The organism is Rheinheimera baltica DSM 14885, from assembly GCF_000425345.1.
Taxonomy (GTDB): Bacteria; Pseudomonadota; Gammaproteobacteria; order Enterobacterales; family Alteromonadaceae; genus Alishewanella; species Alishewanella baltica.
Genome location: NZ_KE384353.1, coordinates 57,672 through 98,710 on the forward strand (window position 1 = coordinate 57,672; position 41,039 = coordinate 98,710).

Sequence of the window (41,039 nt, forward strand, 5' to 3'; positions counted from 1 at the left end):
CCATGCCGTTAACAGTAAGATAATGGCAATGGCCACTGCGCCTAGTTGCCACATCAACTGATAATTTGTGATATCCATCACTTTAATACGTGTCCATTTTTGGTAAATGGCAATATGTTCTGCTTCTGTTATGGTGCCCAGTGCTTCGTTAAGTTGCGGTAATAGGGCTTGATAAGGTAAAGACACGCCAATTCTAAGTTTATCTTCCAGCTCAAGCCAACCTGCCACTTTTAACTGATATAAAGATTCTTGTTGAATTTGGCCATTAATTGAATATAACGAACCAATAAATAAATCCGCATCACCCTCGGCGACGGCCTTTAACCCGGCAGGTTCATTTTCTACTTCATGTATCCTGGTTTCAGGGTAGTGGCGCTTTATGTACTCAATTAAACGGTAGCCTTTAGGCACGGCCAATGAGCGAGTGCCAATATTTGCCATACTTTGTAAAAAGGGTTGCTGTCTAAGAGATACCAGCACATTTGGGGAGCGAAAATAGACGTCAGAAAATTGTAGGTATTGTTCGCGTTCTGTTGTCTGGTTTAACATTGGCGATAACATGCAGTCGCCATTTCTCAGCAATTGCAGTGTTTCAAGCCAGGAGCGGGTAGGTATTAGTTTAAACGTTAAGCCCGTTTTTTCGGCAATTAATGCGATGTAATCCGCGGAAATACCGACGTGTACACCATCATCTATTGCCTCATAAGGCATCCAGTCAGGGTCCACACAATAAGTAAGTACTGTTGCTGAGTCTGGTGTTTTGTTGTCATCTGCTTGCGCTGGGGGTAGCGTCGCTAATAACCCCAGTAGCCAAGCCAAAACGGCTAAGCTCCATTTTTTTTGCCAAAAGCCCAGTGTACAAACCGAATATAGCACTATCACAATAGCGTGCTCACACCAGACATGGAGAACTCAAGCACAAACAATTCACCTGCAATATTAACCTGTCATCTATAGTTGTTATTTATTGATAGTAGACTAAAGCAAGTAAAGTGCGAATTTGCAGTAACTTAGGGTGATAAAGCCCTTGCACCACTGAGATTTGGCGGTTAGTTTGGTCGCTATTACTCAACAGAGACTTACCATGACCCGTGTTACTATCCTGGTAGATGTTCAAAATATCTACTACACCAGCCGAGAGGCGTTTCAGCGCAATTTTGATTATAACGCCTTTTGGCGCCAGGTTACTGACGGACGCACTGTTGTAAAAGCCATTGCCTACGCGATTGATCGTGGCGATGAGAAGCAGCGCCAGTTTCAGAAGATCCTCCGTGCCATTGGCTTTGAAGTAAAACTTAAACCCTTTATTCAGCGTGCGGATGTTAGCGCAAAAGGTGACTGGGATGTGGGTATAACGTTGGATGCCATTGAATACGGCCAGTACAGTGACTTACTCGTACTGGCATCGGGCGATGGTGACTTTGACTTGCTGGCGCAAAAACTGATTACAAAGTATGAAACCGAAGTAGAGGTTTATGGCGTAGAGGGTTTAACCGCACTGGCACTTCGTAACGCCGCCAGCCGGTTTATTGCAATTGATGAAAGGTTATTGCTGGGGAAGTAAGCGCCCGGCAAATTCAAAGCCGGACGCATTAAAGCGTAATTAGTCTTAAGATGTTAGCAACGCATCATCTAACTCGTTAGCCCGAATGGCCGCTTTGCGTGCTTGTAGTCGTTGCACGTACTCGGTAAAGGCCGGTCGTGACTCCAGCGTATTAAACATCAAGCCCCAATGAATATGGCTGCCTACATACACATCAGCGGCAGTGAATTGTTGACCACAGATATACAGGCTTTGGGTTAAAGCACTTTCCAGCGTATTTAGCGTATCCTGATACAAACCACAGCCAACCGACTGAGCATTGTCGGCATCCAGGCGCCAGTTAAACGCTTTGGCGCTGGTGGCCATTTCTAATGGCCCGGCAGCGAAGAATAACCAGCGGTAATAAGTACCGCGCTCAGCGCTATCCAGGGCAGGGGCTAATTGTCTGTCGGCAAACTGGTCTGCCAAATAAGCACATATAGCGGCGGTTTCGGTTACCACTACCTCACCGTGAGTAATGGCCGGTACTTTGCCCATAGAATTAAGCGCCAGATAGTCGGCGGCTTTTATCTCATCGCCATACTGCAGCACCTTAATGTCGTAAGGCACGTTAAGCTCTTCCAGCAGCCAGCGAACAATACGGCCACGCGAGTTGGGGTTGGTATATAACGTAAGCGGTTTCATCTGTTGTCATTCCTTATCGTTGATTGAGGTTGTTGCTGTTTGTTTTTTGCTACCAGCACAATAAATCCTAATTAGGACAGAATCCGTCCTAGATTTCGGTTATATTTTGGTTATTTGTCATATCAGCAGTCATTAGGAATAGCCAATGCCTAACAGAGAAGCCCGATGAGTGGCCCGACTATCCGTGTGCTCAGTTTGCTTGAGTTGTTGCAGTCTCATGGCCGTTTAAGTGGTACTGAATTAGCCAGCCGGCTGGGTGTCGATAAACGCACCGTAAGGCGTTATATTCAGGTGCTGGAAGGTTTAGGTATACCTGTCACCACTGAGCAGGGCTGCGATGGCGGCTACATGCTTGTGGCCGGGTTTAAGCTACCGCCAATGATGTTTACCAATGATGAAACTCTGGCGTTGTCGCTGGGTTTGTTGGCGGCGAAAAACCTGCGCCTGGCTGATACCGCAGCCGCTATCAGCAGTATTCAGGCGAAACTGGAACGCGTTATGCCTGCCAGGCTCAAATCCCGAGCCAGAGCTATTGCTGACACCATCAACATAATGTTGCCTGAAGTGGCCCCCGACACCCCGCAACAGCAATTAGAACCCCTGCTGGTTGCGGTGGAGCAGCAACGTTCAGTTGCTATTTGTTATGCTGCTTATCAGCAGCCTCCAGTGATGCGGCAGGTAGACCCTTATGGCTTGCTGTTTCGTAGTGGCCACTGGTATGTGAGCGGTTATTGCCATTTACGCATGGAGCTTCGTACCTTTAGGTTAGATCGTTTGCAACATATCAATATATTGGAGACCACCTTTACCCGGCCTGAAAACTTTAATTCTGCTGAGCATTTTCGCCACAGCCTGAATGCGATGCCAGGCAATTTGGATGTACAGGTATTACTGCATACTGATAAAAATACCGCAGCACAGGCAATGGGCTCCACTGCCTCGATGTTAAAACCGCAGCCAGAGGGATTGTTGCTAAGCACTCGCACCGATAGCTGTCATTGCCTGGCTCTGTGGTTAAGCCAGCTGCCGTTTGATTTTAGCGTTATTACACCACCAGAGTTAAAACAAGCACTAAATTTGCAAGCAAAGCGCTTAATGGATATTGCCCGGCGCCAGTAATAGCGGGGCAGTGTATTTAATTCGCTGCTTATTTAAAAATATTTTGCATTATTAAATCCAAACAACATCCGGCGTGCATCTAAGTTTCAGATTAACTCACTGGAAACGATTATGACGCTTACAAACGCTGTTCTTCGCCATGTATTCTTTGCTGGCGTGCTGCTTTCTACAACATCCTTACCTGCCGCCGCTAACGATACTCCGAAAATGGTTTCGGTAACCTCAACACACCAAACAGATATAACCCTGCATGAGGAGTTAGCACGTAAAGACGCTGAATTTTTTAAACGCGGTTTTAACGAATGTGATTTTGCTTATCTTGATGCCACCATTAGCCCTGCTCTCAAGTTCTATCATGATTTAGGTGGCTTACAGGATAAAGCGCTGTTTATGCAGAATACCCGGCAGTATTTGTGTGGTGACCCATTGCATAAACCTATTCGTAAGTTAACCGAAGGCAGTTTAACCACGTTCCCGCTTTACCAGGACGGTGTGCTTTATGGTGCCGTACAACACGGCAAACATCAGTTTTACTTACGTGAACCTGGAAAGACAGATCAGCTCACCGGTACGGCACGGTTTACCTCGGTTTGGTTAAAGCAAGAGAATAAATGGCTGCTGGATAATGTGCTCAGCTATGACCATCAACCGGCTGAAACTGAAACACCAGTAAACAGTGAACCGCATCAACAGACTGACTTCGATGCGACAATAACTCGTTTGCTGCAGCAACATAAAGTTCCCGCGCTGGGTCTGGGCATTATTGAAAACGGTAAATTGGTGTCTACTCAAGTATATGGAGAGCTAACGCCTGGTACGGTAGCACCGCAAAATACGCTGTTTAAAGTGGCTTCGCTGACTAAACCGATAGTCACCATGCTTACCTTGCGTTTAGTTGCAGCAGGCAAACTGCAGCTGGATGAGCCGTTGTCAGCCTATTGGACAGATCCGGATATTAAAGATGACCCGCGACATCAATTACTTACGCCGCGGCTCGTGCTTAAACACCAAACCGGTTTTGCTAACTGGCGTTATCTTGAAGCCGACAACATACTGCGCTTTCAGTTTACGCCGGGCAGTCAACATCAGTATTCTGGCGAGGGTTTTGAATATTTACGCCGGGCACTGGAGCATAAATTTAATCAATCACTTGAAGCTTTAGCGCAGCAATATGTGTTTGAACCAGCTGGTATGACTGATACGCATTTCTGGTGGTCACAAGGCGTTGATGAGGCACGCTATGCCCGTAACCATGACAGCAACGGCAAGGCGTTTGACCTGGAGAAATACTACAAGGCTAATGCGGCTGCAAATTTAATCAGCACAGTAGCGGATTACAGCAAATTTATGCTGTTCGTGATGGCGCAAGAGCAGGCAATGCCTTCGATATATCAGGATATGCTAAAGCATCACGTCAATATTGGACAAAAGCATTATTTTGGTCTTGGCTGGGAAATTTTCAGCGGTTTTTCTGACGGTCAATCGTTGTTGCTGCATAGCGGCCGCGACCCTGGCGTGTCTACTCTGGCCGCATTTTCACCACAAAGCAAAAATGGTTATGTCATCTTTATGAATGGCGATAATGCCACACCGGTGCTTGAACAAGTGCTGGCACAGCTGTACCTTGGTGCTGAATTGTGGCAACGAAATTAAGCATATAAGTATGAACGGACAAGAATGGGCAGAAATACTGGTGCCTCTTATCGTCTTCAGCGCGTTTGTAGCGCTGATGGGGTTAATATTGCTGTATAAGTACAAGAAAAAACGCCTGTTTTTGCAAATGGTTGAACGAACTTTACAACAGCAGGCGCCGTTGCCGCCGGAAACCATACGCGAAGTGGCGCTACATTTCTTTTCTGCTAACCGCGATATCCGTAAGGGCATTTTTCTGTTGGTGCTGTCTGCCAGTATTCTGGCATTTTCGTACTTTGCCGATTTCCGGCAAAATGGCAATTTGGATTTAAACGATGCGCTAAATGGCATTGCTATTTTGCCAGGTTTACTCGGGTTGGCATTTTTTCTGCTGGCCCGGCTTGATCGGCAGCAGGCTCGCTAAGTTAATGCTGTGTCGTTAAAACAGGCGTCGGTTGAACAGCTGGTCGCCATTGTTCAGGTGTCTGGTGATACAGCAGCATTTAATGAGTTGTTCAGTCGTCATGACCGTAAGCTACGTGGCTTTTTGGCGTTTAAATCGGCCGATCAGCGGCATGATATCGACGATCTGGTGCAGGAAACCTATGTTAAGGCTTTTTTAAATATTCAGCATTTTTCGCAGCATTCGCAATTTTCTACCTGGTTGCTACGAATTGCTATCAACGAAATGTTGCAAGCTAAGCGTTCGGGTAATATTTTTACCCGGCTTAAACAGCGCTGGTTTGCCGCGGAGCCTGACACGCTAACACATACTGATAAGTCTGCCGAGCATCTAGATGTGGAAACCTTAATGGCCGGTTTGTCGACTATTCAACAGCAGGTGTTTGTCTATACCGAATTTTATGGTTATTCACAAAGTGAAATTGCCGACAAACTGAACATTCCGCTTGGCAGCGTTAAAACCTATATGAAGCAAGCACGAGATGCGCTGGACAGGAACAATACCTCATGTTGAAACTAACATTGCGGCAAACAATCAGGCTTTGGCTGTGGCAGCGTCGTCGCAGCGTCGTTATTACGTTGGCTAGCATGCTGGCGGCGTTACTGACACTAGGTTACAACCACTTACTCAGCACCGATGCTTCGCTTTTGTCGCTATTAACATTGGCCCAACTAGGCGCTGCCACGCTGCTGGTTATCGTGGTAATTATTTTGAGCGACTAGCGGGCTGAAACTAAGACGTTATTTCGACTTATTTAGCATGGCTTTTAAATCCGCAAACGGGTTATGGGTCGCCGCAGCCACTTTTTGCTCGGTCGTACCACCGTACAGTACAAATTCATGAAATTTATTGTGTTCATTGTCATGACAATAAATACACAACAGCTCCCAATTGCTGCCATCGCTGGGGTTATTGCTGTGGTTGTGGTCAATGTGGTGCACGGTTAGTTCGCGTAAATTGGAGTGCACAAACTCACGCGCGCAGCGGCCGCACACCCAGGGGTAAAGCTTTAATGCCTTGTCACGGTACCCCTGTTCTTGTTGCTGATAGGCCTGTGCACCGCTGCTGGTTTTGCTCATAACTGTCCTGCTTAAAGAAGGTTTTGCGCTGCTAACATCATAATGTTGCTGCTTTATCCGGTTAAAGCAGAGTTTAACAGCCTTTGCAGGCTGTGCAATGGCAATTATTAGGCAATGGTTTAACTATAAGCCCCACTGGTGTCGTGTAAAAATAGCCTTAGAAACAGAGTTATATTCTCCTCATTGCATTATGCGCCCACTAGGGGCTGGAGGTTGTATTCACATGCTAAAAGGCTGATTCATAGGTTATCTGAAAGGTTTTCTTTATGTCACGGGACTTATGTCTACACACAGCATTTAGGCTGCCAATGCACTAAAGTTGCAATGATTACTGTCTTCAGTTGAAGATTCATTACATATCGAGAAATGTCTATATGAAAAAAGTATTTTTTGGCCCTGCTGTTAACGCCGGCTATTGCTTTGGCAACAGAATCGCCGGCTAAAGTGACAGCACAACAATTTGTCGACTTACAGCAGGGAAACACTGTTTATCCGGGCTTTCGCCGTGCGCATGCTAAAGGCATGTGTGTTAGTGGCGAGTTTCGTTCAAATGGTCAGTTAAGCGCTTACTCAACCGCTACGGTATTTCAGCGCGGCGTTATGCCGTTTACCGGCCGTTTATCTATTGCCGGTAACAACCCGACAGCACCAGATTTAAAAGCACCGGTACGCAGTTTAGCGCTTAGTTTTGCTATGAGTAGCACTCAGCAATGGCGGCTGGCGATGAATACGCCACCGGTGATGGCGGTCGCCGACCCACATACGTTTTATCAGCAAATACAGGCTATTCAGGCCGGGCCTGCAGCAATAAAGCAATTTTTTGCTGAACACCCTGAAAGTAAAGAGTTTTTGACCTGGGCAGCACAATATGAGGCCAGTGGTAGCTTTGCCTCTGAAACCTATAACAGTATTAATGCTTTTTACCTGATAAACCCAGATGGCAAGCGCCAGGCTGTGCGCTGGGCTATACAACCAACAGTTGCTGTGGCTGCGACAGATATGCAGGGGGCCAATGCATTGCAAAACGAAATGGCCAGCCGCGTGCTGGCGGGCAACGTGGTATTTGACTGGGTGTTTACCCTGGCCGATGTGACAGATGATGAAAACAATGCCACCAAAGCCTGGCCCGACAGCCGGCAAAACATAACCGCAGGCCAGATAGTGATAAACAGCACCAGCGCACAGCTGGAAGGCGGGTGCCATGCCATTAACTTTGACCCACTGGTGTTGCCAACCGGCATCGAAGCAACGGCTGATCCCATCTTGCGGGCTCGTTCGTCGGCTTATGCCGAGTCTTACCGCCGTCGGGCCACCGAGCAGTTAACAGGTGCCTTTAAGGAGCCGAAAAATGACTAATACCGAACGTTTTTCATTATCAATGCGCTTGTTTCACTGGGGTATGGCAGCATTAATTCTCGCTATGTTAACGGCCGGTTTGTTAATGGTTGCATCGCTGGACGGCTGGCAGCTAACGGTACTAACCGTGCATAAAGTGTTTGGTGTTATTGCGGTGCTGTTGGTCAGTGCCCGCTTTATCAACCGGCTTTCCCAGCGCATACCCGCTTTGCCGGACGAGCTAACCCAATGGCAGAAAACTGCGGCACGGTTGTCACATTGGTTATTGTACGGCTTAATGTTTGCTATGCCGGTTTCTGGCTATCTGATGCAGTACTTTGGCGCCAGGCCCATTGATGTATTTGGCTGGTTTCGGCTACCGGCGGCACTTAATGTCGATATTCACAACTATGCTTTGTTTCGTGAATTGCATTCTTTGTTAGCCATTGCGCTAATTGGCATTGTGATGTTGCATATTAGCGCCGCTTTGCATCATCACTTTATTCGCAAAGACAAGGTATTAAAAAGTATGTTGTAGATAACCTAGCCAGAGTTGTTTGGGCTGGTATGCCTGTCTCTGGTTTGTATTACCCAGGGCGCATTGTGCGCCCTTGTTGCGACATCACGGTGTTATTAATATTCCCACCAACAATCTTGCCACCATGTTAGAAACTCAGCAAAATCGATAAAGCCGTCATTGTTTGTGTCGATAAGTTTAAAGCCTTCATCCACATGACTCACTTTGGTTTTAGGCGCCAGAGCCGTAAGTAACTCGATAAACTCGGCTATATCAATTTGGCCATTGCCATCGCGGTCAAAAAAATCGAAGTCGCTTTTTATTGCCGCTAATTGTTGTTCAGATAACGTTTCTTTATTCACTTGTATCACCTTGTATACTAATCAGAACCAGCGTGAGTGTACTTGGCTTAAAAATGTCTGTCTATGTTGGTGCCTACACGTTTGTTTGTAAAAGACGAATTCGTGCAGTTAGATCGGGCAGTGTTATCTGGTTTGGGGCAATTTATACCGCTGTTTGGCTGGTTTAAGTTTTTTACTTTCAATGGTTATAATATTACGCGTACGGACATCAACCTAATAGGACGTAATAAGAAAGCAATAAGCCAAGTTGCAAGTATTTACGATTAGCTTAGCTGTGCAGACGTTGCCATTGAGTTCGCAAACCGTGGTCTACGTGGCAAGTGGTACCGTTGATGCTGAAGTAGGTGTTAAGCGCGTTAGCCTGCAAGAGCAGCATACGCTTAGCTTGAGTAATGAAACCGGAAGCGTGCAGCTTAGTAGCGCCGATAGCGCGCAGGTTATTTTTATCCGCTTGTCGGTAAATGAATAGGCATTAAAAAAGAGGTCAATTATGCAGCCTGCATCAATAAAAGCTGAAATCAGCTAGTGAAAGCGCTCATTACACTTATTTTGCTAATAGCTGTGGTTGCTTTATGGCTGGCGAGCAACTATAACCGCACAGCGCTGTTTAATGCTGAAATTGTTAAACCGCATTTAGTGCAAGACAACCTTATTGAGCCGCCGACTAAACATATCACGGCGGATCACGATACATTTAACAACGACAAATCTGTTGTATCCCCTGCGGAGAATGATAGCCAACTGGTGATTATGACAAGACCAGACTGGAGCCTGGATAATAATCTGTTGTCCCACTTTAATCGTTTAGAACTGGCTGCACAGCAGGGCGACACTACAGCAGCCTATGTGTTGGGAATGAACCTGCGCAATTGTTACTTTGTACCGCATGATGACGCCGAACTGGCTGAGCGACTGCAGCAGGCTTACCAATTTAACGATAATGGTGAGGCCGCTGCCGAAAATACAGAGCGCTATGAATTTTGCTTGGGTGTTGATAAACAGCAACGTAACCAGTTTTATGCTTATCTGGAAATGGCTGCAAGCAACGGCTTTGTGCCCGCACAAGAAGCAGTAGCGTTAATAACACCAGAGCAATATATGCATGCAGCGGGTTATGCCAAGCTTGAAAGAAACGCTTATGTCGCTAAGCGTATTGGCTATGTTCAACAGCAAGTCGACTTTTTATTGTCTGCAGCGCAGCATGGAAGTATTAAAGCGCTGATAAAATTGTCGCAACTACATTATGCTCAAACTGTTGGTAAAGATGGCCGCTTACAAGCCTATGCGTTTAACCAGATGATTATGGAGCTCACCGATGATACTGATCTTTACAACCGCTACAACTGGTTTCAGCAACGCGCGTTGCCAGAGTTTACAGCCGAGGAAGTTGAACAGGCAACGGCGATATCAGAGCAGTGGTTAAACACGATACAAGCCAATGGTACGCTTTATTTACACAACCAGGAATAAGCCAAGCGTTAACCTTGCTCAGCTTTTGACAACTTAAGGAATAGCATGCGAGTAATACTGTCAGCCTTTTTGCTGCTGATGTCATTTAACACAGTAGCTAAAGACTGCGTTGTGTTATTGCATGGCTTGGCAAGCAGCGCTAGTGCATTGGAAACCATGCAGCAGGCACTTGATGCAGCGGGCTACCATAGCGTGAATGTCGATTACCCCTCACGCGAGCATGCCATTGAAGTTTTAGCACCAATGGCTATTGCGCCAGCCCTTGCACAGTGTCGCGCAAAGCAAAGCCGTGTTATTCATTTTGTTACCCATTCTATGGGCGGTATTTTGCTTCGCCAGTATACGCGATATAACGTTATTGCCGATTTAGGCCGGGTAGTAATGATGGGGCCGCCCAATCAGGGCAGCCAGGTGGTCGATAATTTAAAAGATGTACCAGGTTTTGAAGCGTTTAATGGCCCGGCTGGTATGCAGCTTGGTACCGGCGCGCAAGATATCCCCAAGCAATTGGGGCCGGTAAGTTTCGAATTGGGGGTTATTGCCGGCACCAGCTCTATCAACCTAATACTATCAACGTTTTTGCCTAACCCGGATGATGGCAAGGTGTCGGTTGAAAACACCAAAGTAGAAGGCATGTGTGCACTGGTGACGGTGGATATATCGCACCCGTTTTTGATGAAACGGCAACAGGTTATTGACCAGGTGCTACATTTTTTAAGCAGCGGTAGCTTTTTCGGCGACAACGCACAGCAGTTTGCTTGTCCTGCGCAGATAAAGCTTAAAACGAGTACGGTTTAAATTCTTTAGTAAATTTAATCGGCTGTTCGCAGGTTATATAATGGTTCTATTTTTTGTTTTTTCTTTTTAACTCAGCCACCAAGGTTTTTTCTTCTTCAACTAGCCGTTGCTTAATTACCCAAAGTTTTTGCTGGTACGCCAGCATGGCTGCAAACTTATCACTGTGGACGAGTATGCAAAAGATACTACCTATCACTACGGGCAGCGCCAGAAAGACTTTTTCAGGCAATTGTCCGGAATAGGTTGGTATTTCAAGAAAAAAAAAGCCAAATATCGATATCAGAGTGCAAACAAGCGCAAACTTTTTAAAATAGGCTAAATGGTCCTTCTTACCCATGACCATATCCTGAAATGGAAAGGTGTAAGCCAAAACCACAAATGCAGCAACCGGAATCAATATGAAAAAATAGTGTTCAACCACGTTTACTGCATTGGCTAAACCAATAATGCTTATTAGGAAATAAAAAAAGTACAGTGCTGCAGCACAGCTTGACATCATGCCTGTTATACCTGCAGGCATGCCATGACTTAGGAAATGGGGGGCAAACAAGCGGATATACTCCGGCCCGAGCTCGTGTTTTACCGTTTCAACCAGACGGTGTTGTAATTGGCTGTGTCGGTTAATCATTATTGCTCCGCATCTGTCGACGTATAAACGCCTACAGCCAGATATTTAATGCTGCCACCAGTGGCGCTTCCACCGAAATTGAGTATGCCAGCGACGGCATCTTTAATCCGCACCCTTAACGCATCATTTATTTGTATTTGTTGATAACGCTTAGGGTACATGTTGGCATTGATCATACGTTTTAATGCGTTATTTGAATGTGCTAAGGCCGGATGGTTTAGTTTTACAATTTCCAGTGTCAACCTTTTACGCTCATGCCGGTTGAGGTTGTGCAAAAATTTATCCGGGCTAATACCACTGGCTTTTTTCAGATGATGGTAATTCTTTATCAAGCTGGCACCAGAATGCAACGCCATACCAACAGAAATAGTATCCAGCGCCAGCGTACTGTATTTATACCAATCCTTGTCATAAAGCGCTTTGCTTGCGTTTTAACTCTTGATTTCGATACAGCGAAGGGAGTAATGCAGATTGCATGAGTAACATCCTTATTAGGTTTTGATTTTAGCATCTCAAAGATCCTATAAGAGAAATGATTTAATGTAAATTAAATGATTCATTGATGTATAATTTGTTTCAGACTGAAGCGCTGGTTACACAGGCAAAGTCAGCCTGAAATATTTTGGCTAGGCATTAACGTAAATCTGTAAATTTCAATCGGAGCAGGAGGGGCCTTGCAGCAAAGAACTAAAGCCATACTTTCAGGGATAGGCTTGGCTATTTTTTCCATATTGATGATTGGCCTGATGCTCTGGCTTTTTTCGTTGCAACTCGAAAGCCAGCTTGAAGCCATTTATAGCGGCAGACAACTTATCGTTATAAGTGGATCTGATGCTTATGCTCCAGGTATAGTAGTGTTTCTTGTGCTAATGCTGCTATTTAGTATTAGATCTACATTCTACTTAATTCGCAGCAAACAACCCTCAGTAAAAGGCCAACGGTTCGTCAAGGCGTTTTCGACAGCAATGCTGGTAAGCTTTGCTTTTGTTTTTATTTTTAAGTATCTGATTAATAGCTATTTTGAGTCTAAAATTGTTGATGTGGGGTATCAACCTTGCCCCGCAACCACCTTGATGTTCACCCGCGTTACTTACAGTGCCTGGACATTAAATCCTGCCTTGTGTTTCGACGCTGACGTTAAGCGAATTGTGCAGCGTGGTGTCTGGGATGAGTCAAAACAAGTTGAGCAAATGCTGCAGCAAAGGGAAAGGCAGCAGGAAGCACGACGCCAGTTTTTACTACAGGAAGAGAAAATAAAACAGCAGCGTGCGCAACGAGCCGCAGAAGCAGAGCAGAATTAGTGCGGTTTGGTAATCTATACTGAGACGCATCAGTGTGCTGCGCACTAAACTTTCCGGTACACCAACACCTCATAAGGGCGCAATATTGCGCCCTTAGTTTTTGCAGCAAACAAAGTCCTAGCTTGGTTAATTTTTTCAGAAAATGCCAATAGATATATGCCACAACACAATCGTATCTCTTGAAAAATTGCTAATTTTCTAAGGTTGGCTAAGGTTAATAAAAAGTTAATAATATTCGCTGGCAACATGCTTGCGTTTACAATAGTCGCTTTTAACACAAGATAATCTTGCAATGAGTATCTTAAGGGATACAATGTGATGATAAAGAAAATTAAAGCAACTGAGCAGTTCAGTCACTGGCTGGATAGCTTAAAAGATATTCAGGGCAGAGCACGCATTCAAGCCCGTATACAGCGCTTGGCGTCTGGTAACCCTGGTGTTTATCGTAATTTAAAGCCTGGTTTGTCAGAGCTGAAAATTGATGTTGGGCCAGGGTACAGGGTGTATTACACGCAGCGGCACAATGTGCTGATCATTCTGTTGTGTGGCGGTGATAAAGCGAGCCAGCGTACTGATATCGAATTAGCGTATCAATTAGTAAACAACCTTGAGGTGTAATATGAGCATAAAACTGCAAGATTACGATGTAGCAGAGCATCTGCGTACACCAGAGGAAATGGCGGCGTACCTTGAAGCCTCTATTGCTGAATGCGATGGTGATGCCAGCTTTGTTGCTAAAGCATTGGGGGATATTGCCCGTGCCAAAGGCATGGCAACCTTATCGCGCGACACCGGCCTAGGTCGCGAGAGTTTATACAAAGCCTTGTCTGCAGACGGTAACCCGCAGTTAAGCACAGTACTGAAAGTTGCCAAAGCACTTGGCTTGCAATTCAGCGTAAAGCCAGCGGCATAGCCGCCACGCCAAAACAACCTAGGGGGCGCATTATTGCGGCCTTTATTTTTGTAGCAAATAAAGCCTTGACCAATATAGCCATTCGCCTGATATGGCATCAGAGGTTAAAACGTAATTAATTGTCTCAACGTTACTTTGGCGTTTATTTTCCACAGCTAGCATTTTGGCAGCGCCAAACTTTCGTCGTTGATTTGTCAGTGTTAGTCTGAGTACTCCATTTCATCTTTGCTCCGCAAAGTTCACATAACCTAAAGTCTCTTTCCTTTTTGATTTTGTAATCAATAACCTTGTAGGTAGGATCGTCGTGGTTGTATTGTTTTATGCCGCCAATGGTGTATCGAAATTTAAAGAGCTTTTCATAAAGCGACGGAACAGTCAGAAAGACCTTGAATTTCTTGTCATCTACCTTTTTATTCAGGTCAAAGAAAATAGGTATTAGGCACATGAAGTAAAAAACAACAGAAAAAAACACTAAAATTGAACCAGTTGATGATGGTTCGCCCGTTATTCCGTAGTGTTTGCTGCAGCAAGCGAGCAAGTACTTATCTTTTTGCACTAAATCACTGCTTTGCTGAAATGCTTGCGAAATACTGCCCTGCGCCAGGTAGCCGCCGTGTTGTAAAAACTTATTAAAATCTCTTCTTTGATGTTCCAAAGCAACATTGGCTACCCTTACTTCTTCTGCTTTATCCTTTTCGCCACCAAGTAAGTAGTCATCAGCTATATACAAAAAAATAGTGTCTTTGCTGTTATTGCCTGATCTAACAAGCCCGCCATAGTATGCGGCTATATTTTCTTTGTTTTTGTATTTTGCATAGCTTGAGTAGCGATAGTAAAAAAAGCTTTCTTGACTAACTAATTCAGATTCTCCTCTGTAAAAGAAGTACTTATTAGCTGGCCGCTTTTTAACCTCATTTAGATTTTTTATGCTTATTACGCTTTTCCCCGCGTTAAAACGTTCAAGTGCAATACCCAGCAAAATACCTGACGACATAGTAAGTAAAATAAAAAAGCCGAAGCTGGTTCGCTTTGGCCGAACGCGCTTAGTGTTTTTAGTTGGTTTCCGTTCAATAAGGTCCGGTAAGCGCATAGTAGTAAATCGGAACAAAACACCGACTAATAATGCTAAGCTTGCAATTAATACAATTCCAGCATCACTTCTGTGTATGAAGTTTGAAAGGTAATCAATAATTTCTATGTAATGCTTAGCTATTCCTGCAACTACTGAAATAACCACCAGTGATAAAAACATATACGGTAGTAAACAGTACCTAATGACAGGGTTGTAATTGTAATCCTTCACAGCATAGTTCCGTAATTTGCTAATTTTGTTGGGGAAAATTTATACCAGCGCGATAATGAACGTTAGTGTGGTACTTTTCAATTATTTCGCCTGTTTATGTTTATGTTTGTGTTTTGTAAATTTATGTTTTTTAACTCATGCAAGCCACCATTCGCCTTTCCCCATTACTCCTTGTATAATACGCGCCCTTGTTACTCTCAGGCGTGCAATTTATGACCACAGCTTCATCCGTTAATCTTCGAAAGTCTGCACCTGTCGCACGGATGGCGCCTGAGCGTGATTTATTCTCTTATCCGAAATACTGGGCCGAGTGCTATGGCACGGCGCCATTTTTGCCTATGTCGCGCGCCGAGATGGATACGCTTGGCTGGGATAGCTGCGATGTTATTTTGGTTGTAGGCGATGCCTACGTAGACCACCCCAGCTTTGGTATGGCCGTAGTAGGGCGCATGTTAGAAGCGCAGGGTTTTCGGGTGGGTATTATTTCGCAGCCCGATTGGCACAGCAAAGACGACTTTATGCGCCTGGGCAAGCCGAACCTGTTTTATGGTGTGTCGGCCGGCAATATGGATTCGATGATAAACCGCTACACTGCGGATAAAAAGCTGCGCCACGATGATGCCTATACCGCCGGTGATATTGGCGGCAAACGGCCGGACCGGGCGGTTACGGTATATACCCAGCGCTGCAAAGAAGCCTATAAAGATGTGCCGGTGATTATTGGTGGTATTGAAGCCAGCTTACGCCGTATTGCCCATTATGATTACTGGTCAGAGAAAATACGCCGTTCGGTCATTTTTGATGCCAAGGCCGATATTCTTATTTATGGCAATGCCGAGCGGCCTTTGGTCGAAGTGGCGCACCGTATTGCTTCGGGCGTGCCGGTAAACGAGATACAAGATGTTCGCGGTACGGCCGTTATTCGCAAAGAGCCATTACCTGGCTGGCGCGGCGTAGACTCTACCGCGATAGATAAAATTGGCAAAATTGACCCGATATACAACCCTTATGGTGCCGATGATGTGGGTTGCAGCAGCTACTCTGAGTTTGCTAAAGCCGGTATCGATTTAACCAAGCCACAAGAGGTTGAGGCCAAACCTATTATGGTGCAACCACCACGGCAAAAACCGTGGGAGCAAACCTACGTAAAACTGCCAGCGTTTGAACAAGTGAGTGTTAACAAGCCGTTGTATGCGCATGCCTCGCGTATTTTGCACCAGGAAACTAACCCGGGCTGTGCCCGCGCAATAATGCAGCGCCATGGCGACCGGCATTTGTGGGTAAACCCACCGGCGTTTCCGCTTAGCACGGAAGAGATGGATTTAGTGTTTGGCCTGCCGTATCAGCGTGTACCGCATCCGGTATATGGCAAAGATAAAATTCCCGCTTACGAGATGATTAAAACCTCGGTGAATATCATGCGCGGCTGCTTTGGTGGCTGCTCGTTCTGTTCTATTACCGAGCATGAAGGCCGTGTTATTCAAAGTCGCTCGAAAGAGTCGATAATGCAAGAGATTAAGGATATTCGCGACAAAGTGCCGGGTTTTACCGGCGTGATATCCGATCTTGGTGGCCCTACAGCCAATATGTACCGCTTAAATTGTAAAAACCCTAAAGCCGAGCAAACCTGTCGTAGGCCAAGTTGTGTGTACCCCACCATTTGCGAGCATATGGACACCGACCAAAGCCCAACGGTAGAGCTGTATCGCGAAGCGCGTAATTTGCCCGGCATTAAAAAAGTACTGGTTGCCTCCGGCGTACGTTACGACTTAGCGGTAGAAGACCCGAATTATGTGCGCGAGCTGGTGCAGCACCATGTTGGCGGCTATTTAAAAATAGCGCCTGAGCATACCGAAGAAGGCCCGTTATCGAAGATGATGAAGCCGGGTATGGGTGCCTATGACAAGTTTAAAGAAATGTTCGACCGCTTTAGCAAAGAAGCCGGTAAAGAGCAGTTTTTAATTCCGTACTTTATTGCGGCGCACCCAGGCACCACCGATATGGACATGGTTAACCTGGCGTTATGGCTGAAAGAGCGTGATTTTAAACTGGATCAGGTACAAAACTTTTACCCCAGCCCAATGGCAAATGCGACCACCATTTACCACACGGAAATGAACTCGCTGAAAAATATTAATAAAGCGAATTCAGAAGTAGTACCGGTGCCCAAAGGTGAACGTCAGCGCCGCTTGCACAAGGCCATACTGCGCTACCACGACCCCAAAGGCTGGCCGCAAATTCGCGAAGCGCTGATTAAAATGGGTTTAAAGCACCTGATTGGCCGCAGCAAAGGCTGTTTAGTGCCAGAAGAAAGCCGCGACGAGCAGTTTAAAAAGCCAGGCAAAGGTGGCAAACCTGCACTTAGCCGCCACACCGGGTTAAACCCAGCGGCCAGTGCTATAGCTAAAACCGGTAAAAAGCCGTTTGCAGCAAAGCCCAGTGCTAAAAAGGGGGCGAAGCCAGCCGCTAACGACAGTAGCGGTGGGACAGTCAATAGCGGAAAACCGCAGGCTAAAGCCGGTGGTAAAACCCCATCCCGGTCTAAAAGCTAATGCAAAGGCTGTTTTTCAGCCTTAAATTCTCCCATGCGCAGCAACAACAGTTGCTGCTGTATCAGCAACAAGCACTGGCGATATGCCCTGACGCTAAAGCTGTAGCTAGCGGCAACCTGCACTTAACACTGTTTTTCTTAGGCCAGACAGATAGCGAACAGCAACAGCGGCTGATTAGCGCCGCAGGGCGTATTAAATTAGCCCAATTTAGTATCACGCTGGATACTTTAAGCTGTTTTAACAAGCCGAAAATTTTGTATTTGGCGCCGTCGCAGCTACCCGACGCGCTGTTGCAGTTACAGCAGCAAGTGTCAGAGTGTTGTCACGCAGAAGGTTTTAGCGATATTCATGATAAATACCGGCCGCATATTACGCTGGCTAGGCAGGCAAGGTATTCATGGCAATTTAAGCAGAGGGTAGCGCCGTTAATGCTGGATGTAAGTGAGTTTGCGCTTTATTTATCCGACAATATAAATGGCAAGGTGCGTTATAGCCCCTTGCACATTTATCGCCTTGGTTTGGTTTAACGCTTAAAAGCCCGTTTCAAACTGCGCGGTAGCTTGTAAGATCTCATAAGTGCCATCAGTATATAAAACGGTAGCTTTACCTACATGGTAGCTATAAGGTGGAATTGCTTTAGTGCAGCTGGTTGCGCTAGTACTGCAGCCGGTAGTACGCTCAGACCAAATAACTGAAGAAACGGGTTTTTGAATACCCACAATACGCCAGATAGCATTGTTTGGCTTTCTATCTAATGTATATTCGAAACTTGAACATTCTCCGGTTGACCACTGATCATAATTCGCTGTATCAACCATACATTCCATTTGCGCAGCCATAGTAAAACCAGATGCCATTAAAAGACCCAGAGCAGTAAGAATTTTTTTCATTGTTTTTCCTTATTGATATTTTTGTCTTGGTTGTTTTGCTTAACGCTGTAACAGTCAATAATGGAATTAAAATTGGGTCAAATGATAAATCTGCATCATTAAATTATCATTAAATTATCATTTTGTTTTTTGAATTGCCGTGCTGGCTGTATACTGCAGTGTGATAGCAAATGTACTTAAGAATGCTGATGTAACCCTTGTTTAGGCGTTAGTGCTTAAGCGAGGTAATACAAACTGTTATAGTTCATGCTCGATTAATTTTCGCCGCTTATACTCGCTGAAGCCTTTCGCTTACAAGGATTAGTTATGCCTGCCTCCGGGTCATTGTTATACAAAATATTTGGGTCTGTTCAGTGGGTCGCTCCTGTCTGGTTGGCACAACTTAGGAAAAATGCACAGCAGCGGCCTACAAAGTTTTGGGGGATAATTGTGGCAATGCTGGCGCTGGTTGGTAGTGCTGTTGGAGGCTATTACTACTATCAACAACTGCCTAAACCGTTGCGAATAATAGCAACAGTGACCAACCCAGAAGTAGGGCATTATCAGGACGATGTAGAGCAACCAACCTTACTCCGCTTAAAATTTAACTACGACATGCGCAACCAGCCACAACGGCAACCTGTACTGGCGCCGTTATCCGCCGCGCGGCTGGATTTAATTGGCGAAGTGTTAACCGAGGGTGTAAGTATTACACCAGACATTGCCGGCAAGTGGCTGTGGCAGGATGACAACACACTAACTTTTACACCAGAGCAGGCTTGGCCGGCGGGCAGTCGTTTTGATGTGAAGCTGGATAAACGTATTTTTGCGGTAGGTATGCGGTTGTCGGAATTTGAATACACAGTTAATACTGCGCCTTTAACAGTAAACATTAACCAACTTCGTTTTTATCAGCACCCAACTGAGCAAGCCACGCGTCAAATCGTTGCGACATTAAAATTTAGCCATCCAGTTGATATTGACAGTGTTAAAGCACAAATGTCGCTGATAATGCGCCCAGATGGTGGTGAGGTGAGTAGCAAAGGTCAACCACTGGCATTTGAATTAAGCGCCGATAAAACCGGCCGCGAGCTCTACGTGCAATCAATTGCGCTTACCTTGCCAGAGCGAGAACAGTACTTAACCTTGTCGTTAAAGCGCGGTATTAAGGCGCGATTGGGCAAGGGCACAACAGAGAATGACATTGCCCAGCAATTATTGGTACCGGATCAAACCAGTTTTTTAAAGGTAGACGAGCTGCGTACCGATATTGTTCGTACACCTGAGCAAGAACCCGAGCAAATGTTGTTGCTGAGTTTTACCGATCGCATTAGCCGCACGGAATTACAAAACAAACTTAAATTATATGTGCTGCCTAAGCATCCAAAACGTAATTCTAATTATTGGGCGCCGGGAGAGGTAAACAATAGCGTATTGCAGCAAGCTAATTTGCATAGTTTTGAGCTGATGCCAACCCCGGAGCAGCATAATAACGCCTTTAGCATTAAACTGGATTTACCACCAGGCCAAAGTGTATTTGTGAGTGTCGCTAAGGGCCTGCAGTCGGTTAGTGATTTTAGCTTAGCTAGCGAATACCGTGCTGTGGTTAAGGCACCTAAGTACCCGCAAGAAGCCCGCATTATGGGTGAAGGCGCTATGCTAACATTAAGCGGTGAGCAGACGTTGCAATTGCTAAGCCGCGGTGTAAAAGGCGTTCGGGTAAAGCTGCACAAATTGTTGCCACAGCAGCTAAACCACTTTATCAGCCAAACCAGTGGTGATATTAGCCAGCCACACTTTTTTAACTACAACTTTGATGAAAGCAACATCAGCAGCCTGTATGAAAAAACCTTTTCTTTGGCAAGCAGCCACGCCAAACAGGCTAATTATCTGTCATTATCATTGCAACCCTATCTGGCTAAAGCCGGTATGGGGGTGTTTTTTATTCAATTGTCTGAATTTGACCCGGCACGGCCAAAACAACAAGGCCGTGAGTTAGATAAGCGAGTCGTGCTAGTGACTGATTTAGGGCTATTGGTAAAACATAATGCGGATACAACGCAGCAGGTTTTTGTCATGTCTACAGCCAATGGTAAGCCTGTTGCCGGTGCGAAGGTAGCACTGTTGGGGAAAAACGGCGTGGCGGTGCAAAACGGCACCACCGATGCAAATGGCAGTGTCAAACTGGGCAAGACGAATGGCTTTGTGCGTGAGCGTCAACCGGTAGTGTATTTAGTAAGCCGCACCAGTAATGGCGTAACGGATAGCAGCTTTATTCCGTATGACCGCTACAGCCGGCAGTTGGATTACTCTAAATTTAATACCAGTGGCCGCTATCAGAGTGATCAAAGTGAAAAGGGTTTAAGCGCCTATATGTTTAGCGATAGGGGTATTTACCGCCCCGGTGAACAGGTGCAACTGGCGGCGATAATTCGCCATAACGATTTATCGTTAGCAGAGCAAAAACTACCGCTAAAAATTCACGTGCAGGGACCGCGCGGTACAACCTTTTGGCAGCAAAATTTTCAATTGAGTGGTCGTGGTATGCACAGTTTTAGTGTGGACACGCAAGCCAACAGTGACACCGGTAACTATCATGCCAATATTAGCTTGCTCGATACTAAAGGCAATACCACACGGCATTTGGGTTCAGTAAGTTTTGCTGTGGAAGAATTTCAACCCGATACGTTAAAAATTAGCAGTCGCTTTAACCAAAACATTTCGGCGACGGTAGCCCAGGGCTGGTTATCACCGGAAAATTTAGTTGCCCTGGTGCAGTTAGACAACCTGTTTGGCACCCCAGCACAGCAGCGCAAAGTAACGGCTAAATTTGAGCTGATCCCAACCCACTTTAACTTTAGTGAATACCCGGATTATCGCTTTCTCGCGCCACAAAGCGAGCAAGTTAACCGGGCCAGTGTGCGACAGAGCCTGGATGAGCAGCAAACCGACGCTGACGGTAAAGCCAGTTTTAACCTGCCGTTATCGCAATATAGCGGCGGTACTTATCGTCTTCTATTAACAACGGAGGGTTTCGACGGTGGCGGTGGCAGAAGTGTACAAAGCAGGCATAGTGCTTTGCTATCACCGTTAAACGAGTTGGTCGGCATAAAAACTGATGGTGAGCTGAGCTACCTGAAAAAACAACAAAGCCGTAATGTGGAATTTATTGCCGTTAATAATGCGTTAGCGCAAATTGCGCTAGAGGAATTAACGCTGAAGCTGGTTGAAAAGCGGCCGCTGTCTAGCCTGGTTAAGCAGAACGATGGTACCTATCAGTACCAGAGCATAGTACAGCAGATTAATGTGAGTGAAACGCCGTTTAGTATCGCGGCACAGGGCAGCACCTATGCATTCCCAACTGACACCGCCGGTGATTATGAGTTGCTGCTGCAAAAGGGTGAACAGTTATTAGGCAGCATTGCGTTTAGTGTAATAGGTGCCGGTAATATCAGTGCCATGCTGGAAAAAAATGCCGCGCTTAACGTTCGGCTGGATAAAACGGATTACAAAGCCGGTGACCGTATAGAGCTGAATATTACTGCGCCCTATACCGGTACTGGTTTAATTAGCATTGAAACTGACAAAGTGCATGCCTTTAGCTGGTTTACTGCCGACACCACCAGCAGTATTCAGCATATTCAGTTGCCTGAGGGGATTGAAGGCAATGCGTATATCAATGTGAGCTTTGTGCGCGGAGCCGACTCTGATGCGCTGTTTGTTAGCCCGCTAAGCTATGCTGTGGTGCCATTTAATATTGACCGCAGTAAACGTCAGCTAGATATTAGCCTGGTAGCGCCACAAGAAGTTCGGCCGGGTAAACCCTTCACGCTAGGCTATAAAACCGACCAACCCGCTGATTTACTGTTGTATGGTGTTGATGAAGGCATTTTACAGGTGGCGGGGTATCAGCTGCCGGATCCGTTGTCGCATTATTTGCAAAAACGGGCATTGCAGGTACGCAGCTTGCAAATGCTGGATTTAATTTTACCAGAATTCAGTGCGTTACAGCGTCAGTTGGCTGGCGTGGGCGGTGATGCTGAGCGAAGGGCAATGGCCGCAGCGATGCTGGACAGTAACTTAAACCCCTTTGCGCGCAAGGCCGATCAACCCGGAGTATTTTGGTTAGGCATCGTAAAAGCCGGCCCAGAGTTAGCTTCTGGGCAGGTCACTGTTCCCGCTAGCTTCAGTGGCAATTTGAAATTAATGGCGGTAGCGGTAAGTGATGCCGCGTTATCGGCCACCAGTAAAGATGTGCGGGTACGCGGCCCCTTCGTATTAACACCGGATGTGCTCACCAGTGCAGCCCCCGGTGATGAGTTTGATGTGAGTGTGTCTGTGGCTAACGGTGTAAAAGGCTCAGGTAAAGATGCCGCGATCAGAGTTCAGTTAACCTTGCCCGATAGCCTAAGTGCTGTGGGGGCAACTGAGCAGGTACTTAATATCAGCGAAAACAGTGAACAAAGCGCGCGCTTTAGGCTAAAAGCGGGTGATAAGCCCGTTGAAGCCAGCCTGAGCTTTAGCGCTACGTATCAGCAAGGTGAGCTAATAGAAGATGCCAGTCGTGATATTAGCCTGAGTATTCGTCCGGCCAGTGATTACCACACTACGCTGCAGGCAGGGTTTGCGGATAAGGGGCCGGTGACATTAGATACACGTTATCCGTTGTATACTGAGTTTGCGCAGCAGCATGTTATTGCCTCGGCTAATCCGCTGGTGCTGGCTGAAAGCTTTACCGATTATCTCTCACACTACCCACACGGTTGTACCGAGCAGGTGGTGTCGCAGGTATTCCCCTGGATAGGGCTTGTGCAGCAGCCAGCGTATCAAGCGCAGTGGCCAATGCTAAATGAAAAATTTGCCGTGTTAATACAAAAATTGGCTGAGCGCCAGCAAAGTGACGGCGGTTTCAGTTTTTGGCCGGGTGGCTACAGCAGTGGAGACTTCCCCAGCATTTATGTGATGCACTTTTTGCTGGCCGCGCGGGAGCAAGGGCTGGCAGTACCCGATTATTTGTATCAACAAGGCATAGAATATTTGCGTAATGTTGCCAGGCAAAGTGGAGCTAATTTGTATCAGGCACGCTTGCGCGCCAATGCAATTTACCTGTTAACCCGCAGCGGTGAAGTGACTACCAATTATCTGGTGGAATTGCACGAACGCCTGGAAAAACAGCATAAGCAAGGCTGGCAGGGCGACATTACTGCTATTTATATGGCCGCCAGTTATCAGTTATTACAAAAGCCGGAATTAGCCCGTGGTTTGTTATCGGGGTATCGTTTGGGCAAGCCTTCAACATTGCAAAGCAGCTATTTGGCACAAGTTACTCTGCCGTTACCGCCATTTGCTAACCCGGCTTTTCAGTCACAACTTAGCTTGGATGCACAGTATGTATATTTACTGGCCAGCCATTTTGCTGAACAAGCCAACGCATTGAATGGAAGAGACATACTAGATTTATTGCAGCCGGTATTTAAAGGCGAGTACAACACTATTGGCTCGGCATATACTGTACTGGCATTGTCAGCTTACGGCCAGCTTCAGCCGGACTCAGTGGCTGTAGCCCCTAAGTTTTATCAACTTGATGACAAAGGGCAGCGTACTGCACTGTCAAAGGCGGATAACGCCAATGCCATACCGCGCGCCGTCTTTACTACGAGCGCTGAGAAAATACTGCTTGAAAGCCAACAGCAGCTGTTTTACGCCATAAGCGAAAGTGGTTATGCCAAGCAGCCGGCAACCAAAGTGCAAGCGCAGCAATTGGAAGTCGTGCGGGATTATTTAGACGCAGACGGCAATAGCGTTACCCACGCCAAGCAAGGTGAAGAGCTTACTGTGCGCTTGCGACTGCGTAGTTTAACAACGGGCTGGCACAGCAATATTGCCGTGGTAGATTTATTACCAGCAGGCTTTGCTGTAGTGCGTAGTTCTGTACCGCGTCAACATGGGCGTTGGCGCGCCGACTATGTCGATATTCGTGAAGACAGGGTGGTGTATTACGCCAGTTTTGGTCCGCAGATGACAGAGCTGCGTTATCAGGTAAAAGTCACGGCGGCCGGCGACTTTATAATACCCATGGCATCAGCACAGTCGATGTACGATCTCTCAGTTTATGCCAGTACCGCAGTAGGACGCTTTGTGGTGAATGCGGCAGATACTGACTAAGCCGGACTGTGAAAGTGGCAGATAAAAGGCGATTAAGCGTTTGGCAATGGCGGCCACTGGCAGTGGCGGGGACACTTGTACTGTTGCCGCTGTTAATGCTGATACTGTCGCCAAAGCCAACACTTTATAGCGGCTATCAGCAAAGTAGTGCATATTTTTCGGCTGAAGGGGAATTGTTAAGTCTGAGGTTAGCTGGCGATCAACGTTACCGCTTACGAGTACCTCTGGCAGATATTGCTCCGGCATTGCAACAGGCCACGCTGTTATATGAGGACAGGCAGTTTTATCGTCATTTTGGTGTCGACCTCAGCGCGGTGGGCCGGGCCTTCTGGCAAGGTGTTATTAAAGGGGGCAGACGACAAGGCGCATCAACACTGAGCATGCAATTAGCGCGGCTGCACTTTAAACTGAATACCAGCACCATGGGCGGTAAGCTGCAGCAGCTGGTGTATGCGCTTTATCTGGAACGACATTTTTCGAAAGATGACATCCTCGAAGCTTACTTCAATTACGCCCCTTACGGCGGCAACATTGAAGGTGTGGCCGCGGCCAGCTTGATTTACTTTGGCAAAGAAGCAAGCCGTTTAACGGTAGCCGAAGCGCTGGCGCTTAGCGTGATCCCTCAAAACCCGAACCAGCGTAGCCCGTTAAGCACAGCAGGTGAACAGCAACTGGAACTGGCGCGTCAGCGCTTAGTGACATTGTGGTTACAGCAGTATCCGGTGGCAGAGCAAAGTATGGCACAACGTTTAAGCTTGCCGCTGCAGTTTAATAACCGAGCCGATTTAGCCTACGATGCGCCGCATTTTATTAACCAGCTACAAGTGCAGGGGCTAACAGAAGGGCGTTTTTACACCAGCTTGCAGCAAAAGACTCAGCAGCAAATTCAGCGAGGTGTAGCAGGGTATTTGCGTCGCAACAGTGATAAAGGCTTTACCAATGCCAGTGTGCTGTTGGTTAAACGCAGCACCATGCAGATACAAGCCTGGCTGGGCTCAGCCGATTTTTATAATACGGCTATTTCGGGCCAGGTTGATGGTGTTACGGCGCTGCGCTCACCGGGCTCGGCACTAAAGCCATTTGTGTATGCTTTGGCCTTGCAACAGGGCGTTATTCATCCGCAAAGTTTGCTAAATGATCTGCCGCGCCGTTATGGTAGTTTTAACCCGGAAAACTTTGACCGGCGCTTTGTCGGCCCGGTAAATGCCACGGAAGCGCTGATCAACAGCCGTAATGTACCCGCAGTACAATTACAGGCCAGCCTTACCAAGCCGGATTTTTATCACTGGTTAAAGCAAGCACAAGTGCCGCTGCAATATAAGCCAGAACACTATGGCTTGGCGTTAGTATTGGGGGGTATGGAGCTGAGCATGCAGCATCTGGTGCAGTTGTATGCCATGCTGGGTAATGGCGGCAACTGGCAAACTATGCAATGGCAAGCACAGCCGGTAACGGCTGCTACACAAGCGTTGTTATCACCTGAAGCGGCGTTTTTAACCCTGGATATGCTGCGACAACATACTAAACCTCAAACGGCTTTACTGACTGAATTGATAGACACTGCTCCGGTAGCGTGGAAAACCGGTACCTCTTATGCGTTTCGTGATGCCTGGGCGATAGGGCTTAGTGGTGACTATGTTTTAGCCGTGTGGTTGGGTAATTTTGATGGCAGCTCTAACCCTAACCTGGTCGGGCGCGCCGCTGCCGGCCCGTTATTATTTGAATTGTTAGCCCTGTTGCCACGCGATGTTGCGGCAGAAAAGCAACTATTTACCGCCGATAATAGTCTTAACCTCAAGCAAATAGCCTTGTGTAGTCGCAGTGGTGAGCTGCCAAATAAATACTGCCCGCAAACACAGCCGGGTTGGTTTATTCCCGGGGTGTCGCCAATTAGCGTGTCAAATGTACACCGGGCTATACCGATATACGTTGATACCGGTCTAAGAGCGTGCCGACATTCGCCGCCGCAAACAGCACTAAAAGTGTTTGAATTCTGGCCGTCTGATATCGCAGAGGCTTACCAGCAGGCGGGTATCTTACTGACCTTACCGCCACCGTATCAGGATGCGTGCGGTTCAGGGGTGTTATTATCGCAACAAGCGCCGCAAATTCGATCGCCTCAGCCAGGTTTAACCTATCAGCTGGGTAAACATGCCGATCAGCAAAAAATTGCCCTGCAGGCTAGCTTTGATGGTGCAGTTACCCAAGTACATTGGTTTATTGATAACCGCTACCTTGGCGTTGCAGCGCCTGGTGAAACCGTATTTTGGCATGCCGAAGCCGGTGAGTTTCAGCTTAGAGTCGTAGATGATTTAGGCGGTGTAGCGACTCAGCGTTTACAGGTACAGTAGCCGGTGGGTGCTTATAGGCGTTTGCTAGGGTAAAATACCCTTGATTGTTAAATGTTTGCGGATAACCTATGCACTGCGCCCACTTCGACGCGAAACGCTGCCTGTCATGCCACTGGCTGAGTAAACCCTATGCAGCACAATTAAGTGAAAAGCAGCAACAGCTGATATCCTTATTGGCACCTTTCAATACACCTGAGCTGTTGGCTCCGGTTGCAAGTAGCGAGCAAGGCTTTCGCTACAAAGCGAAAATGGTGGTGCTGGGCACGGTAGATGCGCCAATGCTGGGCATTATTAATGCGCAAGGCGAAGCGGTTGATTTAGCCGACTGCCCGCTGTATCCAGCCGCTTTCGCACCGGTGTTTGCGCTATGCAAAGCCTTTATTTCCCGCGCTAAGCTTACGCCTTACGATATTGCCAGCCGCCGTGGCGAGCTTAAGTTTATTCTGCTGAGCCAAAGCCTGCACAGAGGCCGTTTTATGTTGCGCTTTGTGTTGCGCTCTAAAAACTGCTTAGCGTCGATACAAAAACATTTACCCTGGTTAATACAACAACTCCCAGAGCTTGCAGTGTGTTCCGTTAATTTACAGCCCTTGCCTGCCGCAGTACTGGAAGGCGAAGAAGAAATTTTACTGACTAAGCAAAGTGTTTTAGCTGAGCAGTTAAACCAGATCCCGCTGTATTTACAGCCACAGAGTTTTTTTCAGACTCAGCCGGCCATGGCGGCTTCGCTCTACCAAACGGCGGCAGACTGGGCGATCGAACTGCAACAACAGCAGGGCCAGTTTAAGCATATTTGGGATCTATTTTGTGGTGTCGGTGGTTTTGGTTTGCATCTGGTTAGCCCTGAGCAGCAGCTTACCGGCATTGAAATTGCGCCAAAAGCGATTGCCAGTGCCACGCGTTCGGCAGCCGAACTTGGTTTAACCAAAGTAAACTTTCAGGCACTGGATTCTACAGCCTTTGCTAAAGCCGCAGAACGTGCCCCCGATTTATTGGTGGTTAACCCACCTCGGCGCGGGCTGGGAAAGCCGTTGTGTCAGGATATTGAACGCTTAGCACCTGCCTGGTTATTGTACTCCAGTTGTAATGCTCAAACTCTGGCCCAGGACTTGTCGCAGCTTTCAAACTACTCGTTAGTGAAAGTGCAGCTATTTGATATGTTCGCCCACAGTAGTCACTACGAGGTGTTAACCTTGCTGAAAAAGTTGGATTAAAGCTTAATGCTGATCAACTATGCAGAATCGGTTTGCCCTAAACTCACCGTTTCAGCCCTGGACGGGCTGAAACGAGCCCCCATGGATGGGTTTACGGCGTGTTAGTGTGGGCAAGCCGATGGCAAATTAAACCTTAACTGACTGGCATTAGGCTTAACGCCGGCCTACCAGTATGCCTATAATTACTTGGCTGTGCTAAAACATCTTCAGTTTAATGCCAGCTTAGTTAGCTCTGGTTTATCCAACTAACGTTTCTTTTTGTTTAATAGTCCCTTTATCACATAGTATCGCCGCTAAGCTGGTTGACTTATCAGTGCTTTTGGCTGAACTTAACCTTTCTAAACGCGATTTTCACTAACGGGAACTGCTATGCTACTTCAAGTGCAACATTCGCTAGTGCTACTAATTGATATGCAGCAAAAGCTGGCGCCGGCTATTTTTGAGCACAAAGACGTTGAGCAGGCGGCTGCATGGGTGCTGCAGGTGGCACTGCAACTAGAAGTACCGGTGTGGGCGACAGAGCAGTATCCGCAGGGCATAGGTGCCACACTGCCTGCATTGGCAGAGCTGATACCCGAGGCGCAGGTGCTGCAAAAAATGCACTTTAGTGCGCTAAAAGAAGCGCATATTGCCAGTAGCCTGGCCTGTACAGAGCGTAAGCAAGTTGTCGTGCTGGGCATTGAAGCCCATGTTTGTGTGCTGCAATCGGTACTGGATTTACTGGCACTGGGCTATCAGGTGTTTGTGGTGGCAGAAGCTGTAGGCTCGCGCACTGTACAAAACAAACAATTGGCACTTAGCCGCATGCAACAAGCCGGCGCCCAAATTATCAGCAAAGAAATGCTGGCCTTTGAATGGTTAGAATGCTGCGGCACCGATACATTTCGTCAAATTAGCAAAGGCTGGATCCGATAATGTGGCGTGTTGTTTTATTGCTATTACTGGCTTTACCGTTACAAGCTAACAACCTGATTGAGCAGCAATTACCCGATTTTTATCAGCAACTTATACCACAGCATCGCTACCCGCTTAGCTGGAATAAGGCGCAGTTTAGCGATATTAACCAGTGGCGTGTAAAGGGCCGAGCTGCGCTGCGCGAAGCATTACTCTGGCCAGATGACAATAGTGATTTTGCCGCCAAACTGCTAAAAACCGAAGCGCGAGAGGGCTATAGCGCACAGCTTTGGTCAATACAATTAACGGCGCAAAGCCGGGTGCAGCTTATGCTGCTTCAGCCCGAGGACACCAAACCGGCACCTGCCGTGTTACTGCTGCATGATCATGGTGCCCGTTTTGACATTGGCAAAGAAAAACTGATCAAACCTTTTGCAACCGACGAGCGCTTAAGTTCTGCGCAGCAATGGGCAGATAAATATTTTAGCGGCAACTATATTGGCGACGCTCTGGCTAAACAAGGTTATTTGGTTATTGCCACTGACACCTTAGGGTGGAGCAATAGAGGGCCAATAGAATTTAGTGCGCAGCAGGCGCTGGCGAGCAATATGTTTATGCTTGGCCGCTCTTTAGCGGGTATGGCGGCTTACGAAGACTTGCGACTGGTGCAGTTTTTAAAGCAATTGCCACAAGCCGACAGCAAGCGTCTTGCGGTGCTGGGATTTTCCATGGGGGCTTTTCGTGCCTGGCAATTGGCGGCGTTAACGGACGATATTAAGGCAGGCGTTGCAATAGCTTGGCTGAATAGCTATCAGCATTTATTAACGCCCGGTAATAATATTCTTAAAGGACAATCGGCGTTTTATATGTTGCATCCGGGCTTGGCGGCAAAATTAGACATTCCAGACATTGCTGCGCTGGCAGCACCCAAAGCCATGTTGTTTATTAACGGCGGCAAGGACAAGCTGATGCCGCAAGCTGGCGTAGAACAGGCCTATCGGCAATTGGCTGCGGTGTGGCAGGCGCATGGCGCAGCAGATAAACTTAGCACCCGGTTATATCCACAGTTCAGCCACGAGTTTAATGCCCAGCAGCAGCAACAGGCGTTTAACTGGTTGGCGGCTCAGTTAGCCAAATAATTAAGTCATATACTGACTTATTCCGGCACCAATTGATTTACCTGAAACTCACAACTATCGCTTAGCAGTGGGCTTAATTCAGTTAAGGCCTGTTTCATATTGGTTGTCAGGGTGTAAGGCGGGTTAACCACCAACATACCGCTACCGGTCATACCAAAGCCATCGCTGTCAGGCAGTGGGCACAGTTCAATTCGCAGCATATCTTTAATGCCGGTAGCGACGAGGGCATTAATAAAGGCTTCTACCGCACTGCGTTCAATAACCGGATACCATATGGCATAGGTTGCCTGCGGAAACCGCTGATAGGCGCTTTGCAAACCGGCTACCACATCCTGATATTCGGTTTTTAGCTCATAGGGTGGGTCTATTAAAATCAGGCCACGTTTATGTAACGGTGGCAGCATGGCTTTAAAGCCTGCCCATGCATCCATATGCTCAATACGGCTATGACGTCGCCGCACAAACTGGCTGGCCAAAATAGGATGGTCTGTTGGATGTAGCTCGGTAGCCTGAATACTGTCGCTGTTACGCAGCATCATGGTAGCAATTTTCGGTGAGCCAGGGTAAAACGCCAATTCATCATTGCTATTGAGTTGTTTAATCAGCTCGATATAACGCGCCAAAGCCGGGCTCGCCGCTTGATATTGCCACAATTTGCCAATACCGGTTTGATACTCACCGGTTTTTTGTGCCTGCTCAGCTAATACGCTATAAAGCCCAGCACCAGCATGGCTGTCGTGGTAGCAAAACGGCTTATCTTTTTGCAGCAGGTAATCCAGAATGGCCACCTGAACCAGGTGTTTAACCACATCGGCATGATTACCAGCATGATAACTGTGGCGATAACTAAGCATAAACAAGGCCCGTAGCAGCAAATTCAAAGGCCGACAGCATACTGCGCACGCAGAAAAACACAAGTATTGTTGCCGTACAGCCAGTAATTCCTACCCCGATTGTTAATGAGTTTTTGCCAAATAAAATAATTCATTTAAACTTTATGCCTAATCTTTTCGACTAAAGTCAGCCTTTTGCATTAATGGAATGATAAATGAAGTATTATTCGCGGTTACTTTTGTCCTGTTTACTAAGTTTTTGGGTTTGTCAGGCGCAGGCCGAATTGGATTCAGCGTCGTCATTGTCTCTTTCTGTAGACAAACAATTAGTAAAAAATGCCAATCGGTTTGGCGTGGTTGGTCAATCTGTTTTAATTCTTAAAAATCATCATCCGATATATCGTGGCGTGCAGGGCTATGCCAACAAAGAGCTTGCCGTTAAAGTGACCCCCGAGCATATATTCCCCAGCTATTCCGTTGCCAAACTGTTTACCAGTGTATTGGTAATGCAACTTGAGCAAAGTGGTGAGGTTGACTTGCAGCACTCCATTCGCGACTACCTCGATGACTTACCCCAAAGCTGGCAAAACGTCACCGTTGCGCATTTGTTGAACCATACATCTGGCGTGCCTCGCTATTTTGATGCGGTTATGCAGCGAGGCTCATTCCTTGCTGATAAAAAGGCTGTTTACTCGTCGTTGGAACAGGCCCCGGCCCATTTTAAAATGGGCACTGAAAATCGCTACAACAACACAAATTTCTTGTTACTGGCCTCTCTGTTAGAGCTAAAAACAAAAAAATCGTACAAACAACTTGTTGATGACGTTATCGTTAAACCGTTGGGTTTGCAAAACACGGGGCACGCTAGTGCCAGAGCCGTTAGGCATAACATGGTTAGTAGCTACCAAGGCGCTAATGGCGTCATTATAAAAAACCTGGACATTGACTGGCCTGAATACTCTTTTGCCCACTCGGCACTGTATTCAACACCTGAAGATCTGGCGACATTTATCACGGCGTTAATTAAAGGCAAGTTTGTAAAACCCCAGTTATTGAAAACGTACTTTAACCCGATGATGTTATCAGACGGCACTGCAGGGACTTATGCGTTTGGTTTTGAGTACTCTGTAGAAGATAATTTTATTCGTGTCGGGCACGATGGCGGCAATAGAGTAAAGCTGCGACATTACTATAATGTTGAAAATGCTGCCGATAATTACACGCTGGTGTATATGACCAACGGCAATGCTAATGACGTATGGACAGATGTTTTAGCAGATAGCGTAATGTCGGTTATTGCGCCTGAAGCATTCAAAATGGCAACGTTGAAAGAGCAATTTGTTGAGGCTGCATTAGCGAATAATATTCGCCTAATGAACGATGTCTATGACGCTGTCAAAGCGATGAAGGGCAACGATATGGCTGCCGTTGAGCAGTTTTTGCTTTATCGGGCTTATTCTCTAAGGTATGGCAGTGGCGTGGCGTCTTCCGTAGGCGCATTTGAATTTCTGGTTCAGAAATTTCCTGCGTCGGAGAATGCGCAACAAAGCCTGAATCAGATCAAACAATTGTTAACTGAATAGAAGTGACAGGCGAAAGCGGCTCAGCTTAACGCCGAGCAGATAAATAAAAATATTCTTTATAGGTTTTTGTTTTCAGGTTTTTATTTATAGGTTTAGCCACTTTAAATAAGTAACAAAAACCATATAAACCGATGCAACACAGCCTACATAATTCAGTGTTTTTATACTGGCTTTAATCTGTGTTGAGCGCAGCTTGGGTTGAAGATAAACACTATAACTGATAAAAAACAGCCCAAACAAATAAGGAAACCAATAGGCCAGCACGGAGGGTTTATAAAAATATGCCGCGATATAAAGTGGTTTACTTAGCAGCCAGAATACCAGCCAGTGAGCCCCCAGCCAAAATGCGTACAAAATTGCCGCCAGGATTACCTGTGTAAGTAAACCGGCAATGGCAGATACCCAAAGCGAAAAGGGTTCTGCAGCATTGCCAGCAGATGGTTGTGTTTCTGTTTGTTGCGATGGTCTTAATTGCAGCAACATCATCAAGACCATCACGGGGGTGAAAGTATTAAGCAGGTACATCCACCAGCTTACGGTTAGGTCCATCAAATTACCTCCGCCAGTAACCACTGTACGTGAGCTAAGGTCAGCAATAATGAAGAGATAAATATAAAGGGCGCAAAGATAAAACCGGCTATATTCCCCTCCATGCCATTGCGTGAGGCCAAAGTACCAAGTGTTATCGCGGTTACTACATAAGCAATAAGCCACCGCCAACCCGGTTGTACCAGCGTGATATCTAAAGCCGTTAATGGCGTACTAGCTAGTGGCAGAAGCACCAGTAGTTTAAAAGCAATAAAGGTGATACTGGCGATAACACAAAACCCAAGATATACCGCAAGGTTTATGCGCTGGCAGTTGCCACCAAGATCGTAAAAAGGCTTAAGCTTGAGATGGTGCAGCACGCCGTCTTCAGAAAAAACCACAAAATACGCCAGCAAAATTAGCGGGTTTAAAAACGTATAAGGTATTAAATTAAGCAGTTTAATGGTGTCCATACCAGCCTATTCCGGCTGGTGCAGAATTTTTCTGGCCAGCCTTAGTAGCAACAAATTAAGTTAGCTTACCATTTCAATTGCCTGGCGAGCTACGCGATACATTGCTTCTAGCGTGACTTTAAATACCCAGCGAATAAAGCGCACACTAAGTTCGGTAATTGTGGTTACCACTTTACCGGCAAATACCAGCATGTGGCCTAGCAAGCCCATTACCTGTGTTTCAAATTGCGGCGACATAAGCGCGACTTTCTCAATCGTGGCGGCCAGGTAATCATAAAATGTCATTACACCGCTTACGCCCATTTGCACCGATACGGCCGTTAAGTATCCCGCATCTTTTAATAAGGTGATAAGTGCATGAGTTAGGCGTTCTTGCCAGTGCGTGCTAAAGCTGCATTCAAAACGACGTTCGTAAAACAATCGCACAGCTTTAACTGTGTCACCTTTGCGTTGTAAATCTTCCCATTGACCGCGAGACGTTATGACATAGCCAGGGTTTTCCATCATTGAGTGTGAGGAGATATTAATACCCGTTGCTGATGTTAACAGTACACTACTGCCGTTTAGAGGTGCATGATAAAACGGCCACACAGGTACCATAGGCACAGGGTCATCACCGTGCAGGCAACGATAAATTTTATTAATGCTGCCAGATGACTTCATAGCAAAGTCATTTAAGCCAACTCGTGGTGCGCCAAATGTATATAGTGCTACACGATTACCAAAACGCTGTTTAATCCAAATAGCAGCAAGGCTGGCTAATGCGCCCCCTAAGCTGTGGCCTGCACAATGAACTACGCCATTGCTGTTGGTATTCAGTAACGGAGCCAGTTGTTTCTCCAGTGCTGGCTGCATGCTCCTAAACACTTTTTGAAACCCGGAATGCACAGCACTGTTATTATCGGCTGTGGCTAAACTGGCATTGGCGTTACTAAACCAGTCACGGCCACTTTTCATATTTGTGCCACGAATACCCAATGCAACATCACCGGTAAAATGACCTTTACCTTTGCCTATAATCGCAAAACCGGTTGTGCGGTTAAACAGCGTAGATATTACACTTCCTGAAGTGCCATGCACAACGCCACCTGTTTGACTGAAGTCAAAATGCTCTGTGATAAACCTTTTCCCTGCAGTGTAGTTTTGCCCGGCTTTTATATCCTGAGCTTCGTAGGGGGCTCGTGCCAGCCATACTGCCGTTTTTGGGGTAATAGTCTTCATAATCCGTCCTTGCATATGGGGTGGGCATTAAAAGCTTTCAATATTTTTTGCGTCTTCGTCTATTAGTCGTTGCAACTCTTCATTTGAGAATACTGCTGTGCCAGAGTGGGTGAATCGACATTTTGATGAAAATGCGGGCGCAATGTCTGACAGTTCAGGATCTTCCAGATACTTCAATTGCTCTGTTTTGGTGGCGGCTGCTAATTCGCATTGCATATCACTGAGTATCAGATCGAGGCTCCTGTAATTCAGGTGATTAAGGTTAGCGATACGAAAGACCAAATCTTGATTATCTTTGCTTGGATAATGCGTAACATAAAGTTCCATTGATACGCTGACATCAAATAAGACACGGCGAACTTTTTTGGTTTTCTGCGGAAAATGAAAACGACCGTTGTCATCCGTAGTTGTGCTGTCAAAGCGTTCTTCGCCTTCATAGTAAGACCTGCGCTTAACTTCTCTGTTCGTTACAGGCTTACCATGTTCTGTGACCACACCCTTTATTTCAGGCGACCACTTAATTTCTGTTCGTTTTAACCAGCCAAACACCCCTGCCTCCACGTTAGTTGTTAACACAGAAAGTATTAGCCCTAAGCCAGCGGCCATTGCCTTGTTATAAAGAGGCTGCCATCCAAGCATTACTACAATCCTGTTATTTATTTATGTCAGTATTTTAATGTCGCATATATTAATGTCAAATATGTTTTTTTAATGTTAATTATATGAGTTTGATGTTTTTGATGCATGGAAGAAGGCTGGTAACACTATCGCGGTATGTTTCTAGAGAGGCTAGGGGCTTTGTTTATAAGGGCTGTGCTGCATAGTTACTACTATTAATTTTGATCTGATAATCATCTAGGCTAAGCATGCCTTGCATGGCCTACTAGTTAATCGCTATTTATAAACGTCATAAAGAGGGTCCAACGGGATTCTGAATTTTTTCACAAAAAGTGATTTAAAGTGTTGATATTGTTATTATATAAATTGATTTAAATGATGTTATTAGCCAGCGGTGCTCTACTCGATACTCGGCACTACCAAACTGAACGGCATCAATTCGAATGACTATCTGACTGCGGTTCTCAAACGTATCGGCAATCACCCCATCAACCGCATCGATGAGCTGTGGTTGGACAAAATAGTTCTAAAGTGGACAAAATAGATCTAAATTGATGTTTCATTAGGTTTTCGTAACATACTGATAAACCTTGTCATCTTGCTTTAGTTGGGTGTTTAATCTTCCTCTTACAGATAAAAATCACTCAATTTACTTTAAAACTATTTTGTCGTAAGTTCAGGCATTTCAGCCAAAATATGCCGCCTGTAGCTCAATTCACTTTAGAACTATTTTGGCAATAAACATGAGCTACTGCCGTGGAACATCGACTTAGCGTCACAACCTGGCGACGCCATTTAAGACACTAAGTGTCCACTAAAAATAAGTGGACACTTAAATTAGAGCATCAACCTGTGATCGCCGGACGCTTACTCTATTTTGTCCATTTAAGAACTATCTTGTCATCCCACAGCCAAGCCAACAAGTAAGAACTCATATTGACCACCGCCAGACGCATCAATACCCTGAAATTACTCTCTACTTAAAAGTGAAAATCGGCTAGACCTAAAAGAATTCCAGATAAGGATATGTTGAACTTTGCTAGAAATTAAATAGCAAAGATCAACACGGCCAACTTAAACTAAAAACTTATTAAGATTTGCGTGTAAATCTATTACGCGTTTCGCAATAGTTGTATTGGCATCCGATGTGGCTCTGGCTCCTTCTGCAGTTATTTCTGCAAGGGTACTAATTCTATGCAAGTTTTTGTTCACTTCTTCTGCAACAGAAGATTGCTCTTCTGCCGCCGTGGCGATAGTGATATTTAAATCTGATATTTGCAAAACTGAGTGAGAAGCTTCCTCAAATGTTTGACTGGTTTTTGCAATGTATTCTAGACAGGAATTTGCGCTTTCACTTCCTTTATTCATACTTGTCACAGCGTTGTTAGCTTCCGTTTTGAGTCTGGTAAGTAATTCTTGAATATCAACCGTAGAGTTTTGAGTGCGTTGTGCTAGCGTTCTGACTTCGTCTGCAACAACTGCGAACCCGCGCCCACTTTCACCGGCACGAGCGGCCTCAATGGCTGCATTTAGTGCTAATAAGTTAGTCTGCGCAGCGATACCCTGGATAGACTCCAAGACATTGCCAATATTGTTGGTTTCTTCAACCAAGCCTTTAATAACCTTTGATGCTTCGCCTACTTCTTCTGACAACTGCTTAATTAATAATTGTGTGTCTGCGGCGACTTTCTTTCCTTCATTGACTTTACTGGTCACTTGTTGCGTCACTTCTGCTGCATTTGCGGCACTTTTTGCTACATCCTGAGTGGTTGAACTCATTTCATTCACCGCTGCGGCAACCATTTCGGTTTCGATTCTTTGCTGCTCTACATTAGTTAGCGTTTCACGCATTGACTTCATGGCGATCTCAGATGAACGACCAAGTTCATCAGCGTGCGAATTTGTTGTTCCGATTAATACTCTAAGCGTGTCTAAAAAATTATTGAATGTTCTTGCAACATCGCCTGTTTCATCTTTGGAATTATCATTGAGCCTAACGGTCAGATCGCCATCACCACCAGCAATTTCAGTTAAACGACTGGACAGGAGTTTAATCGGGTTAGTAATTGAACGACCAATCACGTAGGGCAGGAAAGCGCCAATTAGAAGTGCGATGACGCCCACTATAGCAATCAACAGAATTCCGGCTTGTTCGTCGCTTTCAGCTTGAAGTGAAGCAGCTAGAGTAAACTCTTGCACTTCGTGCAAAAGAGTAGTGAGTTCGCGCTGGATCTCATCATCTAGAGCTTCTAGCTCGTGACCTTTTTTGGCAAGTTGTGAAAGCGGAATTGAGTCAACCTGCTCTACAATTTTCTTAAGCTCAGCACTAAATTGTGAAGTGCGGTTTTGTATGTCTCGTAAAGCATTTTGCACTTTAAGAAACTCCGCCTTTACTTCCTTACTGTGCATGTTTTCGGCTGCACTGGCGGCAAAGGAGATAGCGTCACTCACTTCGTCATTTAGCTTTTGGTCTAACTGTTTTAGGTAGGCAATAAGGGGAGAAAGGTTACTATGAAGTTCAGATTGGTCTGAAGCGTTTAAAGCTACACTAAATAAAAGTCTTTCAAACACTATAGCTTGCTGCAATTGATGCTCAGTGATTTGAGTAATTTTGCCTGTTAAAGGAATGTCACGTTCCGCAATATCTACTAGTTCAACACCGATTTTATTCATTTGAACGATGGCTACAACGACAACTGCAAGTAACAATCCTACCTGAATGAATCCAAGCGCATATATTTTCTGACAGATTTTTAAGTTTGCGAACATATTAGTTACCCCTTATCCAGGTCTGTGGCCTGATTCTTTCTAAAATAGTTCATCAGCTCTAGTGCGAAACTGGGTTTTTGTTCCAGGTAGTCAGAACGGTCTGTTTGAACCAGGAAGTCAGAATACCCATCTAGGTTGATCATCGGGAAGTCAGCCAAATTCTTAAAGCCCATTTTCCAGTCCGGGAAACTGCGCTTGTCAATTTGACTTTCTCCCAAAAGGTTCACTCGGGTGTGACGCGGATCTTTGCTGATGAGTTGGTAAAGAGACTGTACTTTTTGCTTGTCTCCTTCCAATACCTGTATAAAAGTGCCATAGCCATCGTATAGCATTAAACCCGTTATTCCTTTGCTTTTATTATTTTTTCTGAATTGAACAAGCATGGCTTTTAGCTCAGCTTCACTGAATCGGCTTTGTGCTTTACTAACATATATGAGTTCTATCATTGCTCTCTATCCTATACTGTTATAACCATGAACATTCCGAACAATATTCGATCGTTAAGCTCCGATCGTTTTGCCTAACATTTAATTAAAGAACTTTTAACGCAGCTTGAGAAGTTTTTAAGATTCAATTAGTTTTCAAACCACCTATCTCATTCAGACAATACGTCTTTAAAACGGCCTAATAAGCGCAACACCAAAAACATAAGCCTGATGGCCATCAATAAAATCCACTGCAATAGTTGGTGCAAGCCCAAAATCGCCGATGTGGTAATCATAGCTTGCAGTTAGTCGATACAAGTCTTCGATGTGAGGGTGAGTACCGCCAATCTTTTCTTCACCTAAACCAGCGCCTACGCGGAAATTCTTAAAAGGATGATAGAAGACTTCTGCAACTTTTACTGTCACACCATCTCCATGATGAGCATCATTGATTTTTTCATAAACAAAACCGACTCCCCACTCCTGGTTAAATTTGTATTCATATTCAAATCCAAAGGTGAATTCAGTTTCACTTTCTGCATGGGTGTAGCCAACAAAAATCCCTGGATTATGATGGAAGAAGTCTTCCGCTGCTCTTGCTTGGCTAGAGAGTGAAATAACAACTATAGAAGCAAATAGATTTATGTGACGTACCATTAAAAAAATCCTTATGTTTTCAAGTCAAATCGCCAATTTCAAGTCAGTGTACTAGTCAACAAATAAATGTACATCAGACAAAAATATAAGAAAGGTAAAGTATAGCATACCTGAGGAATCTCCACAAATGGTGTAGGTAAAACAAATAGTTAGGCGATAAGGGAACATTCATGGCAGTTCCTGATCTTCCGCTATAAAAATTAACCGGAAGCACGCCATGAATGTTCAACGAATGCTCGCCGATTTTCTCTCATTTGTCATTCCAAAAAGCATCCATAAAACCAAAATGGCGTCACTTTGCGCATCGTTGCAAAGTTTGGTCACTAACGGCAAATGCACGGTCACTGCCATCGGTTGCGGCATTCAAAGTGCCGCCAATGAAAAACACTGTATTAAAAGAGCAGATAGACTGCTAAGCAACGATGCTTTTCAGGCCGACATTCCGCTGATTTATGTGGCACTAACCAAAGCATTAATCCAAACTAAACAGCCACTTATCTTGGTTGATTGGAGTAACGCCGACAAAAAAAAGAGTCACTTTATCTTGCGTGCCAGCCTCGCACTCGAAGGCCGCTCATTGACCAGGGCAAGATCACGAACATTTAGCACGGACTTTAGCATAACTGATTGACCGAGATCTTCAGCTGTGATCAGATACTGGCTTTTACGCGGAGCCGGTTAATGAACATCGATATTTTTGCAGAGCACTTTTCAGAATTAGAAGACCCAAGGCAAGCTGCTAAGGTCGTTTACCCCTTGTTTGACGTAGTGTTTTTAACGCTTTGCGCAGTCATTGCTGGCTGTGAGGGCTGGGAAGATATTGAAGATTTCGGTGAAAACCGCTTTGACTGGCTGCAAGAACATGGTTTTTTCAAACTGGGCTTGCCGGTACACGACACCATCGCGCGGGTGATGTCATTGCTGGACAGTGAAGCCTTACAGCGCTGCTTTGCCAGTTGGATGCAGGCTTGTACAGAACTGACTGATGGTCAGGTAGTAGCGATTGACGGTAAAACGCTGCGCGGCTCCTACAACAGGGAAGACCGCTGCTCTTCTATTCATATGGTTAGCGCCTTTGCCAGCGCCAATGACGTGGTAATGGGCCAGGTTAAAACGGACGAGAAGAGCAACGAAATTACGGCGATACCTCAGCTACTTAACTTGCTGGAGCTTAAAGGATGCCTGGTCAGTTGGGATGCCATGGGATGCCAGAAAGAGATAGCGCAGCAGATAGTAGATAAAGAAGCAGATTACCTGCTAACGGTTAAAGGCAACCAAGGGCAGCTGCACGATGCAGTAAAACAAGTCTTTGCGGGTAAAGCGCATAAAGACAGTGCAGCACAGTCACTGGAAAAGAACCGTGGGCGTCTGGAGTACCGTGAATTCCAGGTCTGTCCGGCCAGCGAATTGCCGGAAAAACTCAAAGCCACCTGGCCAGCGCTGACAACCTTAGGCATGGCAACGACTTACCGGGTGGAAAAGCACAAGCGTGCGGTGTTAGAGCAACGTTATTTTATCAGCTCAGCCGCGCTTGGCGCCGAGCGGCTATCCCGTGCAGTGCGAGAGCATTGGGGTATTGAAAACCAGCTGCACTGGGTGCT

Annotated in this window: 40 protein-coding genes and 1 pseudogene (1 of these 41 only partly in view); 25 read left to right on the top strand and 16 right to left on the bottom strand. The window is 46.0% G+C overall.

The window, feature by feature from the left end:
* Nucleotides 1–819: the 5' portion of a diguanylate cyclase gene (locus H595_RS0120815; RefSeq protein ID WP_240474963.1), read on the bottom strand. Its footprint begins 582 nt before the window's first position; only the first 819 of its 1,401 coding nucleotides appear in the window; its start codon is at nt 817–819; its stop codon lies beyond the left edge, outside the window.
* A 265-nt stretch (nt 820–1,084) separates the two neighbouring features.
* Between H595_RS0120815 and H595_RS0120820 the strand changes: the two genes are divergently transcribed.
* Complete coding sequence (locus H595_RS0120820) at nt 1,085–1,564, top strand: NYN domain-containing protein (RefSeq protein WP_027672850.1); 480 nt, start codon at nt 1,085–1,087, stop codon at nt 1,562–1,564.
* Nucleotides 1,565–1,609: 45 nt separating this feature from the next.
* Here the strand turns inward: H595_RS0120820 and H595_RS0120825 are convergent, their stop codons facing one another.
* Nucleotides 1,610–2,227: a glutathione S-transferase family protein gene (locus H595_RS0120825; RefSeq protein WP_027672851.1), complete on the bottom strand. Its 618-nt coding sequence runs from the start codon at nt 2,225–2,227 to the stop codon at nt 1,610–1,612.
* Nucleotides 2,228–2,392: 165 nt separating this feature from the next.
* Between H595_RS0120825 and H595_RS0120830 the strand changes: the two genes are divergently transcribed.
* The 5 genes from H595_RS0120830 to H595_RS0120850 all read left to right on the top strand — a co-directional run bounded on the left by H595_RS0120830 (nt 2,393) and on the right by H595_RS0120850 (nt 6,163).
* A complete protein-coding gene (locus H595_RS0120830; protein ID WP_027672852.1) occupies nt 2,393–3,346 on the top strand; it encodes a helix-turn-helix transcriptional regulator in 954 nt (317 codons plus the stop codon).
* Nucleotides 3,347–3,457: 111 nt separating this feature from the next.
* On the top strand, nt 3,458–4,999 hold the full coding sequence (locus H595_RS0120835) for a serine hydrolase domain-containing protein (RefSeq protein ID WP_205623283.1): 1,542 nt from the start codon (nt 3,458–3,460) through the stop codon (nt 4,997–4,999).
* A 10-nt stretch (nt 5,000–5,009) separates the two neighbouring features.
* Entirely contained in the window at nt 5,010–5,402 is a 393-nt protein-coding gene (locus H595_RS0120840; RefSeq protein WP_027672854.1) for a DUF6249 domain-containing protein, read from the top strand.
* A gap of 9 nt (nt 5,403–5,411) precedes the next feature.
* Entirely contained in the window at nt 5,412–5,954 is a 543-nt protein-coding gene (locus H595_RS23735; RefSeq protein ID WP_051220042.1) for an RNA polymerase sigma factor, read from the top strand.
* Nucleotides 5,948–6,163: a hypothetical protein gene (locus H595_RS0120850; RefSeq protein ID WP_027672855.1), complete on the top strand. Its 216-nt coding sequence runs from the start codon at nt 5,948–5,950 to the stop codon at nt 6,161–6,163. Before H595_RS23735 ends, H595_RS0120850 begins: the two co-directional genes overlap by 7 nt.
* A gap of 18 nt (nt 6,164–6,181) precedes the next feature.
* On the opposite strand, the gene H595_RS0120855 is transcribed toward H595_RS0120850, so the two are convergent.
* The gene (locus tag H595_RS0120855; protein ID WP_027672856.1) at nt 6,182–6,520 is read right to left on the bottom strand and encodes a YajD family HNH nuclease; all 339 of its coding nucleotides are present in this window, start codon (nt 6,518–6,520) and stop codon (nt 6,182–6,184) included.
* Nucleotides 6,521–6,910: 390 nt separating this feature from the next.
* Between H595_RS0120855 and H595_RS0120860 the strand changes: the two genes are divergently transcribed.
* Both H595_RS0120860 and H595_RS0120865 read left to right on the top strand, forming a co-directional pair.
* The gene (locus tag H595_RS0120860; protein WP_027672857.1) at nt 6,911–7,876 is read left to right on the top strand and encodes a catalase family peroxidase; all 966 of its coding nucleotides are present in this window, start codon (nt 6,911–6,913) and stop codon (nt 7,874–7,876) included.
* The gene (locus H595_RS0120865; protein ID WP_027672858.1) at nt 7,869–8,393 is read left to right on the top strand and encodes a cytochrome b; all 525 of its coding nucleotides are present in this window, start codon (nt 7,869–7,871) and stop codon (nt 8,391–8,393) included. The genes H595_RS0120860 and H595_RS0120865 overlap by 8 nt, the downstream gene beginning before the upstream one ends.
* 95 nt (nt 8,394–8,488) lie before the next feature.
* Here H595_RS0120865 and H595_RS0120870 read toward each other — a convergent pair whose 3' ends face one another.
* Entirely contained in the window at nt 8,489–8,734 is a 246-nt protein-coding gene (locus H595_RS0120870) for an EF-hand domain-containing protein (RefSeq protein ID WP_027672859.1), read from the bottom strand.
* A 289-nt stretch (nt 8,735–9,023) separates the two neighbouring features.
* Here H595_RS0120870 and H595_RS0120880 point away from each other — a divergent pair, with 289 nt between their 5' ends.
* From H595_RS0120880 to H595_RS23305, 3 genes are read left to right on the top strand one after another with little or no spacing between them, the layout of a single operon-like run.
* On the top strand, nt 9,024–9,203 hold the full coding sequence (locus tag H595_RS0120880; protein WP_169338575.1) for a hypothetical protein: 180 nt from the start codon (nt 9,024–9,026) through the stop codon (nt 9,201–9,203).
* A 56-nt stretch (nt 9,204–9,259) separates the two neighbouring features.
* Entirely contained in the window at nt 9,260–10,204 is a 945-nt protein-coding gene (locus H595_RS0120885) for an SEL1-like repeat protein (protein WP_027672862.1), read from the top strand.
* A gap of 45 nt (nt 10,205–10,249) precedes the next feature.
* Complete coding sequence (locus tag H595_RS23305; protein WP_051220043.1) at nt 10,250–11,002, top strand: esterase/lipase family protein; 753 nt, start codon at nt 10,250–10,252, stop codon at nt 11,000–11,002.
* A 46-nt stretch (nt 11,003–11,048) separates the two neighbouring features.
* Here H595_RS23305 and H595_RS0120895 read toward each other — a convergent pair whose 3' ends face one another.
* A complete protein-coding gene (locus tag H595_RS0120895) occupies nt 11,049–11,630 on the bottom strand; it encodes a hypothetical protein (protein ID WP_027672863.1) in 582 nt (193 codons plus the stop codon).
* Nucleotides 11,630–11,962, bottom strand: coding sequence for a hypothetical protein (locus H595_RS23310; RefSeq protein WP_156886056.1), 333 nt, complete (start codon nt 11,960–11,962; stop codon nt 11,630–11,632). Before H595_RS23310 ends, H595_RS0120895 begins: the two co-directional genes overlap by 1 nt.
* A 342-nt stretch (nt 11,963–12,304) precedes the next feature.
* On the opposite strand from H595_RS23310, the gene H595_RS0120905 reads away from it, so the two are divergent.
* The 3 genes from H595_RS0120905 to H595_RS0120920 all read left to right on the top strand — a co-directional run bounded on the left by H595_RS0120905 (nt 12,305) and on the right by H595_RS0120920 (nt 13,844).
* Nucleotides 12,305–12,931 carry a hypothetical protein gene (locus H595_RS0120905; protein WP_156886057.1) on the top strand — a complete coding sequence of 209 codons (627 nt, stop codon included), beginning with the start codon at nt 12,305–12,307 and terminating at the stop codon, nt 12,929–12,931.
* Between the two features lie 318 nt (nt 12,932–13,249).
* On the top strand, nt 13,250–13,549 hold the full coding sequence (locus tag H595_RS0120915) for a type II toxin-antitoxin system RelE/ParE family toxin (protein WP_037055763.1): 300 nt from the start codon (nt 13,250–13,252) through the stop codon (nt 13,547–13,549).
* 1 nt (nt 13,550) lies between these two features.
* Entirely contained in the window at nt 13,551–13,844 is a 294-nt protein-coding gene (locus H595_RS0120920; RefSeq protein ID WP_027672867.1) for an addiction module antidote protein, read from the top strand.
* Between the two features lie 142 nt (nt 13,845–13,986).
* Here H595_RS0120920 and H595_RS0120925 read toward each other — a convergent pair whose 3' ends face one another.
* On the bottom strand, nt 13,987–15,147 hold the full coding sequence (locus H595_RS0120925; protein WP_156886058.1) for a hypothetical protein: 1,161 nt from the start codon (nt 15,145–15,147) through the stop codon (nt 13,987–13,989).
* A 263-nt stretch (nt 15,148–15,410) separates the two neighbouring features.
* Here H595_RS0120925 and H595_RS23315 point away from each other — a divergent pair, with 263 nt between their 5' ends.
* Together H595_RS23315 and thpR are read left to right on the top strand one after the other, a co-directional pair.
* Complete coding sequence (locus tag H595_RS23315; RefSeq protein ID WP_037055786.1) at nt 15,411–17,699, top strand: YgiQ family radical SAM protein; 2,289 nt, start codon at nt 15,411–15,413, stop codon at nt 17,697–17,699.
* Nucleotides 17,699–18,226 carry an RNA 2',3'-cyclic phosphodiesterase gene (thpR, locus tag H595_RS0120935; protein WP_027672869.1) on the top strand — a complete coding sequence of 176 codons (528 nt, stop codon included), beginning with the start codon at nt 17,699–17,701 and terminating at the stop codon, nt 18,224–18,226. Before H595_RS23315 ends, thpR begins: the two co-directional genes overlap by 1 nt.
* A 3-nt stretch (nt 18,227–18,229) precedes the next feature.
* On the opposite strand, the gene H595_RS0120940 is transcribed toward thpR, so the two are convergent.
* On the bottom strand, nt 18,230–18,589 hold the full coding sequence (locus H595_RS0120940) for a hypothetical protein (protein ID WP_027672870.1): 360 nt from the start codon (nt 18,587–18,589) through the stop codon (nt 18,230–18,232).
* Nucleotides 18,590–18,895: 306 nt separating this feature from the next.
* Between H595_RS0120940 and H595_RS0120945 the strand changes: the two genes are divergently transcribed.
* The 5 genes from H595_RS0120945 (at nt 18,896) to H595_RS0120965 (ending at nt 30,331) form a co-directional block, all read left to right on the top strand.
* The gene (locus H595_RS0120945; RefSeq protein ID WP_027672871.1) at nt 18,896–24,733 is read left to right on the top strand and encodes an alpha-2-macroglobulin; all 5,838 of its coding nucleotides are present in this window, start codon (nt 18,896–18,898) and stop codon (nt 24,731–24,733) included.
* Nucleotides 24,734–24,747: 14 nt separating this feature from the next.
* Nucleotides 24,748–27,084, top strand: a complete 2,337-nt coding sequence (gene pbpC, locus H595_RS0120950) for a penicillin-binding protein 1C (protein WP_027672872.1) — start codon at nt 24,748–24,750, stop codon at nt 27,082–27,084.
* Between the two features lie 68 nt (nt 27,085–27,152).
* On the top strand, nt 27,153–28,298 hold the full coding sequence (gene rlmC, locus H595_RS0120955) for a 23S rRNA (uracil(747)-C(5))-methyltransferase RlmC (RefSeq protein ID WP_027672873.1): 1,146 nt from the start codon (nt 27,153–27,155) through the stop codon (nt 28,296–28,298).
* Nucleotides 28,299–28,667: 369 nt separating this feature from the next.
* Complete coding sequence (locus H595_RS0120960; RefSeq protein WP_027672874.1) at nt 28,668–29,213, top strand: hydrolase; 546 nt, start codon at nt 28,668–28,670, stop codon at nt 29,211–29,213.
* Nucleotides 29,213–30,331, top strand: a complete 1,119-nt coding sequence (locus H595_RS0120965; RefSeq protein WP_037055766.1) for a dienelactone hydrolase family protein — start codon at nt 29,213–29,215, stop codon at nt 30,329–30,331. The genes H595_RS0120960 and H595_RS0120965 overlap by 1 nt, the downstream gene beginning before the upstream one ends.
* Before the next feature lie 17 nt (nt 30,332–30,348).
* Here the strand turns inward: H595_RS0120965 and H595_RS0120970 are convergent, their stop codons facing one another.
* Nucleotides 30,349–31,185 (bottom strand): 23S rRNA (adenine(2030)-N(6))-methyltransferase RlmJ, encoded by an 837-nt coding sequence (locus H595_RS0120970; RefSeq protein ID WP_027672876.1) that lies wholly within the window; start codon nt 31,183–31,185, stop codon nt 30,349–30,351.
* Nucleotides 31,186–31,379: 194 nt separating this feature from the next.
* Here H595_RS0120970 and H595_RS0120975 point away from each other — a divergent pair, with 194 nt between their 5' ends.
* A complete protein-coding gene (locus H595_RS0120975) occupies nt 31,380–32,747 on the top strand; it encodes a serine hydrolase domain-containing protein (RefSeq protein WP_027672877.1) in 1,368 nt (455 codons plus the stop codon).
* A gap of 84 nt (nt 32,748–32,831) precedes the next feature.
* On the opposite strand, the gene H595_RS0120980 is transcribed toward H595_RS0120975, so the two are convergent.
* The 4 genes from H595_RS0120980 to H595_RS0120995 are packed head-to-tail and all read right to left on the bottom strand — an operon-like array spanning nt 32,832 to nt 35,608.
* On the bottom strand, nt 32,832–33,296 hold the full coding sequence (locus H595_RS0120980; RefSeq protein WP_027672878.1) for a hypothetical protein: 465 nt from the start codon (nt 33,294–33,296) through the stop codon (nt 32,832–32,834).
* Complete coding sequence (locus H595_RS0120985) at nt 33,296–33,748, bottom strand: hypothetical protein (RefSeq protein ID WP_027672879.1); 453 nt, start codon at nt 33,746–33,748, stop codon at nt 33,296–33,298. Before H595_RS0120985 ends, H595_RS0120980 begins: the two co-directional genes overlap by 1 nt.
* 60 nt (nt 33,749–33,808) lie before the next feature.
* The gene (locus H595_RS0120990; protein ID WP_027672880.1) at nt 33,809–34,969 is read right to left on the bottom strand and encodes a lipase family protein; all 1,161 of its coding nucleotides are present in this window, start codon (nt 34,967–34,969) and stop codon (nt 33,809–33,811) included.
* 27 nt (nt 34,970–34,996) lie between these two features.
* Nucleotides 34,997–35,608 (bottom strand): DUF6795 domain-containing protein, encoded by a 612-nt coding sequence (locus H595_RS0120995; RefSeq protein WP_027672881.1) that lies wholly within the window; start codon nt 35,606–35,608, stop codon nt 34,997–34,999.
* Between the two features lie 370 nt (nt 35,609–35,978).
* On the opposite strand from H595_RS0120995, the pseudogene H595_RS24065 reads away from it, so the two are divergent.
* A pseudogene (locus tag H595_RS24065) lies at nt 35,979–36,131 on the top strand (transposase domain-containing protein); the annotation flags it as partial.
* Nucleotides 36,132–36,661: 530 nt separating this feature from the next.
* Here H595_RS24065 and H595_RS0121000 read toward each other — a convergent pair.
* The 3 genes from H595_RS0121000 to H595_RS0121010 form a co-directional block, all read right to left on the bottom strand.
* The gene (locus H595_RS0121000; protein ID WP_027672882.1) at nt 36,662–38,356 is read right to left on the bottom strand and encodes a methyl-accepting chemotaxis protein; all 1,695 of its coding nucleotides are present in this window, start codon (nt 38,354–38,356) and stop codon (nt 36,662–36,664) included.
* A gap of 5 nt (nt 38,357–38,361) precedes the next feature.
* A complete protein-coding gene (locus tag H595_RS0121005; protein ID WP_027672883.1) occupies nt 38,362–38,802 on the bottom strand; it encodes a BLUF domain-containing protein in 441 nt (146 codons plus the stop codon).
* Between the two features lie 168 nt (nt 38,803–38,970).
* Nucleotides 38,971–39,438, bottom strand: coding sequence for a hypothetical protein (locus H595_RS0121010; RefSeq protein WP_027672884.1), 468 nt, complete (start codon nt 39,436–39,438; stop codon nt 38,971–38,973).
* 217 nt (nt 39,439–39,655) lie between these two features.
* Between H595_RS0121010 and H595_RS23320 the strand changes: the two genes are divergently transcribed.
* The gene (locus H595_RS23320) at nt 39,656–40,069 is read left to right on the top strand and encodes a hypothetical protein (RefSeq protein WP_051220046.1); all 414 of its coding nucleotides are present in this window, start codon (nt 39,656–39,658) and stop codon (nt 40,067–40,069) included.
* Between the two features lie 50 nt (nt 40,070–40,119).
* On the top strand, nt 40,120–41,039 hold a 920-nt coding region (locus H595_RS0121020), incomplete at its 3' end, for an ISAs1 family transposase (RefSeq protein ID WP_027672885.1).

Excerpts from the sequence above, each read along its gene's own strand:
- H595_RS0120820 (WP_027672850.1), top strand. The coding sequence starts at position 1,085 with ATGACCCGTGTTACTATCCTGGTAGATGTTCAAAATATCTACTACACC.
- H595_RS0120825 (WP_027672851.1), bottom strand. The coding sequence starts at position 2,227 with ATGAAACCGCTTACGTTATATACCAACCCCAACTCGCGTGGCCGTATT.
- H595_RS0120830 (WP_027672852.1), top strand. The coding sequence starts at position 2,393 with ATGAGTGGCCCGACTATCCGTGTGCTCAGTTTGCTTGAGTTGTTGCAG.
- H595_RS0120835 (WP_205623283.1), top strand. The coding sequence starts at position 3,458 with ATGACGCTTACAAACGCTGTTCTTCGCCATGTATTCTTTGCTGGCGTG.
- H595_RS0120840 (WP_027672854.1), top strand. The coding sequence starts at position 5,010 with ATGAACGGACAAGAATGGGCAGAAATACTGGTGCCTCTTATCGTCTTC.
- H595_RS0120850 (WP_027672855.1), top strand. The coding sequence starts at position 5,948 with ATGTTGAAACTAACATTGCGGCAAACAATCAGGCTTTGGCTGTGGCAG.
- H595_RS0120855 (WP_027672856.1), bottom strand. The coding sequence starts at position 6,520 with ATGAGCAAAACCAGCAGCGGTGCACAGGCCTATCAGCAACAAGAACAG.
- H595_RS0120865 (WP_027672858.1), top strand. The coding sequence starts at position 7,869 with ATGACTAATACCGAACGTTTTTCATTATCAATGCGCTTGTTTCACTGG.
- H595_RS23305 (WP_051220043.1), top strand. The coding sequence starts at position 10,250 with ATGCGAGTAATACTGTCAGCCTTTTTGCTGCTGATGTCATTTAACACA.
- H595_RS0120895 (WP_027672863.1), bottom strand. The coding sequence starts at position 11,630 with ATGATTAACCGACACAGCCAATTACAACACCGTCTGGTTGAAACGGTA.
- H595_RS0120915 (WP_037055763.1), top strand. The coding sequence starts at position 13,250 with ATGATAAAGAAAATTAAAGCAACTGAGCAGTTCAGTCACTGGCTGGAT.
- H595_RS0120920 (WP_027672867.1), top strand. The coding sequence starts at position 13,551 with ATGAGCATAAAACTGCAAGATTACGATGTAGCAGAGCATCTGCGTACA.
- H595_RS23315 (WP_037055786.1), top strand. The coding sequence starts at position 15,411 with ATGGCGCCTGAGCGTGATTTATTCTCTTATCCGAAATACTGGGCCGAG.
- thpR (WP_027672869.1), top strand. The coding sequence starts at position 17,699 with ATGCAAAGGCTGTTTTTCAGCCTTAAATTCTCCCATGCGCAGCAACAA.
- H595_RS0120940 (WP_027672870.1), bottom strand. The coding sequence starts at position 18,589 with ATGAAAAAAATTCTTACTGCTCTGGGTCTTTTAATGGCATCTGGTTTT.
- H595_RS0120945 (WP_027672871.1), top strand. The coding sequence starts at position 18,896 with ATGCCTGCCTCCGGGTCATTGTTATACAAAATATTTGGGTCTGTTCAG.
- rlmC (WP_027672873.1), top strand. The coding sequence starts at position 27,153 with ATGCACTGCGCCCACTTCGACGCGAAACGCTGCCTGTCATGCCACTGG.
- H595_RS0120960 (WP_027672874.1), top strand. The coding sequence starts at position 28,668 with ATGCTACTTCAAGTGCAACATTCGCTAGTGCTACTAATTGATATGCAG.
- H595_RS0120965 (WP_037055766.1), top strand. The coding sequence starts at position 29,213 with ATGTGGCGTGTTGTTTTATTGCTATTACTGGCTTTACCGTTACAAGCT.
- H595_RS0120970 (WP_027672876.1), bottom strand. The coding sequence starts at position 31,185 with ATGCTTAGTTATCGCCACAGTTATCATGCTGGTAATCATGCCGATGTG.
- H595_RS0120975 (WP_027672877.1), top strand. The coding sequence starts at position 31,380 with ATGAAGTATTATTCGCGGTTACTTTTGTCCTGTTTACTAAGTTTTTGG.
- H595_RS0120980 (WP_027672878.1), bottom strand. The coding sequence starts at position 33,296 with ATGGACCTAACCGTAAGCTGGTGGATGTACCTGCTTAATACTTTCACC.
- H595_RS0120985 (WP_027672879.1), bottom strand. The coding sequence starts at position 33,748 with ATGGACACCATTAAACTGCTTAATTTAATACCTTATACGTTTTTAAAC.
- H595_RS0120990 (WP_027672880.1), bottom strand. The coding sequence starts at position 34,969 with ATGAAGACTATTACCCCAAAAACGGCAGTATGGCTGGCACGAGCCCCC.
- H595_RS0120995 (WP_027672881.1), bottom strand. The coding sequence starts at position 35,608 with ATGCTTGGATGGCAGCCTCTTTATAACAAGGCAATGGCCGCTGGCTTA.
- H595_RS0121000 (WP_027672882.1), bottom strand. The coding sequence starts at position 38,356 with ATGTTCGCAAACTTAAAAATCTGTCAGAAAATATATGCGCTTGGATTC.
- H595_RS0121005 (WP_027672883.1), bottom strand. The coding sequence starts at position 38,802 with ATGATAGAACTCATATATGTTAGTAAAGCACAAAGCCGATTCAGTGAA.
- H595_RS0121010 (WP_027672884.1), bottom strand. The coding sequence starts at position 39,438 with ATGGTACGTCACATAAATCTATTTGCTTCTATAGTTGTTATTTCACTC.
- H595_RS23320 (WP_051220046.1), top strand. The coding sequence starts at position 39,656 with ATGAATGTTCAACGAATGCTCGCCGATTTTCTCTCATTTGTCATTCCA.